Consider the following 57,671-nt stretch of genomic DNA (forward strand, 5'->3'; position numbering starts at 1 on the left):
CCGGGAGGAACACCACGCCCGCGTTGCACCGGGCCAGCAGGCCGTCCTCGCGGGTGGCGTTGGCGAAGTACTTGGCGATGTGGGAGGCGAAGGCGTTGGGCGGTTCGTGGCCGTAGAACCAGGTGGGGATGCCGACCGAGCGGCCGCCGCGGGGCCAGCGGGCGCGCACCTCGAAGGCGGCCGAGGCCCAGTGGGTGATCGACGGGGTGAAGTGCGGTGCCGCGCCGAGGAGTTCCAGTGACTCGGTGAGCATCTCGTCGTCGAACGGGGCCGCGTAGGCACCGAGGTTCGCGGCCTCCATCGCGCCCGGTCCACCGCCGGTGGCGACCGTGAAGCCGGCGCGGGCCAGTTCCCGGCCGAGCCGTGCGGCACCGGCGTACTCCTCGGTGCCGCGCGCCATCGCGTGGCCGCCCATCACCCCCACGACCCGGGCGCCGGACAGGAGTTCGTCGAGGGCGTCCGAGACGGAGTCGTCGTGGACCGCGCGCAGCATGGAGGCGTAGATGTCGCCGTCCGCCTTCGTGCGCTGGAACCAGGCGTAGGCCAGGGCGTCGGGCGTGGCCTCGTAACCGTCGGCCAGCGACGTGAAGAGTTCGTCCGGGGAGTACACCAGGCCGCGGTACGGGTCGAACGGCAGGCCCGGGACCGGCGGGAAGACCAGGGCGCCCTCCCCGCGGATCTTCGCGGCCGCCTCCTCGCGCATCGCGCAGCCGAGGAAGAGCGCGCCCGCCGTGTCCGTGCCGAGCAATGCGCGCGTACGGTCCGTGAGGTCGACGGCCTGGACGCGGTATCCGGCGAGCGAACCGCGCGCCGCGACGGTCGCGTCGAACTCCTCGAGGGTCTCTATCTCACGGTCGTCATGGTGGGCCGCATGGGCGGGCATCGTCTGCACTCGCCCATGCTGGCACAGCGCCGCTCAGCCCTGGACGGCCGCCGGGTCCATCCACACGACCTCGAAGGTGTGGCCGTCGACGTCGTCGAACGCGCGGCCGTACATGAAGCCGTGGTCCTGGGTCTCACCGGAGACGGAACCGCCCGCCGCGACCGCCTTCTCGACCAGTTCGTCGACCTTGTCGCGGCTCTCGGCGCTCAGCGCGAGCAGCACCTCGCTGGTCTTCGTCGAGTCCGCGACCTCCTTCTTGGTGAACTGGAGGTACTTCTCCTTGGTGTGCACCATGACCACGATGGTGTCGCTGATCACGACCGAAGCGGTCGTGTCGTCGCTGAACTGGTCGTTGATCGTGAAGCCCAGCTCCGTGAAGAATTTCTTCGAGGCGTCCAGGTCGCCGGTGCACAGGTTCACGAAGATCATCTGCTGGTACATGCCAGGTCTCTCCCATCAAGTCCGTGTCGTTACGCGGGGATGGACCGGGTGCCGGTCCGGGACTCATCGGCCTACGGAGAATTTTTTCGTACGACTTTTCCCAGTGGCTGCGGCGGGGCTCAGCGGGCCAGGGGCAGCGCGGCGAGTTCCGCGACCGTCAGGGAGAGGGGACCGAACAGGGCGAACAGCGCGCCCGTGCGGAGGGCGGCGGCACTGCGCAGCATCGTGGCGGGGGCGCCGAGGCGCAGCAGCGCGGCGGTGGTGCCGGCACGGGCCTGCCGGGCCTCGACGGCGGCCGTGAGGAGCGTCGCCACGGTGCAGCCGGCCACGAGGAGCACGCCGAGGGTGGTGAGCGGACCGAGCGAGAGCCCGTGCGGGGCGTGCAGCAGAGCCATGGCCCACGTGGCGGACGCGACCGCGCAGACGACACCCAGGGGACGCCCGATGCGGACGGACTCCGCCATGAGGATGCGGCCGGCCAGGAGCCGCAGGGCGCCCGGGCGGGCGGACTGGAGCAGCCGCCCGCACAGGTGGGTCAGTCCCGGACCGGCCAGGGCCAGGCCGACGGCGGCCAGCGCCCAGCCCGCCATCACGCCGGGGGAGGCACCGGAGAAGCTGAGGTCGGGCGGGGTGGGGGCGGTGCGGCTCGTGTAGGTCTCCACGGCCAGGCCCGCGGCCAGCACGGTGATGCCCCAGGGGAGACCGGAGGGGGCGGCGGTGCTGTCCGGCAGGGCCGCCTCGGGGGCGGGGCCGTCGAGGGCGTCGGGTGCGCCGGCGGTCGGGCCGGTGTGCCGTGCCAGGGCACCGGCGGGGCTGATGGCGCCGGCCGCGTCCGGCGCCGCGGCGCGCGGGCTGAGCCCTTGAGCGGATTCCGCGGCCGCGCTCTTCGCTCCTGTCGGCTCCGGTGCGGCCGGGTGCGGGGTGCCGGGCGCGGTGACCTCCACGGCCGCCTCTCCGGCGCCCGGGTGCGCCGCGGGTGGCCGAGGGGGGTCCGCGACCGCGCTCACCGACCCACCGGAACCGGCGACCGCGGCCGCAACCGACCCGCTGGTCCGGGCCGCCGGCGGGCCGCTCTTCGGGGCGGACCCGGCGGTGCCGCCGGTCTCCGGCCGGGCGAGTTGCCGGCCGAACCGGCCGTACGCCCCGAAGGTCTCGCGGTTGCTGGTGCGCCGGTAGGCGCCGAAGCGGCCGTACATCCGGGCCGGCCCGGACCGGGCGGGCGCCGCCTCGCGCGGCCGCAGGGCCAGCGCCACCGCCACCGACGCGCCGACGGGCACGAGCGCCAGCAGGGTCAGGGCGGCCGGCAGTGGCAGGGGCTGGTCCGCGGCGAGCCACTCGGCGGCGGCGCCGTCGAAGGGCATGCCCTTCAGGTCGCCCCGCAGGTGCAGGAAGACCAGCAGGGCCACCATCGAGCCGAGGGTGCAGGACAGGGCGGTCGTCGTCGCCGAGACGGCCATCATGCGCACCGGCCCGAGACCGATCGCCGCGAGGCCGGGGCGGGGCTCGGTGCCCGGGTCGGTACGGGCCACCGCGAGCGCGAAGTACACGGTGGCGGCCAGGGGAGCCGTGCACCAGGCCAGCCGCAGCAGGGCGGAACCGGGGGCGCCGGGGTGGCCCAGGGCGTAGCCGAGGGCGCAGAGCAGCAGGAAACCCGTGCCCGCCGAGGCGGCCGCGACCAGGAGGCGGCGCAGTTGGACGGCGGGGTGGGCGCCGCGGGTCAGACGGAGAGCGAGCACGCTGCCCGGCCTTCCGGCTCGGCGTTCTGGCTGACCGGAGGCAGGTGCACCGTCTGCACGCGCCGCCCGTCCAGCAGGGACACCGTGCGGTCGGCGAGGGCCGCGGTCTCCGCGTCGTGGGTGGCCAGGACGACGGTGATGCGGTGGGAGCGGGCCGCCGTGGTGAGGGTGCGCAGCACATGGGCGCGGTCGGCGCGGTGCAGGGGCGCCGTGGGCTCGTCGGCGAACAGGACCGAGGGCGCGGGGGCCAGGGCGCGGGCGATGCAGACCCGCTGGCGCTCGGCCTGCACCAGTTGGTGCGGGCGTTTGCGGGCGCTGTCGCCGATGTCCAGGCGCTCCAGCCACTCCAGGGCCGCGGTCTTGGCGCGGCGCCGGCTGGTGCCGCGCAGCATCAGCGGCAGGGCGGTGTTCTCCCAGACGTTGAGCTCCGGGACCAGGGAGGGCGCCGGGTCGATCCAGCCGAAGCGGTCGCGGCGCAGCCGCTCGCGGGTGAGGGTGCCCATGGTGTGCACGGGCACGCTGTTGAACCAGACCTCGCCGCGCCGGACGGGCACCAGACCGGACAGGCACCGCAGCAGGGTCGTCTTGCCGCTGCCGCGCGGGCCGCCGATGGCGAGGATCTCGCCCTCCCGTACGCCGAGCGAGACGCCGCAGAGCGCGGGCGAGCCGTCGTCGTGCTGGAAGTGCAGGGCGCGTGCCCAGAGCACGTCGTTGTCCGGCGGGGCCTCCATGCGCGTACACCTCGGTTCAGATCCGTAGTTCCCGTGTCCATCCCCCGTGCGGGGGAACGAAGGCAGGGCCGATCGGTCACTGGGCACGCTAGGCAGAAGGCGGCGGGACGCCGGACAGCACGCGGCCCCGGGCCACCGTTTCTCACTCGAACGGGCGGCACCGGGGCCGGTGTTGATCATCCAGAAAGACGATCTGAGCGGCGGGGCGTCAGAGCTTGGTCCACGCCTCCGAGAGGGTGGCGCGCAGGATCTGCTCGATCTCGTCGAACGTCGACTGGTCGGAGATCAGCGGCGGGGCGAGCTGGACGACGGGGTCGCCGCGGTCGTCGGCGCGGCAGTACAGGCCGTTGTCGTACAGCGCCTTGGAGAGGAAGCCGTACAGGACGCGCTCGGTCTCCTCGTCGTTGAAGGACTCCTTGGTGTGCTTGTCCTTCACCAGCTCGATGCCGTAGAAGAAGCCGTTGCCGCGGACGTCGCCGACGATCGGCAGGTCGTGGAGCTTCTCCAGGGTGGCGCGGAAGTTGCCCTCGTTGTCCAGGACGTGCTGGTTGAGGTTCTCGCGCTCGAACAGGTCGAGGTTGGCCAGGCCCACGGCCGCGGAGACCGGGTGGCCGCCGAAGGTGTAGCCGTGCAGGAAGGTGTTGTCGCCCTTGTAGAAGGGCTCGGCGAGGCGGTCCGAGATGATGCAGGCGCCGATGGGGGAGTAGCCCGAGGTCATGCCCTTGGCGCAGGTGATCATGTCCGGCACGTAGTCGAACTTGTCGCAGGCGAAGTAGGTGCCCAGGCGGCCGAAGGCGCAGATGACCTCGTCCGAGACGAGCAGCACGTCGTGCCGGTCGCAGATCTCGCGGACCCGCTGGAAGTAGCCGGGCGGGGGCGGGAAGCAGCCGCCCGCGTTCTGCACCGGCTCCAGGAAGACCGCGGCGACGGTGTCCGGGCCCTCGAAGAGGATCTGCTGCTCGATCTGGTCGGCGGCCCAGCGGCCGTAGGCCTCGGGGTCGTCGCCGTGGATCGGGGCGCGGTAGATGTTGGTGTTCGGGACCTTGTGGGCGCCCGGGACCAGCGGCTCGAAGGGGGCCTTCAGGGCCGGCAGACCGGTGATGGACAGGGCGCCCTGCGGGGTGCCGTGGTAGGCGACCGCACGTGAGATGACCTTGTGCTTGGTGGGCTTGCCGACCAGCTTGAAGTACTGCTTGGCGAGCTTCCAGGCGGTCTCGACCGCCTCGCCGCCGCCGGTGGTGAAGAAGACCTTGTTCAGGTCGCCCGGCGCGTGCCCGGCGAGACGCTCGGCCAGCTCGACGGCCTTGGGGTGGGCGTAGGACCACACCGGGAAGAACGCGAGCTCCTGTGCCTGCTTGAAGGCGGTCTCGGCGAGCTCGACCCGGCCGTGTCCGGCCTGCACCACGAAGAGGCCGGCGAGGCCGTCCAGGTAGCGCTTGCCCTTGTCGTCGTAGATGTACGTGCCCTCGCCCCGGACGATGGTGGGAACGGGGGCCTTCTCGTACGACGACATGCGCGTGAAGTGCATCCACAGGTGGTCGTACGCGGTCTGGGAGAGGTCCTTGCTCACGGCTATCGGGTCCTCACGGTTATCGGGTTCCCCACATGTAGGTCTGCTTCTTGAGCTTGAGGTAGACGAAGCTCTCGGTGGAGCGCACTCCGGGCACCGCCCGAATGCGTTTGTTGATGACGTCCAGGAGGTGGTCGTCGTCCTCGCAGACGATCTCCACCATCAGGTCGAAGGAGCCCGCGGTCATCACCACGTACTCGCATTCGGACATGGCCGACAGCGCGTCGGCGACCGACTCCACGTCGCCCTCCACGTTGACGCCGACCATCGCCTGTCTGCGGAAGCCCACGGTGAGCGGGTCCGTGACGGCGACGATCTGCATCACGCCCTGATCGAGCAGCTTCTGGACGCGCTGGCGCACGGCCGCCTCGGACAGGCCCACGGCCTTGCCGATGGCGGCGTACGGCCGGCGGCCGTCCTCCTGGAGCTGCTCGATGATGGCGAGGGAGACGGCGTCCAGCTGCGGCGAGCTGCCGTTCCTGGACTCGCGGGAGGACTCGCGGTGCTCCCGCGAGCCCTTCTGGTCTGCGCTTCGACTGGCCACGAGGTCACTGTGCACGAGGTCTCGACACATCCGCAAGCCTCGATCGATGAAATCCGTTGTCTGCGTCCCCTATACCTGCGGATTCCGCACGATCGAAGGGAGCGGGGGTGTTGAAAACGTGGGGCGGCCGACTAGGGTGGGTGTCTCAAGTACTGGACATCCGAACTGGAGGGCCGGCAGTGAGCACCGAGCTGCGTCGCTTGCGCAACTACATCGGCGGTGAGTTCCGGGACGCCGCCGACGGACGGACCACCGAGGTGGTCAATCCCGCGACGGGCGAGGCGTACGCGACCGCTCCGCTGTCCGGGCAGGCGGACGTGGACGCCGCCATGGCGGCGGCCGCCGAGGCCTTTCCCGGCTGGCGCGACACCACGCCCGCCGAGCGTCAGAAGGCCCTGCTGAAGATCGCGGACGCCTTCGAGGAGCGCGCCGAGGAGCTGATCGCGGCCGAGGTGGAGAACACGGGCAAGCCCATCGGGCTGACCCGCTCCGAGGAGATCCCGCCGATGGTCGACCAGATCCGCTTCTTCGCGGGGGCGGCGCGGATGCTCGAAGGCCGCTCGGCCGGTGAGTACATGGAGGGCCTGACCTCCATCGTGCGCCGCGAGCCGGTCGGCGTCTGCGCCCAGGTCGCGCCGTGGAACTACCCGATGATGATGGCCGTGTGGAAGTTCGCCCCGGCGATCGCGGCGGGCAACACCGTCGTGCTGAAGCCGTCCGACACCACCCCGGCCTCGACGGTCCTCATGGCCGAGATCATCGGCTCGATCGTGCCCAAGGGCGTCTTCAACGTCATCTGCGGCGACCGCGACACCGGCCGCCTGATGGTCGAGCACGACACCCCGGCCATGGCCTCCATCACCGGTTCCGTGCGGGCCGGCATCCAGGTCGCCGAGTCCGCCGCCAAGGACGTCAAGCGTGTCCACCTGGAGCTGGGCGGCAAGGCGCCGGTCCTGGTCTTCGAGGACACCGACATCGCCAAGGCCGTCGAGGACATCTCGGTCGCGGGCTACTTCAACGCCGGCCAGGACTGCACCGCCGCCACGCGCGTGCTCGTCCACGAGTCCATCCACGACGAGTTCGTCTCCGCGCTCGCGAAGGCCGCCTCCGAGACCAAGACCGGGCAGCCGGACGACGAGGACGTGCTGTTCGGCCCGCTCAACAACCCCAACCAGCTCAAGCAGGTCGAGGGCTTCATCGACCGGCTGCCCGCGCACGCGCGCGTGGAGGCCGGCGGCAAGCGGGTCGGCGACAAGGGCTACTTCTACGCGCCGACCGTCGTCTCGGGCCTGAGGCAGGACGACGAGATCATCCAGAACGAGGTCTTCGGCCCGGTCATCACCGTGCAGTCCTTCTCCGACGAGGAGCAGGCGGTGCGGTGGGCCAACGGCGTCGAGTACGCGCTGGCCTCCTCGGTGTGGACCAAGGACCACGGCCGCGCCATGCGGATGTCCAAGAAGCTCGACTTCGGCTGTGTGTGGATCAACACGCACATCCCGCTGGTCGCCGAGATGCCGCACGGCGGCTTCAAGAAGTCCGGCTACGGCAAGGACCTCTCCGGGTACGGCTTCGAGGACTACACGCGGATCAAGCACGTGATGACGTCGCTGGACGCGTAGTCACGCGGTGACGTGTCGACGGCCCCGGGCGGACCTCCGCTTCGCCCGGGGCCGTCGTGCTGCCCGCGGAACCCTTTTCGGTGGCCGGTGGCCGGTGGCCGGTGGCCGGTGATCGGCATCGCCTTCGGGGTGTTCGGGGTGGTCCCGCTGTACGTCGTGCGGCAGCGGAAAGCGGCTGGAGGCGCTGACCGCGCCGGTGGCCACCCCGGTGCTCAGCGGTCACTGAAACGGTTGTCCCGAGAACCTCACGCCGTCTCCCCGCGTGTGATCCCTCGTCCGCGGCACGGACAGCGCGCCGGTGCCGCGGTACGTCACGCGCGGGACGCCGGCCGATCCGGCGAGGGTGCCGCGGCGCTCGCGCGAGTGGCGCACAGTACGTCGACGCGGTTCGTCGTGATCGAGTCCACGCCCGCCTGAAGCAGCCGTCGCATGGAGCGGCGTGTGTCGGGGGTCCACACGGACAGCAGATGGCCGTCGCGGTGCACACGCTCGGCGAGCGGGCGGTCCACCAGCGAGAAGCGGTAGTTGAGCCAGCGCGGGCGGATCGCCTCCAGCAGGACGGGCCGGGGCGGGGCCAGTGTCGTCCAGGTGAGGGCGATCTCGGCGGCCGGATCCGCCGCACGCACGGCGAGCATGGCGTCGGCGCCCGCGCAGTAGTAGACGCGGTCCGCCGCACCGGCCTCCCCCACGACACCCGTGATCCGGCGCACCGCCCGCACGTCGGGCGAGCCGGGCAGGTCGATCATCACCCGGTGCCCGTCGGTCGCGCTCAGTGCCTCGGCCAGAGTGGGCACCCCGCCGCCGGTCAGCCCGCGCACCTCCTGCGAGGACAGTGCCCGCACCGGCCGCTCGTGCTCCCACAGCCGCTTCAGTGTCGCGTCGTGCAGCAACACCGGCACGCCGTCCCGGGTGAGCCGTACGTCGATCTCCACGACGTCCGCGCCCCGGCGCAGCGCGGAACGCAGCGAGGCGACGGTGTTCTCGCGGACGCGGTAGGGGTCGCCCCGGTGGGCCACGGCGACCGGGGCGGGTGTCATCGGGAGAGCCACTGCGCGGTGTACGAGTCGATCTCGTCCGCGATCCGGGCCTTGCCGGGCGCGTCCAGGAAGGACGCCTCGACGGCGTTCTTCGCCAGCTCGGCCAGGCCGCGCTCGTCGAGGTCCAGCAGCCGGGCGGCGACCGCGTACTCGTTGTCCAGGTCGGTGCCGAACATCGGCGGGTCGTCGGAGTTGATGGTGACGACGACTCCGGCCCGCACGAACTCCCTGATCGGGTGCTCGTCGAGGGTGCGCACCGCGCGGGTGGCGATGTTCGAGGTCGGACACACCTCCAGCGGGATCCGGTGCTCGGCCAGGTGCGCGAGCAGCTTCGGGTCCCGCGCGGAGCTGGTGCCGTGCCCGATGCGCTCGGCCCGCAGATGGGTCAGGGCGTCCCACACCGTCTGCGGGCCGGTCGTCTCGCCCGCGTGCGGTACGGAGTGCAGTCCGGCGGCGATCGCCCGGTCGAAGTACGGCTTGAACTGCGGCCGTTCCACGCCGACTTCGGGCCCGCCGAGACCGAAGGAGACGAGGCCCTCGGGGCGCAGCCGGTCGTCGGTGGCCAGCCGGGTCGTCTCCTCTGCGGCCTCCAGCCCCGCCTCGCCGGGAATGTCGAAGCACCAGCGCAGCACGGTCCCGAAGTCGGCCTCGGCGGCCTTGCGGGCGTCCTCGATCGCGTCCATGAAGGCGCGCTCGTCGATGCCGCGCCGGGTGGACGAGAAGGGGGTGACGGTCAGCTCGGCGTACCGCACCTGCTGCCGGGTCAGGTCCCGGGCCACCTCGTACGTCAGCAGCCGGACGTCCTCCGGGGTGCGGATCAGGTCGACGACCGACAGGTACACGTCGATGAAGTGCGCGAAGTCGGTGAACGTGAAGTAGTCGGCCAGCGCCTCGGGGTCGGTCGGCACCTTCGAGTCGGGGTGCCGTGCGGCCAGTTCGGAGACGATCCGGGGGGAGGCGGAGCCCACGTGGTGCACATGCAGTTCGGACTTGGGCAGTCCGGCGATGAACGCCGACAGGTCGCGCGGGGTGCGGGGGTCGACGAGATGCTGGGTCAAGGTTCCTCCCCGGAACGGCGCTCCGGCCGGCGCAGGGCGGGCGGGCGCGGGTGATCGGCTGATCGATGATTCGGCTTCATCGTATGCGGTGGTACGGCGCCGCTTCCCGGGGGCGCGGGACCTGGCCGGCCGAGGCCGCGCCGGGAGGCGACCGGCCGCCGCCCCCGCCCTGTGGCCCGCGTCGCACGGCCCCGTAGCATGGCGGCACGATCGACCCAGGGGGGACGCACGATGACGGACGCCACGCAGCCAGACGGCGGCAGCCACGACCCGTGGGCGCCACCGGAGAGCAAGCCCTCGCTCGACAAGGACCCGGCGCCGCAGCCACCGTCCGTGCACGACCAGGCCACGGTCACCTCCATGCCGGGCTTCACCCCGCCCACCGGCACGCCACAGTACGACCCGTCCGGCACCGGCACCCCGCAGTACAACCCGTCGGGCACCGGCATCCCGCAGTACGACCCGTCCGGCACCGGCGCCGTCCCGCCCCCGCCCGTGGCTCCCACCGGCCCGGGAGCGCCCGGCGGCTACGGCTACCCCGGATATCCCCAGTCCGGCTACGGCTGGCCCGGCATGCCCATGGCCCCTCAGAACGGCATGGGCGTGGCCGCGATGGTGCTCGGCATCATCTCCTGCGCCCTGTTCTGCCTCTACGGCGTGGTTTCCCTGGTCACCGGCATCCTCGCCGTGGTCTTCGGCATCAAGGGCCGCAAGCGCGCCGAGGCCGGGGTGGCCACCAACCACGGTCAGGCCCAGGCCGGTCTGATCATGGGCATCATCGGGATCATCCTCGGCGTCACCGTCATCGTCCTGATCGCCGTCGGCATCACGGCCGCGATCAACAGCGACGACCCCGACGACGACCCGTACTACGGAACCCTCGGTCCGGTGGCCACCGCTCCGTCCCACCGCTGAAACACGGGCTCTGCGGGCCGACTTGGCCACTACGATGCCCTGGTCTGACAACGGAGGGGAGATCGTCATGTCCAACACCAATCCGCCCCCGGGTGGGTTCGGCCCGCCCGCCCAGCCGCCGCAGCAGCCGGCCCCGGGATACGGCTATCCGCAGCAGCCCGGCCCGGGCTACGGCTACCCCCAGGGCAGCCCCGGCTACCCGGCGGCGCCGCCCGTGGGCTACCCGCAGACGCCCGGCTACGGAATGCCCGCGCAGCCGAGCAACGGCATGGGAACCACGGGACTGGTGCTGGGCATCATCGGCGTGGTGTGCAGCGTGACGTTCATCCTGTGGTTCTTCGGCGTGATCCTGGGCATCCTCGCGATCATCTTCGGTGCCGTCGGCCGCGGCAAGGCCACCCGCGGCGAGGCCACCAACAAGGGCGCGGCGACCGCGGGCCTGGTCTGCGGCATCATCGCCACGGTGATCCTGCCGCTGCTGGGCTTCCTGCTGTTCGCCGGCATCATGGGCGGGCTCGGCGCGGCTGCCTGAACGGCACCCCCGGAGGTTCGGGAGGGGCCGGTCCCCGGGACCGGCCCCTCAGTCATGCTCCGGTCGCCCGCAGCCGCTCCCGCGCCTCCATCAGCGCGAACCCCAGCAGGTTGGGCCCCCGCCACCGCTGCGGATCGGCCGCCGCCTCGTCGTCCGCAGCGAGACCGATGCCCCACACCCGGTCCACGGGGCTCGCCTCGACCAGCACCCGGTCGCCCGTGCCCAGCAGGTAGCCCAGCAGCTCGGGATGCGCGCCGAACTTGTGGACGCTGCCCTCCACGACGATCCCGAACCGTTCCCGCCGCCAGACCGTCTCGTCGAAGCCGCGTACCAGCCGTCCGGCCTTCTTGGCCTCGGCGGGATGCGCCGCGGCCAGCACGGCGCGCTCCGCCGCCGGGTCCTCGAAGAGCCGGGCTTTGGCGGCCATCATCCAGTGCTCGGCCGTCGCGTACGCCACCCCGTCGACCGTGAACGGCGCCGGCCACCACTGGCTCAGACAGCTCGCCCCGATCCGGCCGTCCGGCCGCGGCCGGTGCCCCCAGAAGTGCAGATACCTGATCTTTGCCCCCTCGCGGACCGCCCTGATCAGGGCCTCCTGCGAGCCGACCGCCCCCGTGATCTTCTCCATGCACGCGAGTGTGGCAGGCACCACTGACACAGCGTCCTGCCTTTTCGCGGCGGACTCGACACCTGGTCGACAGATTCCGTCGCGTAACCAAAAATCAACAACGGAATCACTTGTTGGAGTGGCATACCTCTGTCAGGATCGGCACTCAAATCGAGCCTGAGCCACGCCGGCCCCATCAGGGGACACGGAGGAGAGCCACATGCACAACCCGGGCATTGCCACCCCGGACCGATTTCCGGCCGGGGAACGCTTCGCGGAGGGCGCGCAGTACATCGCGGGCCGTCTGACCAAGGGCACCTCCGGCCGCACGCACGCGGTCGTCGACCCGGCGTCGGGCGAGGAGGTCCTCACCTACGAGCTGGCGGGCACGGCCGACGTCGACCGGGCCGTCGCCGCCGCCCGCGCGGCCTTCCCCGGCTGGGCGGGAGCGACGCCCGGCGAGCGGTCCGACGCCCTGCACCGGTTCGCCGCGGTCCTGGCCGACCGGGCCGAGGACTTCGCCCGCGCCGAGTCGCTCCAGTGCGGCAAGCCACTGAAGCTGACCCGCGAGTTCGACGTCCCCGGGACCATCGACAACACCGCCTTCTTCGCCGGTGCCGCACGGCACCTCCAGGGACAGTCCGCCGGTGAGTACTCCGGCGACCACACCTCGTACGTCCGGCGCGAGCCCATCGGGGTCGTCGGGTCGATCGCGCCCTGGAACTACCCCCTCCAGATGGCCGCCTGGAAGATCCTCCCGGCGATCGCCGCGGGCAACACCGTCGTCCTGAAGCCCGCCGAGCTCACCCCGCTGACCTCGCTGCTCTTCGCCCGGGCGGCCACCGACGCCGGGATCCCGGACGGGGTGATCAACATCATCACCGGCACCGGCAAGGAGGCCGGGGAGCACCTCGTCGGTCACCCCGACGTGGCCATGACCTCCTTCACCGGATCCACCGCCGTCGGCAAGCGCGTCGCCGAGGTCGCCACCGCCACCGTCAAGCGCCTCCACCTGGAGCTCGGCGGCAAGGCGCCCTTCGTGGTCTTCGACGACGCCGACCTGGAGGCCGCCGCCCACGGCGCCGTCGCGGGCTCTCTCATCAACACCGGGCAGGACTGCACCGCCGCCACGCGCGCGTACGTGCAGCGGCCGCTGTACGAGGCCTTCGTGGAGCGGACGGCGGCGCTGATGGAGACGGTCCGGCTCGGTGACCCCTTCGCCGCCGGCACCGACCTCGGCCCGCTGATCTCACACGTGCAGCGGGACCGGGTCGCCGGCTTCGTCGACCGGGCGCGTGCCTACGCGCGCGTGGTGACCGGCGGCGAGGCCCCCGAGGGGGAGCTCGCCAAGGGCGCCTACTACCGGCCCACCCTCATCGCCGACGCGGCCCAGGACAGCGAGGTCGTCCAGTCGGAGATCTTCGGGCCGGTCCTGGTCGTGCTGCCCTTCGACACCGATGACGAGGGCCTCGCGCTCGCCAACGACACCCCGTACGGGCTGGCCGCCTCCGCCTGGAGCCGGGACGTGTACCGCGCGAACCGGGCCACCCGGGAGATCAAGGCCGGCTGCGTCTGGATCAACGACCACATCCCGATCATCAGCGAGATGCCGCACGGCGGCTACAAGTCCTCCGGCTGCGGCAAGGACATGTCCGCGTACTCGTTCGAGGAGTACACCCAGATCAAGCACGTCATGTTCGACAACACCGCGGTGGCGGCGAAGGACTGGCACCGCACCGTGTTCGGGGACCGATAGTCGTATGCAGGCCGCCTGACCAACGGCCGTCCATTTTCCGAAAGGGCACCACGCGCATGGAGCAGTACGAGCCCGACCGCCTGTCCGCGGCCCAAGTGGCCGCCGTGCGGCGCAGTTTCAGAAACGGCAGGGCCGCCCTCACCCGGCGGTCGCTGCTGCGCGCCTCCGCGGGCGGGGCGCTCGCAGCCGGCGGACTCGGGTCGCTGAGCGCCTGCGGCATCCCGGCAGCAGGTCAGTCGCAGGGCGGCGTCTCGGCGCAGGACCACTCGGCCGAGGAGAAGACGGTGAGCTTCTCCAACTGGACCGAGTACATGGACGTCGACGACAGCGGCAAGCGCCATCCGACGCTCGACCAGTTCGCCAAGCGGACCGGTATCAAGGTCAAGTACACCGAGGACATCAACGACAACAACGAGTTCTTCGGCAAGATCAAGCCGCAGCTCGCCGCGGGCCAGGACACCGGCCGCGACCTGATCGTCCTCACCGACTGGCTGGCCGCCCGCCTCATCCGCCTCGGCTGGGTGCAGAAGCTCGACCCGGCCAACCTGCCGCACGCCTACGCCAACCTGTCGACCCAGTTCCGCAGCCCCGACTGGGACCCGGGCCGCGCCTACTCCTACGTCTGGCAGGGCATCTCCACGGTCATCGCGTACAACAAGAAGGCCCTCGACGGCGTCGAGGTGAAGTCCATATCCGACCTGCTCGACAATCCCAAGCTCAAGGGTCGGGTCGGTTTCCTGTCGGAGATGCGCGACAGCATCGGCATGACGCTGCTCGACATGGGCAAGGACCCGGCCGACTTCACCGCCGACGACTACGACGCGGCCATCGCCCGCCTCCAGAAAGCCGTCGACAAGGGCCAGATCCGCCGCTTCACCGGCAACGACTACACCTCGGACCTGACCAGCGGCGACTTCGCGGCCTGTGTCGCCTGGGCCGGGGACGTCGTGCAGCTCAAGGCGGACAGCCCCGACATCGACTTCCTCATCCCGGACAGCGGATACATGACGTCCACCGACAACCTGCTCATCCCCAACAAGGCGCGGCACAAGACCAACGCCGAGCGGCTCATCGACTTCTACTACGAGCCGAGGGCCGCCGCCGAACTCGCCGCGTACATCAACTACGTGTGCCCCGTCGACGGTGTGAAGGCCGAACTGGCGAAGATCGACGAGGACGCGGCGAACAACCCGCTGATCATCCCCGACAAGGCCATGGCCGCCAAGTCCCGTGCCTTCCGCTCGCTGAGCTCGAAGGAAGAGACCGAGTTCGAATCGAAGTTCGCGAAGCTGACGGGGGCGTGACCACCATGACGAACAAGACGGACCCCGGCGGCGACGTCCGCCTCACGGGCATCACCAAGACCTACGGCGCCTTCACCGCCGTGCACCCGCTCGACCTGACCGTGCCGCAGGGCTCCTTCTTCGCCCTGCTCGGCGCCTCCGGCTGCGGCAAGACCACCACCCTGCGCATGATCGCCGGGTTGGAGGAACCGTCCGCAGGCACCGTCTTCCTGGGCGACCAGGACGTGACGGCCCTCCCGCCGTACAAGCGGCCGGTGAACACGGTCTTCCAGTCGTACGCCCTCTTCCCGCACCTGGACATCTTCGAGAACGTCGCCTTCGGCCTGCGTCGGCGCGGCCTGAAGTCGGTGAAGAAGCAGGTCGAGGAGATGCTCGACCTGGTCCAGCTCGGCGAGCAGGCCCGCAAGAAGCCGCACCAGCTCTCCGGCGGCCAGCAGCAGCGCGTCGCCGTGGCCCGCGCCCTGATCAACCACCCCAAGGTGCTGCTCCTCGACGAACCGCTCGGCGCCCTGGACCTCAAGCTGCGCCGCCAGATGCAGTTGGAGCTCAAGCGCATCCAGACCGAGGTCGGCATCACCTTCGTGCACGTCACGCACGACCAGGAGGAGGCCATGACCATGGCCGACACGGTCGCCGTGATGAACGCGGGCCGCGTCGAGCAGCTGGGCGCGCCGACCGACCTCTACGAGAACCCGCGCACCACGTTCGTCGCCAACTTCCTCGGCACCTCCAACTTCATCGAGGCCGAGGTCGACTCCACAAGCGGTGACGAGATCGTGCTGAAGGCGGGCGGCGGCAAGCTCGTCCTGCCCGAGGCACGCTGTTCCGCCTCCACGACGACCGGCGGCAGGGTGCTGGCCGGTGTCCGCCCGGAGAAGATCTCCCTCACCCACGCGGACGACGCCGGCGAGATTCCCGAGGGCCGCAACCGCATCACCGGCCGGATCGCCGACTCCAGCTTCATCGGCGTCTCCACGCAGTACGTCGTCGACAGCCCGGTCTGCTCCGACTTCGGGGTCTACGCCCAGAACATCGACCGCGACCCCCGCCTGGTGCCCGGCGCCGAGGTGGTCCTGCACTGGAACCCGGCCCACACCTTCGGTCTGGACGCCGCCCAGGACGTCGACGCCGGAGTGGAAGAGGCGGCCTGATGAGCACACTCACCGAGGCGCCACCGCCGCTCGCGCCCCCAGCGCCCGAACCGAAGCCCCGAAAGCGCAGGGGCCGCTGGACGCCGTACTGGCTGCTGCTGCCCGGCATCCTCTGGCTGATCGTCTTCTTCGCACTGCCGATGATCTACCAGGCCTCCACGTCCGTGCAGACGGGTTCCCTGGAGGAGGGCTACCAGGTCACCTGGCACTTCGCCACCTACTGGGACGCGCTGACCACGTACTGGCCGCAGTTCGTCCGCTCGGTGCTCTACGCGGGCACGGCGACGATCCTGTGCCTGCTGCTCGGCTATCCGCTGGCGTATCTGATCGCCTTCCGCGCGGGCCGCTGGAAGAACCTGATCATGATCCTGGTGATCGCGCCGTTCTTCACCAGCTTCCTGATCCGCACCCTGGCCTGGAAGACGATCCTCGCCGACGGCGGCCCGGTCGTCGGCGCGCTCAACACGCTGCACGTCCTGGACGTCACCACCTGGCTCGGCATGACCGCCGGCGACCGCGTCCTGGCCACGCCGCTCGCGGTGGTGTGCGGCCTGACGTACAACTTCCTGCCGTTCATGATCCTGCCGCTCTACACCTCGCTGGAGCGCATCGACGGCCGACTCCACGAGGCCGCCGGGGACCTGTACGCACGCCCTTCGACGACCTTCCGCAAGGTGACCTTCCCGCTGTCGATGCCGGGTGTCGTCTCCGGCACGCTGCTCACCTTCATCCCGGCGGCCGGTGACTACGTGAACGCCGATCTCCTCGGCTCCACCGACACCCGCATGGTCGGCAACGTCATCCAGGCGCAGTTCCTGAGAGTGCTCGACTATCCGACGGCCGCGGCGCTCTCCTTCATCCTCATGGCGGCCATTCTGCTCATGGTCACCCTCTACATCCGCAGGTCCGGGACGGAGGATCTGGTCTAAATGCCCTTCGTCAACTGGCTCAAGAGGCATCTCGTCGTCCTGGCGGGACTGCTGACCCTCGGCTATCTGCTCCTGCCGAACATCGTCGTGACGGTGTTCTCCTTCAACAAACCGAAGGGGCGCTTCAATTACGCGTGGCAGCAGTTCTCGCTGGACGCCTGGAAGGACCCGTGCGGCGTCTCCGGACTGTGCGACTCGCTGTCCCTCAGCCTCCAGATCGCGTTCTGGGCGACGCTCGGCGCCACGCTCCTCGGCACCCTGATCGCCTTCGCCCTGGTCCGCTACCGGTTCCGCGCCCGCGGCGCCGTGAACTCGCTGATCTTCCTGCCGATGGCGATGCCCGAGGTCGTCATGGCCGCCTCGCTGCTCACCCTGTTCCTCAACATGGGTGCCCGGCTGGGCTTCTGGACGATCCTCATCGCCCACATCATGTTCTGCCTGAGTTTCGTGGTCACGGCCGTCAAGGCGCGTGTGATGTCGATGGACCCGAAGCTGGAGGAGGCGGCACGGGACCTGTACGCGGGCCCGTTCCAGACCTTCGTCCGGGTCACGCTGCCGATCGCGGCGCCGGGAATCGCCGCGGGCGCGCTTCTGGCCTTCGCGCTCTCCTTCGACGACTTCATCATCACGAATTTCAACGCCGGCTCGACCGTCACGTTCCCCATGTTCGTCTGGGGCTCGGCGCAGCGCGGAACGCCCGTTCAGATCAATGTCGTCGGCACGACGATGTTCCTCGTCGCCGTTCTGTTCGTCCTGGTTTCCATGATCGCCGGAAACCGCCGCAACAGGCACAAGGCATAACCGTAGGGAGTTGACATCATGGCCCCGAGCGCCATGAATCAGTGGACCCGTTCGCTTTCCGACGCCCAGCCGGTCCCGTACTGGCTGGACGACCCCGGCCGGCCCCGCCCCGAACCCGCCCTCACCACCTCGGAGACCTGCGACCTGCTGGTCGTCGGGGGTGGCTACAGCGGGCTGTGGACGGCGCTGATCGCCAAGGAACGCGACCCGCAGCGGGACGTGGTGCTGGTGGAGGGCCGCGAGGTGGGCTGGGCCGCCTCCGGCCGCAACGGCGGATTCTGCGCCGCCTCCCTCACCCACGGCCTGCCCAACGGCCTCGCCCGCTGGCCCGACGAGATCCACAAGCTCCAGGAACTGGGCGCCCGCAACCTCGACGCGATCGAGGCGGCGGTCGCCCGGCACTCCCTGGACTGCGACTTCGAACGCACCGGCGAGATCGACGTGGCCACCGAGCCCTACCAGGCCCGGGAACTGCGCCGGTGGCACGAGGAGACGTCCCGCCGCGGCCTGGCCGAGGGCGTCGAGTACCTGGACGCCGACGCCGTACGGGAGCAGGTGAACTCACCCACCTTCCAGGCGGGCCTGTGGGACCGCGGGGGCGTCGCCATGCTGAACCCGGCGAAGCTCGCCTGGGGCCTGAAGCGCGCGTGCGTGGAGCTGGGCGTGCGCGTCTACGAGCACACCCCCGCCCTGACCCTGAAGCCGTACGGCCCCGGCATGGCCGTGCGCACCCCCTACGGCGGGATCCGCGCCCGTCGGGTCGCCCTCGGCACCAACATCTTCCCGAACCTGGTCCGCCGGGTCCGCTCGTACACCGTCCCGGTCTACGACTACGCCCTGATGACCGAGCCGCTGAGCCGCGAGCAGCTCGACTCGATCGGCTGGAAGAACCGCCAGGGCCTCGGTGACAGCGCCAACCAGTTCCACTACTTCCGCCTGTCCGCCGACCACCGCGTCCTCTGGGGCGGCTACGACGCGATCTACCCCTACGGCGGCCGCGTCCGCGCCGAGTACGACGACCGCCCCGAGACCTACGCCAAGCTCGCCGGGCACTTCTTCACCTGCTTCCCGCAGCTGGAGGGGGTGCGCTTCAGCCACGCCTGGGGCGGCGCGATCGACACCTGCTCCCGCTTCTCGGCGTTCTTCGGCACCGCCCACCAGGGCAAGGTGGCCTACGCGGCCGGCTACACCGGCCTCGGGGTCGGCGCCACCCGCTTCGGCGCCGAGGTGATGCTGGACCTGCTGGCGGGGGAGCGCACGGAACGCACGGAGCTGGACATGGTCCGCAAGAAGCCCCTGCCCTTCCCGCCGGAGCCGTTCGCCTGGACGGGCATCGCCCTCACCAAGTGGTCGCTGGCCCGCGCGGACGCCCAGGGCGGCCGCCGCAACCTCTGGCTGCGCACGATGGACCGGCTGGGGCTGGGATTCGACAGCTGAACGACCGGGTGTGATCCGGTTCACTCCAACGAGACGCGACGGGGAACGACGGTTAGCGCCCTACCGCCGCGGTGCCGCCCGGAACGTCCGCCGCCGTCGTCCGCCGGAGGAACAGCCACAGCGACGAGAGCAGCACCGCGCACAGACACCAGCTGCCCACCACGTCCAGCGGCCAGTGGTAGCCGCGGCGGACCAGGCCGTAGCTCGCGCCGAGGACCAGGGCGGCGCAGAGGGCGGCCAGGGCGCGGCGGGCCAGGGCGGTACGGAGCCAGGGGAGCAGCAACAGGGTCGCGGAGCCGTACGCGACGGCGGCCGTGGCGGTGTGGCCCGAGGGGTAGTAGCCGGTGCCGGGCGGTTCGGCCGGGGTGCCCGGGCGGGCCAGGAGCGCCTTCAGTGGGACGACCAGTGCCGGGACCAGGGCCATGAGCAGGACCGCCGCGGCGACGGGCAGCCACCAGCGGTCCGCACCGGCGTCGCGGTGACGCACGGCGACGTAGCCGAGCGCGACGGCGAGGACCGGGACCGCGACCGGGATGTTGCCGAGGTCGGCGAGAAGTTCGGAGCAGCGGTCCGGGTTCACGAGGGCCCGGCTGAGTCGCTCGTCGAGCCGGACGAGCGGGCCGTCGGCGGCGACCTGCCAGGTGATCAGGGCGAAGAAGAGGGCCGGAAGGGCGAGCAGGAGGGCGAGGGAGCCCGCGAACGCGGTGCGTTCCCGGTTCGCGGAGATCGGCATGGGGCACAGCTTGGCACGAGCACAGACGCCGGCCCCTGCGGAGGAACACGTCTGACGGCAGGGGCGGACATGGAGGTCGGCCGCCCCGGAACAGGGGGGGGTGGTTCCGGGGCGGCCGACCGGACCGGAACGTCGCGCGCCCCGGGGGGTTTGGGGCGGGCGACCGTCCGATCGGTGAGGAGATCCAGAGCCTCAGGCTCCGGTGGTGTGCGCGAGGGCACGACCAGGTCGAAGCTGGGGAGGCCCCGGCCTGATCTCACCCACAGTCCCCTGTGGGCGGGGTGTATCTCTCATCTGGGTAGAACCTACGACAGGGCCGGGGCGCAGGACAGGCCGCGGGGCTCCCTGTCATCCACCTCGCACACCTTCTTCACACGCTCTGCCCTCGCCGCCCCGGTAGCGGAACGGGGCGGCTCACCTGCACGGACGACGGCTCAGATGCGCCAGCCGGGGGCTCAGACGCGGGAGAACGCCTGCTCGATGATGTCGAGGCCCTCGTTCAGCAGGTCCTCGCCGATGACCAGCGGGGGCAGGAAGCGGAGCACGTTGCCGTAGGTGCCACAGGTCAGGACCAGCAGACCCTCCGCGTGGCACGCCTTGGCGAGCGCGGCGGTCGCCTCCGGGTTGGGCTCCTTGGTGGCGCGGTCCTTGACCAGCTCGATGGCGATCATGGCGCCGCGGCCACGGACATCGCCGATGATCTCGAACTTCTCCGCCATGGCGCCGAGGCGGGCCTTCATGACCGTCTCGATGTTCTTCGCCTTGGCGTTGAGGTCGAGCTCCTTCATCGTCTCGATGGAACCGAGCGCGCCGGCGCAGGCGACCGGGTTGCCGCCGTAGGTGCCGCCCAGGCCGCCGGCGTGCGCGGCGTCCATGATCTCGGCGCGCCCGGTGACGGCCGCGAGCGGCAGACCCCCGGCGATGCCCTTGGCCGTGGTGATCAGGTCGGGGACGATGCCCTCGTCCTCACACGCGAACCACTGGCCCGTGCGGCAGAAGCCGGACTGGATCTCGTCGGCGACGAAGACGATGCCGTTGTCCCGCGCGAACCGGCTGATCGCCGGCAGGAAACCCTTGGCGGGCTCGATGAAGCCGCCCTCGCCGAGCACCGGCTCGATGATGACCGCGGCGACGTTCTCCGCGCCGACCTGCTTGCTGATCTGGTCGATGGCCTGCGCGGCGGCCTCGGGGCCGGCGTTCTCGGGCCCGGTCGGCCAGCGGTAGCCGTACGCCACCGGCACCCGGTACACCTCGGGCGCGAACGGACCGAAGCCGTGCTTGTACGGCATGTTCTTCGCGGTCAGCGCCATGGTGAGGTTGGTGCGCCCGTGGTAGCCGTGGTCGAACACCACGACGGCCTGCCGCTTGGTGTACGCCCGCGCGATCTTCACGGCGTTCTCGACGGCCTCGGCGCCGGAGTTGAACAGGGCGCTCTTCTTGGCGTGGTCACCGGGGGTCAGCTCGGCGAGCGCCTCGGCGACCTCGACGTACCCCTCGTAGGGCGTGACCATGAAACAGGTGTGGGTGAAGTCGGCCAGCTGCGCCGACGCCCGCCGTACGACGGCCTCGGCGGAGGCGCCCACGGACGTCACGGCGATGCCCGACCCGAAATCGATCAGCCGGTTGCCGTCGACGTCCTCGATGATCCCGCCACCCGCCCGCGCCGTGAACACGGGCAGCACGGACCCCACGCCCTGCGCGACCGCGGCGGTACGGCGGGCCTGCAGCTCCTGCGACTTCGGACCGGGAATGGCGGTGACGACGCGGCGCTCCTGCGGAAGTGCGGTCATGCGGGGCTCCTGGGGGTGGTGCGGATGGTCTCTGACAGACGCTCGGCTTCTTTTCTCGCAGGCTAGGGCGGGGAAAGGGGGGTGGGCATGCTCCATGTGGGCGTTGTCGGCGGAGCGCCTTGTCCGGGGTGGACATGGCAGTCTCGTGGACCGGTGCCCACGACCCGGCCGTGTAAGCGGTGAACTCCCCAGGGGAGGGCGTTAGATTGGCTCGCTGATGGTGGACGGAGCGGCTGGTCAGGGGGCAGGGGCGATGGACAGCGACGGGACGCAGGACCCGCGGGGTACGCATGCGAGTCCCGTGCCGCGTCCGGCGGGGCCGCCGGAGGTGCCGGCGATGCCTCCGCGGCCGCCGCGGGCACCGGTGACACCGCCGCTGCCGGACGGGTCGGCCTTCCTCGCCTGGCTGCGCGCGCCGCGGCCCGACGCCGCGCCGGGGGTGTGGCGGTTCGGGCACCGGCCTCGGCCGGCGGAGGAACCCGAGGAGATCCCCACCCGGCAGCTGCTGAGCGGCGCGCTGATCGCCTTCCTCGTGGGATGGCTGATCTGGTCGCTGCTGCAGAACGGCTACCTCGGTACCTGGTGGTGGGTGCCGTTCGACCTGATCGTCCCCGACGCCTGGCGGGGCGGCGACAGCGACCTCGGCGAGACCGGGACGTTCATCGTCTACCAGGGGTACGAGCTGCTCGTCGCCCTGGCGATCATGGTCGGGGCGGCCCGGCTCGGCCGCTGGGGCGAGCTGTGGCGCCGATTCGTCACCCCCCGCTTCCGCCGGCCGGAGGCCCAGGAGGCCCGGACGGCCCCCGAGGACGACCCGGCCCAGTGGAACGAGCTGCGCGCGGCCGGGGCCGTCGACGCCGCCGAGCGGCTCGCCGCCGAGGCCCGGTCCGGGCTGATGCGGGACGTCGACCACGCCCGGATCATGCGCGCCTGGCAGGGCGTGCGCACCGGACGGCACAGCCTCGCCACCTTCAGCGGCGCCGTGCTCAAGGACGGCGCCGCCGCCTGCCTGCACCCCTCCGGGGAGCGCGACCTGCCCGCCCGGCTCGCCCGGCACGACCTCGTCACCGGCCAGGTACGGCTCGGGACCACGGTGGACGACGCCCGCAACCCCTACGGCTACCGCGGTACCGGCCTCGCCCTCGGGCCCGACCTGCTCGGCACCTCGCTCGTGGCCGTCGGCCCCGCCGGGTCCGGCAAGACCGGCACCGTCGTGCGGCCCCTGGCCGAGTCGCTGTGCCTGCACGCCCTCGCCGGACGGGCCGCCGTGGTCGTCGTCGGGGCGGCCGGGGCGGGGCTGGGACCGGCCGACGCCTACGACGTGGTCGTGCGGATCGGGAACCAGGAGTCCGAGTACGACCTCGATCTGTACGGCGGCACCACCGACCCGGACGAGGCCGCGGCCGTGCTCGCCGAAGCGCTCGTCGGGGACCTCGCCGATCCGCACCCCGGCAGCGACAGCCGCCGGTCCACCACCGTCCTCGCCCAGCTGCTCGGGCCGTTCCGGGCCGTGCACGGGCGCTTCCCCTCCGTACCGGAGCTGCGGCAGCTGCTCGACGGCGCGCCGGGGCCGTTCACCGCGCTGCGGCGGGGGCTCCAGGAGGCCGGGCAGGAGTCGCTGCTGCGCGAGCTGGACGCCCGGGAGCGGCAGATGGGGCAGCCCGGGGACGTCGGCGGGGTGCTCGGCGACCGCGTCGCGCTGCTGGACCGGCCCGCCTTCACCGGGTTCTTCGACACCTCCGGGCAGTCCCGGCCCTTCACGCTCAAGGCCCTCGACCATCCGGTGCGGGTGCGCATCGACCTGCCCCAGCGCGGGCACGCCGACGCCTCCCGGATGCTCGCCCGGCTGGTGCTCGCGCAGTTCACGGCGAGTGTCGCGGTACGCGAGGACCGGTCGCTGTTCGCCTGCCTGCTGCTGGACGACGCCACGGGAGTGGTGACGCCCGAGGCGGTGCGCGGCATCCAGCGGCTGCGGTCCGGCAACGCCGGGGTCGTGCTCACCCTGCGGTCCCTGGACGACGTGGCCCGGCCGCTGCGCGGGCCGCTGCTCGGGGCGACCGGCTGCCGGATGGCGCTGTCGGGGCTCACCCCCTGGGACGGGCAGGACTTCGCCGAGGTGTGGGGCAAGGAGTGGACCGAGGCCCGCGACGTCACGGACCGGCAGATCATCGCCGAGACCCCGGCGGGCAAGGCCGTGCACATGCTGCGCCGGGTGATCACCGGCAAGGCCCCGACCGCGCGGGCGGTGACCGTGCGGCAGGTCGAGCGGGAGCGCTGGTCCGCCTCCGAGCTGGCGCACGCCGTGCCGGCGGGGCACGCGGTGCTGTCCCTGACCGACGTCAAGGGCGAGCACGCGCCACCGCTGCTCGTCGATCTGCGGGGCTGACCCGCCCGTGCGGGTACGCGGGGACCGTACGGTGAGGCAGAATCGTCACAGGTCGTTCATACGCGGCGGCCAAAAGACCACAGCGATCACACCGCCCTGACGCAGAAGGCCTCATGCCCCCGACGCTCGCCTCGCTCGTCCACCACTCCGCGCTGAAACTGACCGTGCGGGCGGGCCGGGACCGTCTCGACGTGCCGGTCCGTTGGGCGCACCCCAGCGAGCTCGCCGACCCCGTGCCCTATATGGAGGGCGGGGAACTGCTGCTGGTCACCGCGCTCAAGCTGGACGCCGAGGACCCGGAGGCCATGCGCCGCTACGTCCGGCGGCTGACCGGGGCCGGAGTGGCCGGGCTCGGCTTCGCCGTCGGCGTCAACTACGAGGAGATCCCCAAGGCGCTCGTCGACGCGGCCGAGGAGGAGGGCCTGCCGCTGCTGGAGGTGCCGCGCCGCACGCCGTTCCTCGCCATCAGCAAGGCCGTGTCGGCCGCGATCGCCGCCGACCAGTACCGGGCCGTCACCGCCGGGTTCGCCGCCCAGCGCGAGCTGACCCGGCAGGCCCAGAGCGGCGGCCCCGAGGGGGTGCTGGCCGCGCTGGCCGCCCAGGTCGACGGATGGGCGGCGCTGTACGACGCCTCCGGCGCGGTCGTCGCCACGGCACCGGAGTGGGCGGTGCGGCGGGCCGCACGGCTCACCGGTGACGTGCAGAAGCTGCGGGACCGCCCCGCGCCCGCCTCGTCGGTGGTCGGCGGGCCGGAGAACGAGGACCGGGTCGAGCTGCACACCCTCGGCACCGGCCGGCGTCCCCGGGCGGCCCTCGCCGTCGGCACGGCCGCCGCCCCGGGTACCGCCGAGCGCTACGCCGTCCACTCGGCCATCGCGCTGCTGACGCTGACCACGGAACGCTCCGGCTCCCTCCAGGCGGCCGAGCAGCGGGTCGGTGCGGCGGTGCTGCGCATGCTGCTGGCCGGGGAGCCGGACCACGCCCGTGCGGTGGCCGGGGACCTGTACGGCGAGCTGCTGGACGCGCCGTTCCGGATGCTGGTCGCGGAGCGGGTGCCGGTGTCGGCATCGGCCGCGCTGGCCCGGGCCGAGGCCCGCAAGGGCGCCCCGGCCGTGGACCGGCCCTCGGCCGCCGCGCTCGCCGCGGCCGACACGGGCGGGGATCCCCTCGCGGCGCTCTCGGACGTCGTGGAGTCCGCGGCGGCCCGCGCCGGCGAGGCCGTGCTGGTGGTGCCGGAGGGGGAGCGGCTGGTGGTGCTGGCCGCGGACGGTGGTGCCGCCGCGTCGGCCTGCGGGGAGTACGCGGCAGCCCTGGAGACGGCCCGCGCCGGCATACGCGAGAAGGTGCCGGGCGGCGAGGAGGACGAACTGGTCGTGGGCCTGTCGGCACCCGCCGGACCCATCGCCGCGTCCGCCGCCTACAAGCAGGCCGAGCAGGCGCTGTCGGTGGCCCGGCGACGCGGGCGCGTCCTCGTGGAGCACGAGCGGATGGCGGCCGGATCGGTGCTGCCGCTGCTGGCGGACGACGCGGTGCGGGCCTTCGCCGACGGCATGCTGCGGCCGCTGTACGAGCACGACGCCACCGGCCGGGGGGACCTCGTCGCCTCCCTGCGCGCCTGGCTGTCCAAGCACGGCCAGTGGGACGCGGCGGCGGCCGACCTCGGCGTCCACCGGCACACCCTGCGCTACCGCATGCGCCGGGTCGAGGAGATCCTCGGCCGGTCCCTGGACGACCCGGACGTCCGGATGGAGCTGTGGCTGGCTCTGAAGGCCGTCGGCACCGAATAGCCAAACCGTAGTGTCCGCGTCCCTCACTGCTACGGCTCGGACAAACGCCCTTCGCTCATCTCGCACCTACCGTTGATCCCGTAGCTCAGGATCACCCCCGACGCCGAAGGGCCGGAACCCCTATGACCTCCACCCACGCCTTCTGGCTCGCCGGCCGCCAGGCCACCGGCGAGGACACCTTCGACGTCACGTCCCCGTGGGACGGGCGGCTCGTCGGCAGGGTCAGCGTGCCGACGGACGCGCAGGTCGAGGAGGCCGTGGCCGCCGCACACGCCGTTTCGGACGAGTTCGCCGCCACCCCGGCCCATGTCCGGGCCGCCGCCCTCGACCACGTCAGCAAGCGCCTCGCCGAGCGCACCGAGGAGATCGCGCAGCTGATCTCCGCCGAGAACGGCAAGCCCATGAAGTGGGCGCGCGGCGAGGTCGGACGGGCCGTGTCCGTGTTCCGGTTCGCGGCCGAGGAGGCCCGGCGCTTCAACGGCGGCGAGGCCCAGCGCCTCGACACCGACCTCGGCGGCCAGGGCCGGCTCGCCCTCACCCGCCGCTTCCCGAAGGGTGTCGTGCTCGGCATCGCGCCCTTCAACTTCCCGCTGAACCTCTGCGCCCACAAGGTCGCCCCGGCCATCGCCGCCGGCGCCCCGATCATCCTGAAGCCGGCCCCGGCGACCCCGCTGTCCGGCCTGATCATCGGCGACCTGCTGGCCGAGACCGAACTGCCGGCCGGCTCCTGGAGCATCCTGCCGGTCGCCAACGACAAGATGCCGGCCCTCGTGCGGGACGAGCGCCTGCCCGTGATCTCCTTCACCGGCTCCGAGAAGGTCGGTTACGCGATCATGGACTCGGTGCCGCGCAAGCACTGCACCCTGGAGCTGGGCGGCAACGGCGCGGCCGTCGTCCTCGCCGACTGGGCGAGCGACGAGGACCTGGAGTGGGCGGCGAACCGCATCGCCACCTTCTCCAACTACCAGGGCGGCCAGTCCTGCATCTCCGTGCAGCGGGTCATCGCCGACGCCTCCGTGTACGACCGGCTCCTGCCGCGCATCGTCGCCGCCGTCGAGGCCCAGGTCACCGGCGACCCGAGCGACGACAAGACCGACGTCGGCCCGCTGGTCAGCGAGGACGCCGCCCGGCGCGTCGAGACGTGGGTCCAGGAGGCCGTGGACGCCGGGGCGCGGCTGCTCACCGGCGGCAAGCGCGACGGCGCCTCGTACGCGCCGACCGTCCTGGCCGAGGTCCCGGCCGACGTCACGCTCTCCTGCGAGGAGGTCTTCGGGCCGGTCCTCACGGTGCAGCGGGCGGAGAGCGAGGCCGAGGCCTTCGCCGCCGTCAACGACTCCAAGTACGGCCTCCAGGCGGGTGTGTTCACCCACGACCTGCAGACCGCCTTCCGGGCCCACCGGGCTCTGGAGGTCGGCGGCGTCGTCATCGGCGACGTGCCGTCCTACCGCGCCGACCAGATGCCGTACGGCGGCGTCAAGCAGTCCGGTGTGGGCCGCGAGGGCGTGCGGTTCGCCATGGAGGACTACACCTATGAGCGCGTGCTGGTGCTGACCGGCATCACCCTCTAGTACATGGGAACCATTTCCATATAGTCTCGGCGAAGAGGCCCGGCACCGATGCCTTCCGGTGCCGGGCCTCTTCTTTACGTCGTCCTGCTCCGGACCCTCAACCGGAGAAGCCGACGTGCGCGAGCCGCAGTGGGCCGCGCAGCCTGAGGTGCACGTCGTGGACGCCGGCGGCGACGACGGACGCGCCGAGGGAGACATAGTCGTACGGGCCCGAGGTCGGTGCGGCGGGAGACAGCATCGCGAGGACCGGGCCGCCGTCGAGGGACAGCTCGACCGAGCCCTCACCGGCCACTTCCACCGTCACGCCGGAGATGCCGCGTCCGAAGTCACAGGCGCGATAGACCAGTTCGCCCGCCGCCGCGTCCACCGGCGTCACCGCGTCGCCCGACACCTTCGTCCGGTCGACGATCTCGACGCCGCTCTGCTCGTCGAAGCCGGCCGCGGCCAGACCACCCGCGACGACCGCGCGCGGCAGGGTCGGTTCGCCGTCCAGCGTGACGGTCGACCGCAGCCGGACGTCCTCGCTGGACGCCCCGGCCAGCAGCTCGTACCCGCCCGGCTCCACGCGCCACCGGCCCTGAGCGACGTCCCAGAATCCGAAGGCGTCCACCGGGACCTCGAAGTCCAGCTCGGCCGTCGCCCCCGGGGCGAGGGTGACGCGACGGTGGTCCAGCAGCTCGCGGCGCGGACGCGGCACGGACGCCTCGACGGCCCGGCCGTAGAGCTGCGCCACCTCGTCGGCGATGAGGTCACCGGTGTTGGTGACGGAGAAGGAGACCCGCACCGTCGCGTCCTCGACCCGGGCCGTCAGACCGCCGTACGCGAACGACGCGTACGACAGGCCGTGCCCGAAGGGGTACAGGGGCGTCCCCTCGAAGTAGAGGTACGTCTGGCGGGCGCCGATCACGTCGTAGTCGAGGAGATCCGGAAGGTCGGAGTCGTCGGCGTACCAGGTCTGCGGGAGGCGGCCGGCGGGGGAGACGTCGCCGGCCAGGACGCGGGCCAGGGCGATGCCGCCCGCCTGGCCGCCGTGCGCGGTCCACAGCACGGCGGGCAGCTCGGCCGCGTCGACGGCGTACGGGTAGGCGGAGACCAGCGCCAGCACGGTGGCCGGGTTCGCCGCGCGGGCCGCCCGCAGCAGCCGCTCCTGCTGTCCGGGCAGGCGCAGGGTCGTGCGGTCCTCGGTCTCGCGGCCGTTGATGTGCGGGTCGTTGCCCGCGACCACCACGACCACGTCGGCCCCCGCGGCGGCACGCGCCACCGCCTCCTCGCCGCGCTCGGTGACGACCAGTTCGAAGACCTCGGGATCTTCGTCGGCAACCTTCACGCCGTCGGCGGCGACACACACGTGGCGACCCGTTCCCAGGTGCTTCAGGAGGTGCCCGTCCCCGTGCGGTTCCAGGCGGAACGTCTCCTGGACGACCCAGCCGCCCGGCTGGTCCGCGGAGGCTCGCAGGTAGCCGTCCTCGGCGACCGACAGGTAGCGGCCGTCGGGAGCGCGCAGGGTCAGTACGCCCTCACCCCAGTCGACCAGCGCCAGCTCGGTGCCGGTCGCGTCGGTGGCGAGCGGGGGCAGGTCCGTGCGGCCCGCGAGCAGCGCCGGGTCGAGCGCGCCCTCGGCCCCGCGCACCTCGTCGGCGGCCTCCTCGGCCACCGGCACGTGCAGGAACGCGCCCGCGGAGGTCTTCAGCCGGACCCGGTCCACCCCCTCGGCGAACTCCACCCGGTCCGCGCCGAACCGCTCGTACAGGCCTTCCAGCGGGGTCGAGCGGTGGATGAGCGTGCCGCTGTACCAGTCGAGCTTGCACTCGTCGGCGAGCAGCCCGACCACCGCGATCCGGGCGTCCGGGGCGAGCGGCAGTGCCCCTTCGTTCTTGAGCAGCACGATCGCCTGCTCGGCGGCCTCCTGGGCGAGGGCGCGATGCGCCGGGGTGTCGAACGCGGCGGTCGCCTCGTGCGGATCGTCCTGCGGGTCGAACTCGCCCAGCCGGAAGCGGACCGAGAGCTGCCGGCGGACGGCCGCGTCGAGATCGGCCTCGGTGAGAAGTCCGCGCTCCAGGGCACCGCGCAGCCGCCCGATCATCTGCGAGGAGTCCGTGCCGTGGTCGGTGAAGCTGTCGACACCCGCGACGAGGGAAGCGGCGGTGGCTTCCTCATGGGTGTCGAAGTAGTGCTCGGAGTCGACCAGGTTGCTCGGCGCCCCCGCGTCCGAGCAGACCAGCAACTCCTCGTCGGTCCAGGTCCGCAGGTGCTCGGACAGGTACGGGGAGACGTGGTTGGGACGGCCGTTGACCAGGTTGTAGGCCGGCATCACCCCGGCCACCGCCCCCGCCTCGACCGTCTCGCGGAAGGCCCGCAGGTCGTACTCGTGCAGCACGCGCGGACGCACCGAGCTCGACGCCGTGGAACGGTCCGTCTCGTTGTTGTGGGCCAGCCAGTGCTTCAGCACCGGCGCGGTGCGCCAGTAGGTCGGATGATCGCCGCGCAGACCGTGCGTGTAGGCCGTGGCGATCGCCGAGGTGAGCTTCGGATCCTCCGAGTAGCCCTCCTCGTTGCGCCCCCACAGGGGGTGGCGCAGCAGGTTGACCGTCGGGGCCCAGACGTTGAGGCCGACCCGGTCGTCCTTGGCGCGCATCGCCCGGACCTCCTTGGACACCGCGTCGCCCACGCGCCGCACCAGCTCCGGGTTCCAGGTGGCGCCGAGGCCGACCGCCTGCGGGAACACGGTCGCCGGGCCCATCCACGCCACGCCGTGCAGGGCCTCCTGCCCGGTACGGAAGGCGGCGACACCGAGCCGCTCCACGGCGGGCGCGAACTGGTGCAGGAACGCGGTCTTCTCCTCGATCGTGAGCCGCGACAGGAGGTCGTCGATCCGCTCCGCGAACGGCAGGCGCGGATCGCGGAACGGCGGCATGGGCGGCGGGTGTGCGGTCACGTGGGAATCCCTTTGCGATGGAGCGGCGAGGCGCTTTCGAAGCGCTTCGATGCTCATTCGACGTGGGGGCGGGTGTCAAGAGACCTCGGCACAACAACTCGCGCCATTCGGCGGCAATCCAAGCGGCATATGTGGCAGGTCGCGATCGTGCATACCTCGGAGGAATCTTGGAATCGCCCCCTTGTGCGCCCCTGGGTGTTCACTTAACCTCGCAGCAACATCGAAGCGCTTCGACTGTGAAGTCCGCCACCAGGTGGTGCGCATTCCTCCTCACGCGTCGGAGTATCGCTTCGGCTCAGCCAGTTCCACTCAAGACACCGCAGCCGACGGCCCACCGCCGGGTGTCCTGGTGCGCCATGAAGGGTTGACGCAATGACGCCGAACGCCGCCTCCGCCTCCTCCGGACCGAGCCGGAGAAGTTTCCTCGCCTCCACGGCGGTCGCCACCGCAGCGGTGGCGGGGGGGATGCCGCTGCTTGCCGCGTGTGGCGGTGGTCAGGAGGGACAGAAGGACGGGGCCACGTCCGGGAAGGACGCGGAGAAGCTCCTTCCGGCGTTCGTGGCGTCCAGCGTCGTGGCGCCGGACATCCCCGCCAAGAACGGCTCGGCGGCCGGCTTCACCAAGGCGATCCCGACGGCCGACCTGAAGACCTCGGTGCCGAAGAAGCTCGGCAGCGGCGGCACGCTGAAGATCATGGCCCCGTTCTGGGGCACGCCGCCGAAGGGCGACAACCCCTACTACACCGCGATGAACGAGGCCATCGGCGTCAAGGTCGCCTGGCAGAACCAGGACGGCGTCACCTACGACCAGAAGCTCGGCGCGGTCCTCGCCTCCAGTGACATCCCCGACGCCGTGGTGGTGCCCGGCTGGAACCTGAACGGCCGGATCCCCAGCGCCGTCAACGCCAAGTTCGCCGACCTCGGCCCCTACCTGTCGGGCGACAAGGTCAAGGAGTACCCGAACCTCGCGGCCGTCCCCACCGAGGCCTGGCAGCGCGGCATCTTCGGCGGCAAGCTGCGCGCGATCCCGATGCCCGGCTCCTACGTCACCGACATCGCGCCCCTGTACCGCAGGGACCTCTTCAAGAAGAAGGGCTACAGCGTCCCCAAGAGCCCGGACGAGTTCCTGTCCTGGGCCAAGGAGGCCACCGACGCCAGGTCGAAGCTCTGGGCCTGCGACGACATGAAGTGGACGGCGTTCAACGTCTTCGGCGTCCTGCCGGGCAGCGACAAGGCGCTGTGGTGGAACATGGACGGCGACAAGCTGATCAACCGCATCGAGACCGACGAGTACCTCGAAGCCCTGGAGTGGGTCCGCAAGCTCTACGCGGCCAAGGTGGTCCACCCGGACGCGGTCAACGGCAAGGCGGGCGGCACCTCGGGCAACCGCTTCACCGCCGGAGAGGTGCTGGTCTACAACAACAACATCTCCGACTGGTGGGGCAAGACGGCCGAGCAGGGCACCAGGGACTCGGACTTCGACATGGCCGCGTTCGACATCTTCGGCCCCGACGGCGGCGACCCCACGCTCTGGGCGGGCCAGCCGGCCAACATCTTCACCTTCATCAGCAACAAGGCCTCCGAGCAGCAGATCAAGGACTTCCTCGCCGTCTGCAACTTCTGCGCCGCCCCGTACGGCACCAAGGAGTTCATGCTCACCGCCTACGGCGTCGAGGGCACCGACTACGAGTTCAAGGGCGGCCTGCCCACCAAGACCCAGCAGGGCATCAACGAGGTCAACGGCGCCTTCGACTACACCGGCAACCCCGCCCCGTACATCGCCTACCCGGATCTTCCCGACGTCACCCGGGGCATGGTCGAGTGGCAGCAGCGCATGGGCGCCTTCACCAAGAAGTCCTCCTTCTTCGGGCTGACCGTCACCGAGCCCAACCGCTGGGCCAACCTCGCCGACGACTTCGAGCAGCTGGAGGACGACGTCGTGCGCGGCCGCAAGAAGATCAGTGACGTGCAGCAGGCGGTCTCCGACTGGAAGAGCAAGGGCGGCGACGATCTGCGGGACTGGTACAAGAAGCTGCTCGACGACACCGGCTCGGCGAAGTGACCCGGGGCTGAAGCAAGGAGAAGGCCGTGTCGCACAGCACGGTGCCTCGGAGTGAGACCGAGGCGCAGACGAGCGCGAAGACTCCGGAGGGGTCCGGCACCGCCGGGCCCGCGCCCCGGGGCGAGAAGGTCTCCGGGAAGCTGAGTCTCCGGCTCAGATTCAAGCGTGACCGCACGCTGCTCCTGATGACGTTGCCGGCCGTGCTGCTGGTACTGGTCTTCAACTACATACCGATCCTCGGCAACGTGGTCGCCTTCCAGGACTACGACCCGTACCTCAGCGAAAACGGCTTCGTCGCCATCTTCGAGAGCCCCTGGATCGGCGTCGAGCAGTTCGAGCGGATCTTCGCGGACTCGGCCTTCTGGCACGCGGTGCAGAACACCTTCATGTTCTTCTTCCTCCAGCTGGTGCTGTACTTCCCGATCCCGATCCTGCTCGCGCTGCTCATCAACAGTGTGGTCAGGCCCCGGGTCCGGGCGGTCGCCCAGGCGGTCATGTACCTGCCGCACTTCTTCTCCTGGGTCCTGGTCGTCACGGTCTTCATGCAGATCTTCGGCGGCGCCGGCATCATCGCGCAGACGCTCCGCCAGCACGGCTACCAGGGCTTCGACCTGATGACCAACCCGGAGCTCTTCAAGTACCTGGTCACGTTCGAGACGATCTGGAAGGACGCCGGCTGGGGCATCATCGTCTTCCTCGCCGCGCTGTCGTCCGTCTCCAACGACCTGTACGAGGCCGCCGCCATGGACGGTGCCGGCCGCTGGCGGCGCATCTGGCACATCACCCTGCCCGCCCTGCGCCCGGTGATCGCCCTGCTGCTGGTGCTGCGCGTCGGCGATGCCCTCACCGTCGGGTTCGAGCAGTTCCTGCTCCAACGACAAGCCGTGGGACCGGGCGCCTCCGACGTCCTCGACACCTATGTGTGGTGGAACGGCATCCGCAACCAGGACTTCAGCTATGCCGCTGCCGCCGGCCTCGTCAAGGGCGTGGTGGGCCTGGCCCTGGTGCTGACCGCGAACAAGGTCGCCCATCTCATGGGCGAGCAGGGGGTGTACAAGAAATGAGCGCCGTCCTCGACAAGCCGGCCGGCGAGCAGCCGCCGGTGAAGAAGCCCAGCCCCTGGGCGGCCCCGCCTCGCCCGGCCTGGGAGGAGGAGCCGGCCAAGGCCGGGCTCGCGGGCAAGGGACTCGTCCTGGGCATCGCCTGCTTCTCGATCCTCTTCCCCCTGTGGATCGTCATCGTCACCAGTCTCCAGTCCAAGCAGACCATCGACGAGGCAGGTGGTCTGGTGGTGATCCCGAAGGGCATCACCTTCATCGCCTACCAGGAACTCCTCAGCGGCGGCCAGGTGCAGAGGGCCGCGCTGGTCAGCGTCGGTGTGACGCTGGTCGGCACGCTGTTCAGCATGACCGTCTCGGTCCTGTGCGCCTACGGTCTCTCCCGCGTCGGCTCGCTCGGCCACCGTTGGATCCTGATGGCCCTGCTCGCGACGATGTTCTTCGGCGCGGGGCTGATCCCGACCTACCTGCTGGTGCAGGCCCTCGGCCTGACCGACACCTACCTGGCGCTGATCCTGCCCAGTGCGGTGAGCGTCTTCAACATCCTGGTGCTGCGCGCGTTCTTCATGAACATCTCCCAGGAACTGATCGACAGCGCCCGCATCGACGGCGCGGGCGACTGGCGCATCCTGTGGAAGATCGTGATGCCGCTCTCGCGGGCGGTCCTCGCGGTGATCGCGCTCTTCTACGCGGTCGGCTACTGGAGCGCCTGGTTCAACGCGTCGATCTACCTGACCGACCAGGACATGATGCCGCTGCAGAACGTGATGATCCAGCTGGTCCAGAAGCAGGAACGCCCGGTCGGTCTCGCCGCCCAGGTCAACACCGGGGAACTTTCCGCCCTCGCCCTCCAGATGGCCGTCATGGTGATGGCCCTCCTGCCGGTCGCAGTCCTCTCTCCCTTCGTCCAGAAGCACTTCAAGAAGGGCATGCTCACCGGCGCGGTGAAGGGCTGACGCCCTGACGGATCACGGGCGGGGAACAGCTGTCATCGGTCGGCCGCGGGGTCGTCGTGGCTGTTCCGCAGGCGGCTCCGCCTGCGGAACAGCCACGCCCCTCAGCACGCTTCACTCTCCCCCTTCCGAGAACAACGAGGTATGTCATGTGCACGTCCCCCCTCAGCAGACGAGCCGTTCTCGCCGGGACCGCGGCCGCGGCCGCGCTCACCAGCGTCCCGTTCCTCCCGGCGCGCTCGTACGCCGCCGAGAGCGCGCCCGGCGCCGCCACCTCCGCCTACCGCTGGCGCACCGCGGTCATGGGCGGCACCGGCTTCGTCACCGGTGTCCTCTTCCACCCCTCGGTCCGCGGTCTCGCCTACGCCCGGACCGACATCGGCGGTGCCTACCGCTGGGACGACCGGACCGACCGGTGGATCCCGCTGACCGACCACATCGGCTGGGACGACTGGAACCTGCTCGGTGTGGAGGCCATGGCCGTCGATCCGGCCCATCCGAACCGGCTGTACCTCGCTCTGGGTACGTACGCGCAGTCCTGGGCCGGCAACGGGGCGGTGCTGCGGTCCGAGGACCGGGGCGCCACCTGGAAGCGCACCGACCTCACGGTGAAGCTCGGGGCCAACGAGGACGGGCGCGGGTGCGGTGAGCGGCTGCTCGTCGACCCGTGCAACAGCGACACCCTGTGGCTCGGCACCCGCCACGACGGGCTGCTCAAGTCGACCGACCGAGGGGCCACGTGGCAGGCCGCGAGCTTCCCGGCCGCGCCGAGCGCCACCGGCCAGGGCATCACGCTCCTCGTCGCCGCGGGCCGCACCGTCTACGCCGGCTGGGGCGACTCCGACGGTACCTCCGCGAACCTCTACCGAACCTCCGACGGCACCACCTGGAAGGCCGTCCCCGGGCAGCCCGAGGGCACCGCCGCCAAGGTCCCGGTGCGGGCCGCGTACGACCGGCACACGCGCGAGCTGTACGTGACGTACGCCAACGCTCCCGGCCCGAACGGGCAGTCCGACGGCAGTGTGCACAAACTGCGGACGACGAACGGGAAGTGGACCGAGGTCACTCCGGTCAAGCCCGGCGGGCCGACGAGCGACGGCGGGACCGACTCCTTCGGCTACGGCGGTGTCGCCGTCGACGCCCGTCGGCCCGGCACGCTCGTCGTCTCCACCAACAACCGCTGGTCGCTGATCGACACCCTGTACCGGAGCACCGACGGCGGCCGCACCTGGACGTCCCTGAAGGACACGGCCGTCCTCGACGTCTCCGAGACGCCGTTCCTCACGTTCGGCGCCGACAAGCCCAAGTTCGGCTGGTGGATCCAGGCCGTCGGCCTCGACCCCTACGACTCGCGGCACATCGTCTACGGCACCGGCGCGACTCTCTACGGCACGCGGGACCTGAGGAACTGGGCCCCGCAGATCCGTGGACTGGAGGAGACGTCCGTGCGCCAGCTGATCTCGCCTCCGACCGGGGAGGCACATCTGATCAGCGGGAACGGGGACATCGGCGTGATGTACCACGAGTCGCTCACGGCATCGCCCTCGCGCGGCATGGCGTCGAACCCGGTGTTCGGCTCGGCGACGGGACTCGCCCAGGCCGCGGCCAAGCCGGCGTACGTCGTCCGGTCCGGCTGGGGCGACCGCGGCAACGGCGCCTACTCGAACGACGGCGGCAAGACCTGGGCGCCCTTCAAGGCACAGCCCGCCATCGCCAAGGACGCGCCGGGGCCGATCGCCGCCAACGCCGACGGCAGCGTGCTGCTGTGGTCCTTCTCGCACTGGGACGGCACCAGGTACCCGGCCCACCGCTCGGCGGACAACGGCGCCACCTGGACCGAGGTCACCTCCTACCCGAAGGGCGCCGCCCCGGTCGCGGACCCGGTCGATCCGAAGCGCTTCTACGCCTTCGACACCACCACCGGCACCCTCCACGCCAGCACCGACGGCGGCCGGACCTTCACCGCCCGGGCCACCGGCCTGAACTCGGGCGACACCGAGTTCCAGCTGGCCGCGGCGCCCGGACGGTCCGGAGACCTGTGGCTGAGCCTCAAGGGGAACGGGCTGTACCGCTCCACCGACGGTGGCGCGACCTTCACCAAGGTCGGCAGCTGCCGGTCCTCGTACGCCCTCGGTTTCGGCAAGGCCGCCCGGGGCGCCTCCTACCCGGCGGTCTACATGGTCGGCTCGACCGAGACCATCACGGCCGTGTACCGCTCCGACGACGAGGCGAAGACCTGGGTGCGGGTCAACGACGACCAGCACCAGTGGGGCTGGATCGGCGCGGCCATCACCGGCGACCCGCGTGTCCACGGCCGGGTCTACGTCGCCACCAACGGGCGTGGCGTCCAGTACGGGGAGCCCGCCTGATGCCCGACCTGCGTGACGCCGCCCGGGGCCGTCTCCTCTTCGGGGGCGACTACAACCCGGAGCAGTGGCCCGAGGAGACCTGGCACGAGGACGTCCGGCTGATGCAGGCCGCCGGCGTCAACTCGGTCACCCTCGGTGTCTTCTCCTGGTCGACGCTGGAACCGGAACCGGGCGCACGGGAATTCGGCTGGCTGGACACGCTGATGGACCTGATGCACGACAACGGCATCGGCGTCGTCCTCGCCACCCCGACCTCCGCGCCCCCGCCCTGGATGGGCCGGCTGCACCCCGACACCCTGCCGGTCACCGAGGAGGGCCGCACCGAGTGGTGGGGCGGCCGGCAGCACTTCTCGCACTCCAGCGCCACCTACCGGCGCTACGCCGCCGCCATCACCGAGGACCTGGCCGCCCGCTACGGCGGCCACCCGGCCCTCACCATGTGGCACATCAACAACGAGTACTGCACCTTCGACTACGGCGACGAGGCCGCGGCCGCCTTCCGCCGCTGGCTGCGGGAGAAGTACGGCACGCTCGACGCCCTCAACGAGGCCTGGGGCACCGCCTTCTGGAGCCAGGGCTACGACACCTGGGACGGCATCCTGCCGCCTCGCCTGCCGCACTACATGCGCAACCCCGGTCAGGTCCTGGACTTCCGGCGCTTCACCTCCGACATGCTCCTGGAGTGCTACACCGCCGAGCGGGACATCGTCCGCCGCCACACCCCGCACCTGCCGGTCACCAGCAACTTCATGCCGCTGTGGTTCGGGCAGGACGCGTGGCGCTGGGCGGAGGAGGAGGACGTCGTCTCCGTCGACCTCTACCCGGACCCGCGCGACCCGCTCGGCGCCCAGAACGGCGCTCTGGTCCAGGACATGACCCGCTCCCAGGCCCGGGGACCGTGGATGCTCATGGAGCAGGCCGCCGGGCCGGTCAACTGGCGGGGCGTGAACCACCCCAAGCCGCGCGGCCTCAACCGGCTGTGGTCCCTGCAGGCCGTGGCCCGGGGCGCCGACGCCGTCTGCTACTTCCAGTGGCGGCAGTCCCGGCAGGGCGCGGAGAAGTTCCACTCCGGCATGGTCAGCCACGCCGGGGAGGAGGGCCGGACGTACCAGGAGGTCAAGCAGCTCGGCGCGGACCTGGCGCGGATCGCCCCCGAGGTGACCGGCCGGCACCTCACCGCCGGCATCGCCGTGCTGCACGACTGGCACGCCTGGTGGGCCGGTGCCCAGGACGGCCGCCTGTCCAGCCAGGTGGAGTACCCGGACGTCCTGCGCGCCTGGCACCGGGCCCTGTGGCAGGCGCACCTCACCACCGACTTCGCCCACCCCGAGCACGACCTGACGCCGTACCCGGTGGTCGTGGTGCCGCAGCTGTACGCGCTCACCGACGCGGCGATCGACAACCTCCTCGCCTACGTACGGCAGGGCGGCACGCTGGTCTGCGGGTTCCTCACCGGTGTCGCCGACGAGGACGACCGGGTGCGCACCGGCGGCATGGACGCCCGGCTGCGGGAGCTGCTCGGCATCCGCACGCTGCACGAGTGGTGGCCGCTGGACGCGGGGGAGACCGTGGCGTGCGAGGGCTTCCGGGGCACGCTGTGGTCCGAGGAGATCGAGCCCGCCGACCCCGACGGCACGACCTGCTACAAGGGCGGCGAACTGGACGGCATGCCCGCCGTCCTGCGCAAGGGCCGGGCCTGGTACGTCTCCACGCTCCCCGAGCCCGAGGCCCTGCGCGATCTGCTGGCCCGGATCGCCGGTGACGCGGGCATCCGGCCGGTGCTCGACGGCCTCCCCGAGCAGGTCGAGGCCGTACGCCGGGGCGAGGTGCTGTTCGTGCTCAACCACGGCCGCGAGCCGGTGACCGTCGAGGTGCCCGGCACCCACCGGGACCTGCTGACCGGGACCGATGTCACCGACCGGATCACCCTGGGCCGCTACGGGGCGGCGGTACTCGGGCCATGACCGCCTCCGCCCCCGTCCACGGCACCTGGGAGCCGCACCCGGCCGCCCGCTGGGAGGACGCATTCCTCAGCGGCAACGGCCGGCACGGCGCCCTGGTGTTCGGCGACCCGCACGCCGAGCGGGTCGTCGTCACGCATCACACCCTGGTGCGGCCCAACGGCGGGGACCCCCGCCCACCCGAGCTCGCCGGTCGGCTGTCCGCCCTCCAGGACCGCCTCCTCGCGGGCGACACGACCGCCGCCGAGGACTTCACGGACGGCCGCCCGCACCAGTGGGTACAGCCCTTCCACCCCGCCTTCCAGGTCCGGCTGGACCGCGTCGCGGACACCACCCACGACTACCGCAGGGACGTCGACTTCACCACCGGCGAGGTGAGCGCGACCTGCGCGGGCTGGACCAGCCGCGTCTTCGTCTCCCGCGCCGACGACGTGATCGTCCAGCACGTCGTCGGACCCGCCCTCACCCTCGGCATCGGCCTCGACCCACGGCTGCCCGGCGCCCCCGCCCGTCTGGGCATCGGCCACGGAGCCGTCCTCACCCCCGAGGGCGCCCTGCTCAGCCTGCGCGCCCGCTACCCGGACAGCGACCAGGCCTGCACCGGCGTCACCCAGGTCACCGTGACCGGCGGCACCACCACCCTCGTGCCCCCGGGCGTGCACATCGTGGGCGCGCAGTCCGTGCTGCTGCTGACCCGGGTGCACCGGCACACCGGCGAACTGGACGTGGTCGCCGAGGGCCGTGCCCTGCGCGACCAGACCGGTGAGTACGACGAGCTCCTCGACCGCCACACCGCCCTGCACCGCACCGCCTACGAGCGCGTCACCCTCGACCTGGCCGCCAGTCCGGCCGAACGGGCCCTTCCCGGATCGGAGTTGCTCAAGCAGCCGCGCAGTACCGCCCTGCTGGAGCGCCTCTTCGCCGCCGGCCGCTACCACCTGCTCTCCGCGAGCGGCCTCTTCCCGCCCCGCCTGACCGGACTGTGGACCGGCGACTGGAACACCGCCTGGTCGGGCGCGTTCACCAATGACGCCAACCTCAACCTCCAGACGGCCTCCGCCGCTGCCGCCGCCCTCCCCGAGGTCACCGAGGCCCACGCGAACCTGATCGCCCGCCAGCTCCCCGACTGGCGCGACAACGCCCGCGCCGTCTTCGGCACCCGGGGCGTGGTCGCCCCCGCCCACACCGACGGCGAGTCCGGTCACTCCTACCACTACAACCGCGAGTACCCGCTGCACCTGTGGACCGCGGGCGCCGACTGGCTGCTCAAGCCGCTCGTCGACCACGACGAGACGTACGGCACCCGCGACCCGCGCACCGCCGCCGCACTCGCCGAAGTCGCCCGGTTCTACGAGGACTTCCTCACCAGGACGGACGACAACGGCCACCTCGTCGTCGTCCCGTCCTACTCACCCGAGAACCGTCCCGCCAACGCGAGCTGGGGCACCCTCAACGCCGCCATGGACCTCTCCGCGGCCCGCCACGCCCTGCGCACCGCCGCCGCCTACCACCCGGGCCCCGACGCCGACCGCTGGAACGCCCTCGCCGACCGACTGCCACCGCACCGGATCAACGAGGACGGAGCCTTGGCCGAATGGGCCTGGCCCGGCCTCGAGGACTCCTACGACCACCGCCACCTCAGCCACCTCTACGGCGTCTGGCCGCTCGACGAGATCACCCCCCACGACACCCCCGGACTCGCGGCCGCCGCGCACCGCGCCCTGGAACTGCGCGGCGCCGAGAACGACTCCGCGCACGGCCACCTCCACCACGCCCTCGTCGCGGCCCGGCTCCGGGACGCGGGCCGCGTCGCCCACGCCCTCGGCCAGGTCCTGGACGGCGACTTCTTCCATGCCTCCCTGATGAGCGCGCACTACCCCGGCCGCGACGTCTACAACGCCGACGCGGCGCACACCCTGCCCGCCGTGCTGATCGAGATGTTCGTGCAGTCGACCCCCGGCCGGCTGGTGCTGCTCCCCGCGCTGCCGGCGGCGTACCCCGGCGGCGCGCTGTGCGGAGTGCGCACGCGGTTCGGTGCCGAGCTGGACCTCACCTGGAGCCCGGACGGCCGGGTGACCGCCGCTCTCCGGCCGAGCCGTACCGTCCGCGTCGAACTCAGGACTTCCTCCGGTGCCGAGCCCCTCGACCTCGTCGCCGGAGAAGACCACGTCCTCACCGTGAGGGCGCGGTAATCCCCCCGCAGTTCCCCCCCCACCCATGGAAGGGACACCATGGCAACACGCACACTGAGCAGGATCAGCAAGGTCCTGCTGGCCCCGGCCCTCGCGCTGGGGGCCACCATCGGCCTCGCCTCCGCCCCCGCCTCCGCCGCCGTCTGGAACTCCTGCGACCAGTGGGGCAACACGAGCCTGAACGGCTACACGCTCTACAACAACATCTGGGGCTCCGGCGCCGGCAGCCAGTGCATCTGGGCCAACTCCGGTACCAACTGGGGCGCGTGGGCCGACCACCCCAACACCGGCGGCATCAAGTCCTACCCCAACTCCAAGAAGGTGATCAACAAGACGATCACCTCCCTCTCCTCACTCACCAGCAACTACAACGTCAGCGTCCCGTCGTCCGGCGCGTACAACACGTCGTACGACATCTGGGACACCGACTACGACTACGAGATCATGCTCTGGATGAACTACAACGGCGCCGTCGGCCCGATCGGCACCTCCCAGGGCAGGGTCACCCTCGGCGGCCACACGTGGAACGTCTACAAGGGCAGCAACGGCCACAACGAGGTCTTCTCGTTCCTGCGGACGTCCGACTCCAACTCGGGCAGCGTCAACATGCTGCCCATCCTGAAGTGGATCAAGGACACCAAGAAGTGGATGGGCAACGAGACCATCGGTGACGTGCAGTTCGGCTACGAGATCACCTCGTCGTCCGGCGGTCTGAACTTCACCACCAACAACCTGACGGTCAGCAGCAGCTGATCCAGGTCGCCGGGGCCGGGGCCGGCCGTGCCGTTCAGGCACGGTCGACCTCGGCCCGCAGCGCGTTGTACTCCGCGAACGCCGACTCGACGTCCGTCCGGGACAGGCCGTAGCGGGACAGGTCGTAGGTGTGCTTGCGGGTGCCCCGGGGACGGGCGACAGCGGCCGGGAGACGGGCCGCGTCGGCCTCGGTCCAGGGGGCGCCGACGGCCGCGTAGAGCTTCGGCGCGCCGGTGGCGGGGTCGGAGCCGAGCCAGGAGTACGGGGCGTCGACCAGCTGCTCCGCGGGGAGGGTGGCCCGGGCCGCGAGGCCGCGGTTCATGGCGCGGCTCAGCAGGTCCAGCCAGGTGGCGCCGATGCCCGGCAGGTCGACGGGGCGGGTGCTGACGGCCATGCCGTGCTCGATCAGGGAGCAGAAGGACGCCATGACGGTGACCGGGTCGCGGTGGCACCACACGATCGTGGCGTCCGGGAAGACCGTGCGCAGCGCCTCCAGGTTCTCCAGGTGCATGGGGGACTTCAGCATCCAGCGCCGCCGCGGACGGCCGAACTGGAGCACCTGGTAGACCTGCTTGAGGTACCGGTAGTCGGCGGTGAAGTCCCGCGCGCAGTGCCACTGCCGGTACTGCGGGATGCGGGCCTGGGAGAACGGCATCAGGGCGTGCGGCAGGGCGAACGTGCACTCCTCGGGCCCCTCGGCGGCCATCGCGTGGATGTCGCGGAAGCGGGGTGCGAAGAGGTCCGTGCCCTGCACCATCCGGCGCCCGGCCGTGACCGCCTTGCGCCGCTGCCGGGACGGCAACTCCAGGTCCGGAGCGAGCAGTTCCCACAGCAGGGGACACCGGTGCCGGTCCGATATCGACAGCACCGAGTGCGTGACGGTGGTCGCGGTGCGGGGCAGTCCCACGACGAACACCGGCTTTTCTATCGGCTCCCGTTCGATCTCCGGGTGCTCGGCGATCAGCCGCCGCACCCGGGCCCGGTTGGCCAGGTGCCGCCGGACGTGCGTCTGTGCGGCCTGCCAGCCGACCGGTGTCAGGTTCCCGGCCTTCGCCCACCAGCCCAGCAGGGCCCGGAAGTCGTCGACGAACTCCCGGTCACCGGGCGCCTCCCCGGTCTCCACCACGATGCGGTCGAAGATCCGGCCGGGGTCACGGCGGGAGCCGAAGGCGGGCCGCAGCAGCGCATTGGCGAGGGTGAGGGCGAGGGGAGACGAGGACACGCAGGAAACCTAGCCCGTCGAGATCGAGTGCGGTGGACACAAGTCGGCCGAACAGCGGAAGGGGTGGCCGGAAGACCTCCATCGATCCGGCCGCCCCTTCCGACACGGCTACTCCGCTACAGGCAGCCGCGCCCCGTCCCGCAGGAACAACGGGATGCGGTCCAGCGGGGCGTCGACCGTCACGGCCCGGCCGCCCTCGTACGTCTCACCCGTCCACGCGTCCGTCCAGCCGGCCCCGGCCGGCAGGTACGCGGTACGGGCGGTGGCTCCGGCCGTCAGCACCGGGGCCACCAGCAGGTCCGGGCCGAACAGGTAGGAGTCGTCGACCGACCAGGTCGCCGGGTCGTCCGGGAACTCCAGGAACAGCGGCCGCATCACCGGCAGGCCCTCCTCGTGGGCCGCCCGCATGACCTCCAGCACATACGGCTTCAGCCGCTCCCGCAGCCGCAGGTACCGCTCCAGGATCGCCCCGGCCTCCTCGCCGTAGGACCACACCTCGTTGGGGCCGCCGGTCATCTCCGGGCCCAGCGGCATGCCCGGGTCGCGGAAGCCGTGCAGGCGCATCAGCGGGGACAGCGCGCCGAACTGGAACCAGCGGACCATCACCTCCCGGTAGGCCGGGTCGTCCGGGTCGCCGCCGTGGAAGCCGCCGATGTCGGTGTTCCACCACGGGATGCCCGACAGGGCCGTGTTGAGGCCGGCCGCGATCTGGCGGCGCAGGGTCGGGAAGTCCGTGCCGATGTCACCGGACCACAGGGCGGCACCGTAGCGCTGACTGCCCGCCCAGGCCGAGCGGTTGAGGCTGACGACCTCCTCCTCGCCGGTGGCGACGAGGCCCTCGTAGAACGTACGGGCGTTCTCGGCCGGGTAGATGTTGCCGACCTCCAGGCCCGGTCCCGCCCAGTAGCGCAGGTTCTCCTGGAACCCCGGCTTCAGCTCCGGCTCGCAGGCGTCCAGCCAGAACGCCGTGATGCCGTACGGGTCGAGGTAGTTCTCCTTCACCCTCGACCACACGAACTCCCGGGCCTCCGGGTTGGTGGCGTCGTAGAAGGCCACCTGGACCGTGGAGGCGACCTCCTTGTCGGGCCAGTCGGCGTGCGCCATCGGCCCGTACTGGGTGCCGATGAACCAGCCGCGCTGCTCCAGGACCGGGTGGTTCTCGCTCAGCGGCGACACCGACGGCCACACGCTCACCACCAGCTTGATGCCGAGCTCCTCCAGCTCGCGCACCATGGCCGCCGGGTCCGGCCACTCCTTCGGGTCGAACTTCCAGTCGCCCAGGTGCGTCCAGTGGAAGAAGTCGCAGACGATCGCCGAGATGGGCAGGCCGCGCCGCTTGTACTCCCGGGCCACCGCCATCAGTTCGTCCTGGGTGCGGTAGCGCAGCTTGCACTGCCAGAAGCCCGCCGCCCACTCCGGCAGCATCGGGCTGCGGCCGGTCACCGCGCTGTAGCGGCGCTGTCCGTCGGCCGGATCGCCCGCCGTGATCCAGTAGTCGATCTGCCGGGCCGAGTCGGCGACCCACCGGGTGCCGTTGTGCGCCAGCTCCACGCGGCCGATCGCCGGGTTGTTCCACAGCAGGGTGTAGCCGCGGCTGGAGGTCAGCACCGGGATGCCGACCTCGGCGTTGCGCTGGATCAGGTCCAGGACCAGGCCCTTCTGGTCGAGGCGCCCGTGCTGGTGCTGGCCGAGGCCGTACAGCTTCTCGTCGTCGTAGGCGGCGAAGCGCTGCTCCAGGCGGTGGTGGCCGTTGCCGACGGCCGTGTAGAGGCGGGAGCCGGGCCACCAGAAGTGGGCGCGGTCCTCGGCGAGGAGCTCGCCGGAGTCCTCCGTCCGCAGGAACCGGATCAGGCCCTCCGCGCTCACCTCGACGGTGAGCGCGCCGACGGCCAGCAGCCCCCGGCCGTCCTCGATCTTCACCGAGGCCGGTGTCGCGGGAGCCTCGTCGAGCAGGGCGCCCGGGAGTCCGTCGAGGACGGGGCCGCCGAGCCGGGCACGCACCCGGACGGCGTCCGGGCCCCACGGCTCGATCCGGAGGGTTTCCTGGCGGCCGCTCCACTCCAGCGCGCCGTCCCGCTCGCGGAAGGTACCGACGGTGGGGGAGGACTGCGCCAGGCTCACCTGGGGCGGGGTTTCGGCATGCTGATTCACGCGTGCTCCTGTGCTCCTGTGCTCCTGGAGGAGTGCAGACATGGGGGTGCCCGAGAGGAGGGCGATGGTGACGACGGCCGGGGAGAAGGGGGGCCTACGGCCGGCTCGGCGCCGGTCCGGTGCTCCCTCGTACCGTCAGCTCGGGTGCGATCAGCACGACCTCGTCGCTGCCGCGCCCGTCGAGCTTGGCGACCAGGTGGTCCACGGCGTGCCGGCCCATCTCCTGGGCGGGGATGGCGACCGACGTGAGCCGCACCGAGGCCTGCGTCGCGACCTGGTCGGGGCAGATCGCGACCACCGACACGTCCTCGGGCACGGCCCGGCCCTGCTGCCGCAGCAGCGCGAGCAGCGGCTCGACCGCCGACTCGTTCTGCACGATGAGCCCCGAGGTGTCCGGGCGTTCGTCGAGGATCCGGGCGAGTGTGGTCGCCATCGCGTCGTACCCGCCCTCGCACGGCCGGTGCAGCAAGCGCACGCCCAGCTCCCGGGAACGCGACCTGAGTCCGTCGAGGGTGCGTTCGGCGAAGCCGGTGTGCCGCTCGTAGACGGCCGGGGCCTCCCCAATGACAGCGATGTCCTGGTGCCCCTGCTTGGCGAGGTGCTCCACGCACAGTGCGCCGGTCGCCCTGAAGTCAAGATCGACGCAGGTCAGGCCGGAGGTGTCGGCGGGCAGCCCGATCAGCACGGACGGCTGGTCCGTCGCCCGCAGCAGCGGCAGCCGCTCGTCGTCGAGTTCGACGTCCATCAGGATCATGCCGTCGGCGAGCCCGCTGCCCGCCACCCGGCGTACCGCGTCGGGGCCCTCCTCGCCGGTGAGCAGCAGCACGTCGTACCCGTGGGCGCGGGCGGAGGTCGCCACCGCGATGGCGATCTCCATCATCACGGGCACGTACATGTCCCTGCGCAGCGGGACCATCAGCGCGATGATGTTCGACTTGCTGCTGGCCAGGGCGCGGGCCCCGGCGTTCGGGTGGTACCCAAGCTCGCGGATGCTCCGCTCGACCCGCTGCCGGGTGTTCGCGGAGATGGACCGCTTGCCGCTGAGGACATAGCTCACCGTGCTCGCCGAGACTCCGGCGTGCTGGGCGACCTCGGCGAGGGTGACCATCCAGCTCTCCAAGCTCTTGTGAAGCGCTTCGACAGTGCGCATTGTTGACAAAGGTGGGTGGGGGTGGTTCGACAGTAGCTCCAGCACGGGTGGGTGTCCATAGCCTGTCGAAGCGCTTCGATGCGGATTTCCCGGAGCGCTCTCAGGACCGGGAACCGCCGCCGGGACGACACCTCGATGCAACACCGTCGTCAGGCGCGCGACAAGGGGCGCGAGCACTCCACCCCCTTCGGCTGAACGGACGCGCGAGGACTGGTGGGAGCGTCCGGATTCGGGTACCAACGATCCAGTAGCACTGGTCGGTAACGAAACGGTCCTCCATCTTCTAGTTGCGGCGAGGTGCCCCTCATGTCCGCTTCCACCACTCCCTCTTCCCGTCCCGCCGTCACCGAGCGGGAGGCCCGCGAGGTGGCGGAGGCCGCCCGGGAACAGCACTGGCGCAAGCCCAGCTTCGCCAAGGAGCTGTTCCTCGGCCGCTTCCGGCTGGACCTCATCCACCCCCACCCCCTGCCGGGCGACGAGGCGGCCCAGCGCGGCGAGGAGTTCCTCGCCAAGCTCCGCGACTTCGTCGAGACGAAGGTCGACGGGGCCCTCATCGAGCGCGAGGCCCGGATCCCCGACGAGGTGATCGACGGGCTGAAGGAGCTCGGCGCCTTCGGCATGAAGATCGACACCAAGTACGGCGGGCTCGGCCTCGGACAGGTGTACTACAACAAGGCACTCGCCCTGGCCGGCTCCGCGAGCCCCGCGATCGGCGTGCTGCTCTCCGCGCACCAGTCGATCGGCGTGCCCCAGCCCCTGAAACTGTTCGGCACCCAGGAGCAGCGGGAGCGCTTCCTGCCCCGCTGCGCCCGCACGGACATCAGCGCCTTCCTGCTTACCGAGCCCGACGTCGGCTCCGACCCGGCCCGCCTCGCCACCACCGCCGTGCCCGACGGCGACGACTACGTCCTCGACGGCGTGAAACTGTGGACCACCAACGGCGTCGTCGCCGACCTGCTGGTCGTCATGGCCCGGGTCCCGAAGAGCGAGGGCCACCGCGGCGGCATCACCGCCTTCGTCGTCGAGACGAACTCGCCGGGTGTCACCGTCGAGAACCGCAACGCCTTCATGGGCCTGCGCGGCATCGAGAACGGCGTCACCCGCTTCCACCAGGTCCGCGTCCCCGCCGCCAACCGCGTCGGCGAGGAGGGTCAGGGCCTGAAGATCGCCCTGACCACCCTCAACACCGGGCGGCTCTCACTGCCGGCCTCTTGCGTCGCGGCCGGCAAGTGGTGCCTGAAGATCGCCCGGGAGTGGTCGGCGGCCCGCGAGCAGTGGGGCAAGCCGGTCGCGCACCACGAGGCGGTCGGCTCCAAGATCTCCTTCATCGCGGCCACCACGTTCGCCCTGGAGGCCGTGACGGACCTGGCCTCGCAGATGGCCGACGAGGACCGCAACGACATCCGCATCGAAGGCGCCCTCGCCAAGCTGTACGCCTCCGAGATGGCCTGGACGATGGCCGACGAACTCGTCCAGATCCGCGGCGGCCGGGGCTTCGAGACGGCCGATTCCCTCCGGGCCCGCGGCGAGCGCGGCGTCCCCGCCGAGCAAGTCCTGCGCGACCTGCGCATCAACCGCATCTTCGAGGGCTCCACCGAGATCATGCACCTGCTGATCGCGCGCGAGGCCGTCGACGCCCACCTCTCGGTCGCCGGCGACCTGATCGACCCCGAGAAGTCCCTCGGCGACAAGGCCAGGGCGGGTGCGAACGCGGGCGTCTTCTACGCCAAGTGGCTGCCGAAGCTGGTCGCCGGACCGGGCCAGCTGCCGGCCTCCTACGGCGAGTTCAAACACGAGGTGGACCTCTCCGGTCACCTGCGCTACGTCGAGCGCACCGCCCGCAAACTGGCCCGCTCCACCTTCTACGCCATGTCCCGCTGGCAGGGCCGGATGGAGTCCAAGCAGGGCTTCCTCGGCCGGATCGTCGACATCGGCGCCGAACTGTTCGCCATGAGCGCCTCCTGCGTCCGGGCCGAACTCCTGCGCGGCCAGGGCGACCACGGCCGTGAGGCCTACCAGCTCGCCGACGTCTTCTGCCGCCAGGCCAGGATCCGTGTCGAGGAGCTCTTCACCCGCCTGTGGACCAACACCGACGACCTCGACCGCAAGGTCGTCAAGGGCGTCCTGTCCGGCACCTACGAGTGGCTGGAGCAGGGCATCGTCGACCCGTCGGGCGAGGGCCCCTGGATCGCGGACGCGACACCGGGGCCGTCGCAGAAGGAGAACGTCCACCGGCCGATCCGCTGACCCCGGCCTTCACAGGGGCGTGCGCAGATATGGCGCGCGCCCCCGTGGAGGGGATGCGCTGTCCTCACACACGGCCCTTACGGCGACAATGGAGCAATGAGCGACAGTCCAGCCCCCTCAGGGCACGGGCCGCAAGCCCCGTCCGCCCTGCGACGCCCCGCACGCACTCTCGCCGCACCGGGCGCCGACCCGAGTACCTCCCGCACACGGGACAGCGCCCGGCACGGCGAGAGCACGCTCCCCCAAGCTCTCGACGTCGCTCGAGCAGGGGGGACGTCCTCCGGGCGGACGACGGGGCTCGCGGCCCGTGCCCTGGCCGACCCCCACCTCGTCCACGACCCCGTGGCGGGGGACGGCCCCAAGGACGTGGTGATCCTCGGCTCCACCGGGTCCATCGGCACCCAGGCCATCGACCTCGTGCTGCGCAACCCCGACCGGTTCCGCGTCACCGGCCTCTCGGCGAACGGCGGCCGGGTCGCCCTCCTCGCCGAGCAGGCGTACCGGCTGCGGGTGCGGACGGTCGCGGTGGCCCGCGAGGACGTCGTACCGGCCCTGCGCGAGGCGCTCACCGCGCAGTACGGCACGAGCGAGCCGCTCCCCGAGCTCCTCGCCGGCCCGGACGCGGCCACCCGGCTGGCGGCATCCGACTGTCACACCGTCCTGAACGGCATCACCGGCTCCATCGGCCTCGCCCCGACCCTGGCCGCCCTGGAGGCGGGCCGCACCCTCGCGCTCGCCAACAAGGAGTCGCTCATCGTGGGCGGCCCGCTGGTCAAGGACCTCGCCGAACCCGGGCAGATCATCCCGGTCGACTCCGAGCACGCCGCGCTCTTCCAAGCCCTTGCCGCGGGCACCCGCGCCGACGTCCGCAAGCTCGTCGTCACCGCCTCCGGCGGCCCCTTCAGAGGCCGCACGAAGGAGGAACTGGCCCACGTCACCGTCGAGGACGCCCTCGCCCACCCCACCTGGGCCATGGGGCCGGTCATCACGATCAACTCCGCGACCCTCGTCAACAAGGGCCTGGAGGTCATCGAGGCGCACCTGCTCTACGACATTCCCTTCGACCGCATTGAGGTCGTCGTGCATCCCCAGTCGTATGTCCACTCGATGGTTGAGTTCACGGATGGATCGACACTGGCCCAGGCGACCCCGCCCGACATGCGCGGGCCCATCGCCATCGGCCTCGGCTGGCCCGAGCGCGTCCCCGACGCGGCGCCCACCTTCGACTGGAGCAAGGCCTCGACCTGGGAGTTCTTCCCACTCGACCACGAGGCCTTCCCCGCGGTGAACCTCGCCCGGCACGTGGGCGAGCTCGCGGGCACCGCCCCGGCGGTGTTCAATGCGGCCAACGAGGAGTGCGTGGAGGCGTTCCGTCAGGGCGCACTGCCCTTCAACGGGATCATGGAGACCGTCACCCGGGTCGTCGAGGAGCACGGCACCCCGCGTACGGGAACCTCACTCACCGTGTCGGACGTCCTCGAAGCGGAGACCTGGGCGCGGACCCGGGCCCGGGAACTGGCGGCACAGACGGCGGAGGCTCGTGCATGACAACCCTGATGTTCATCCTCGGCATAGTCGTCTTCGCGGTCGGCCTGCTGTTCTCGATCGCGTGGCACGAGCTGGGGCACCTGTCCACCGCCAAGCTCTTCGGCATCCGCGTGCCGCAGTACATGGTCGGCTTCGGACCCACGCTCTTCTCGCGCAACAAGGGTGAGACGGAGTACGGCATCAAGGCCATCCCGTTCGGCGGCTACATCCGCATGATCGGCATGTTCCCGCCCGGCCCGGACGGCCGCATGGAAGCCCGCTCCACCTCCCCGTGGCGCGGCATGATCGAGGACGCCCGCACCGCCGCCTACGAGGAGCTCAAGCCGGGCGACGAGAACCGCTTGTTCTACACGCGCGCCCCCTGGAAGCGCGTGATCGTGATGTTCGCGGGCCCCTTCATGAACCTGGTCCTGGCGGTGGCGCTGTTCCTCACCGTCCTGATGGGCTTCGGCATCAGCCAGCAGACCACCACGGTCAGCTCGGTCTCCCAGTGCGTCATCGCGCAGAACGAGAACCGCGACAAGTGCGAGAAGGGCGACCCGGCCGCCCCCGCCGCCGCGGCGGGCCTCAAGGCCGGCGACACGATCGTCTCCTTCAACGGGGTGAAGACCGACGACTGGAACAAGCTGTCCGACCTGATCCGCGCCACCCCCGGCAAGGAGGTGCCGATCGTCGTCGACCGCAAGGGCCAGGACGTCACCCTGCACGCGAAGATCGCCACCAACCAGGTCGCCAAGAAGGACGCGAGCGGCCAGATCGTCGAGGGCCAGTACGTCCAGGCGGGCTTCCTCGGCTTCAGCGCCGCCACGGGCGTGGTCAGGCAGGACTTCGGTGACTCCGTGACCTGGATGGGCGACCGGATCAGTGAGGCCGTCGACTCCCTCGCCGCCCTGCCCGGCAAGATCCCGGCCCTGTGGAACGCGGCCTTCGACGGCGCCGAACGTGAGGCAGACTCCCCGATGGGCGTGGTCGGCGCGGCCCGCGTCGGCGGCGAGATCTTCACGCTCGACATCCCGCCCACCCAGCAACTGGCCATGGCGCTGATGCTGGTCGCCGGCTTCAACCTCTCCCTGTTCCTGTTCAACATGCTCCCGCTGCTGCCGCTCGACGGCGGCCACATCGCGGGAGCCCTGTGGGAGTCGCTGCGCCGCAACACGGCCAAGGTGCTGCGCCGCCCGGACCCGGGCCCCTTCGACGTGGCGAAGCTCATGCCGGTCGCCTACGTCGTCGCCGGGATCTTCATCTGCTTCACGATCCTGGTCCTGATCGCCGACGTGGTGAACCCGGTGAGAATCTCCTAGCCATACGGCGTTCACGGCGGCCCGGCACGCAATTCGCCGGGCCGCCTCCCATCGGGTGGCACGGTGGGTGGGATGTGTCCGCGCCGAGGCATGTGCCGTAATCTCGAAGCTCGGAGCCCGCTGCTCACGGGACCGGACCTTGATCCACGACTTGGGGTTGCACAGCAGATGACTGCGATTTCTCTCGGCATGCCGTCCGTTCCGACCAAGCTCGCCGAGCGCCGGAAGAGCCGCCAGATCCAGGTCGGGTCCGTGGCCGTCGGCGGGGACGCCCCGGTCTCGGTGCAGTCGATGACCACGACGCGCACCTCGGACATCGGCGCGACCCTCCAGCAGATCGCCGAACTCACCGCCTCCGGCTGCCAGATCGTCCGGGTCGCCTGCCCGACCCAGGACGACGCCGACGCCCTCGCGACGATCGCCCGCAAGTCGCAGATCCCCGTCATCGCCGACATCCACTTCCAACCGAAGTACGTGTTCGCCGCCATCGAGGCCGGCTGCGCGGCGGTCCGGGTCAACCCGGGCAACATCAAGCAGTTCGACGACAAGGTCAAGGAGATCGCCAAGGCGGCCCGGGACCACGGCACCCCGATCCGCATCGGCGTCAACGCCGGCTCCCTCGACCGGCGCCTGCTGCAGAAGTACGGCAAGGCCACTCCCGAGGCCCTGGTCGAGTCGGCCCTGTGGGAGGCGTCCCTCTTCGAGGAGCACGACTTCCGCGACATCAAGATCTCCGTCAAGCACAACGACCCGGTCGTCATGATCGAGGCGTACAAGCAGCTCGCCGCCCAGTGCGACTACCCGCTGCACCTCGGCGTCACGGAGGCCGGCCCCGCCTTCCAGGGCACCATCAAGTCGGCGGTCGCCTTCGGCGCGCTCCTCTCCCAGGGCATCGGCGACACGATCCGGGTGTCGTTGAGCGCGCCGCCCGCCGAGGAGGTCAAGGTCGGCATCCAGATCCTGGAGTCCCTGAACCTCAAGGAGCGCGGCCTGGAGATCGTCTCCTGCCCGTCCTGCGGCCGCGCCCAGGTCGACGTCTACAAGCTGGCCGAAGAGGTCACCGCCGGCCTCACCGGCATGGAGGTCCCGCTCCGCGTCGCCGTCATGGGCTGCGTGGTGAACGGTCCCGGCGAGGCCCGCGAGGCCGACCTCGGCGTCGCCTCCGGCAACGGCAAGGGCCAGATCTTCGTCAAGGGCGAGGTCATCAAGACCGTCCCCGAGTCCAAGATCGTGGAGACCCTCATCGAAGAGGCCATGAAGCTGGCCGAGCAGATGGAGAAGGACGGCGTGACCTCGGGCGAGCCGTCGGTGGCGGTCGCGGGCTGAGCCTTCGGACCGGCGATGGCCCCGCGCCCCTTCCTGGGGCGCGGGGAACGGCGCGACAAGCCACGACGGACCCGCACCCGCCGGCGAACCGTCGCTCCCGAGCTCCCGGGCGACCCGCCCAAGCCGCGCGGCTATAGTGCGGGGATCAGCCGACCCCAGTGTGTGAGGCCCCCGCACGTGTTGACCCAGACGACCTCACGGGTCCTCGAACCGAGCGACCTGGACGCCGCGCTCGCCGTCCTCGACCGCGAGCCGGTCGTGAACGCCTTCGTGACGTCCCGCGTGCAGATCGCCGGACTCGACCCGTGGCGGCTCGGCGGTGAGATGTGGGGCTGGTACGAGGACGGCATCCTCACGTCCCTCTGCTACGCCGGAGCCAACCTCGTCCCGATCTGCGCCGGCCCGCGCGCCGTCCGGGCCTTCGCCGACCGCGCCCGCCGGGCCGGGCGCCGCTGCTCCTCCATCGTCGGCCCCTCCGGCGCGACCTCCGACCTGTGGCGGCTGCTGGAACCCCACTGGGGCCCGGCCCGCGAGGTCCGCCGCCACCAGCCGCTCATGGTCACCGACCGCCTTCCGGCCGACGTCACCCCGGACCCCTACGTCCGCCGCGTCCGCAAGGACGAGATGGAAACGCTCATGCCGGCGTGCGTCGCGATGTTCACCGAGGAGGTCGGCGTCTCCCCGCTGGCCGGCGACGGAGGCCTGCTCTACCAGGCCCGCGTCGCCGAACTCGTCGGCTCCGGACGCGCCTTCGCCCGCTTCGACTCGGACGGCAAGGTCGTCTTCAAGGCCGAGATCGGCGCCGCGACCGACCGCGCCTGCCAGATCCAGGGCGTGTGGGTGGCCCCCGAACACCGGGGCACCGGCATGGCGGCCCCCGGCATGGCGGCCGTACTGCGCTACGCCCTGGCCGACGTCGCCCCCGTGGTCAGCCTCTACGTCAACGACTTCAACACGGCGGCGCGCAGCACGTACCGCCGGGTGGGCTTCGAAGAAGTGGGCGCCTTCACGAGCGTCCTCTTCTAGGACCCGGGCGTGAACCGGCCTTCAGGGGCGTGGGTGGCGATGCGCGACTCCGCCGGCGGCGTGCGAGCGGACCACATCGACCGGCACCCGGACGGCGACGGAAACCCCCCTGTAGGCTCCCCGCCATGGACCTGGTGATCGGCCCCCTCGACCTCTCCGCCCACGTAGACGAGGCCCTGGCCGTCCAAGCCGTGGCCTTCGGGCTCGGCCCCGACGAAGTCGCCGTCCGCCGCCAGATCGTCCTCCGTCACATGACCTACCCCGGTGCCCGCGCCCTCGGCGCCACGGCCGGCGACGACCTGGTCGGGTTCGTCTACGGCATGCCCAACGACCGCACCCACTGGTGGTCCACCGTCGTGGAGCCCTACCTGCGCGACCGGCACAACGACCACTGGCTCGACGACTCCTTCGTGATCACCGAACTGCACGTCCACCCCGCCTACCAGAACCGCGGCCTCGGACGTTCCCTGATCACCACGATCACCGACAGCGCCGCCGAACCCCGCTCGATCCTCTCCGCGATCGACACCGACAGCCCCGCCCGCGCCCTCTACCGCTCTCTCGGCTACCAGGACCTGGCCCGTCAGGTCCTCTTCCCCAGCGCGCCGAAGCCCTACGCCGTGATGGGCGCCCCGCTGCCCCTGCGCCACGGATAACCGATTTCCACCGCCCCGCACCCCCCGGCTAACCTCCTGCCATCACCTTCCCCCGCTCCCGGCTCCGCCCGGAAGCGGAGGACCCCCAGCAGCAGGAGCAGAGGAACCATGGCGAACGTACCGGTCCAGCGCATGTCCCAGTTGTTGGCGAAGACGTTGCGCGACGACCCGGCCGACGCCGAGGTCCTGAGCCACAAGCTCCTCGTCCGCGCCGGGTATGTGCGCCGCACCGCCGCCGGCATCTGGAGCTGGCTGCCCCTCGGCAAGAAGGTGCTGGCCAACGTCGAGCGGATCGTCCGTGAGGAGATGGACGCCGTCGGCGCCCAGGAGGTCCTGCTCCCCGCCATCCTGCCGCGCGAGCCCTACGAGGCCACCGGCCGCTGGGAGGAGTACGGCCCCGAGTTGTTCCGTCTCCAGGACCGCAAGGGCGGCGACTACCTCCTCGGCCCCACCCACGAGGAGATCTTCACCCTCCTGGTGAAGGACCAGGCGTCCTCCTACAAGGACCTGCCGGTCATCCTCTACCAGATCCAGAACAAGTACCGCGACGAGGCCCGCCCCCGCGCCGGCATCCTGCGCGGCCGCGAGTTCCTGATGAAGGACTCCTACTCCTTCGACACCGAGGACGAGGGCCTCGCCGCGTCGTACGCCCTGCACCGCGAGGCCTACCAGAAGATCTTCGCGCGCCTCGGCCTCGACTACCGCATCTGCGCCGCCACCGCCGGCGCGATGGGCGGCTCCAAGTCCGAGGAGTTCCTCGCCCCCGCCGAGGCCGGCGAGGACACCTTCGCCGACTGCCCGAACTGCGACTTCGCCGCCAACACCGAGGCGATCACCTACCCGTTGAAGCCCGTCGACGGCTCGGGCGTCCCGGCCGCCGAGGACATCCCGACCCCCGACACCCCGACCATCGAGACCCTCGCCGCCTCCCTCGGCGTCCCCGCCTCGGCCACGCTGAAGAACCTCCTCGTGAAGGTCGACGGCGAGATCGTCGCCGTCGGCGTCCCCGGGGACCGCGAGGTCGACATGGGCAAGGTCGAGGCGCACTTCGCCCCGGCCACCGTCGAACTGGTCACCGAGACGGACTTCGCCGCCCGCCCCGACCTGGTCCGCGGCTACGTCGGGCCGCGCGGCCTGGACAAGGTCACCTACATCGCCGACCCGCGGGTGGCGCCGGGCACGGCCTGGATCACCGGCGCGAACAAGGCCGGCACGCACACGAAGAACGTGGTCGTGGGCCGTGACTTCGAGGTCGGCGAGTACGTCGACGTGGTGGTCGTGCAGGAGGGCGACCCCTGCCCCGAGTGCGGCACGGGCCTCGTCCTCGACCGCGCCATCGAGATCGGCCACATCTTCCAGCTGGGCCGCAAGTACGCCGACGCCCTCAAGCTCGACGTCCTCGGCCAGAACGGCAAGCCGGTCCGCGTCACCATGGGCTCCTACGGCATCGGCGTCTCCCGCGCGGTGGCCGCCCTGGCCGAGCAGAGCGCCGACGACAAGGGCCTGTGCTGGCCCAAGGAGGTCGCCCCGGCCGACGTCCACGTGGTCGCCGCCGGCAAGGCCCTGCAGACCGAGCTGGCCCTCGACATCTCCGGGAAGCTGGCCGCGGCCGGGGTCCGCGTCCTGGTCGACGACCGCCCCGGCGTCTCCCCGGGCGTCAAGTTCACGGACTCCGAGCTGATCGGCGTACCGCACATCCTGGTGGCGGGCCGGCGCGCCGCCGACGGCGTGGTGGAGCTGAAGGACCGCCGCACCGGCGAGCGCGAGGAACTCACGGTCGAGGAGGCCGTCGCCCGGCTCACGGCGTAGCACGCACGGCGCCGGGCGGGCCGACCCGTTCCGTCCGGCGCTTCCGGGTACCGGCGGAACCGGCGGTCCGGGGGGTGCCCCTGCTCCTCGGTGCTACCGGCGGTCCGGGGGTGCCCCGGACCCTCGGTGCTACCGGCGCCCTACAGCCAGCCGGCGAACTCCAGCAGCAGCTCCGCGTCCCGGGGCCGCCCCACCCGGCCCGCCCGCACCCCGGACTCCACGGCCCGGAACAGCGTCCAGCCCCGCAGCCTGCCCTGGTCCACGTCCAGGGACTCGGCCAGCCGCTTCACCCGACGCCGGGTCGTGGCCGCGCCGGACGGCTGGGCGATCAGGTCCTCCACCCGGTCCCGGACCAGCCGGGCCAGATCGAACGCGCACTCACCGACCACCGGGTCGGGCCCGACGGCCAGCCACGGCATCCGCTCCCCGGCGAGTACCTTGCTCTGCCGGAACGTGCCGTGCAGCAGCCGGTGTTCGGGCGGCGCCGCCAGCAACTCCTCGCGTGCCGCGAGCGCCAGGTCGACCAGCGGGGCCACCGCGGGATCGGCCCGCGCCCGGGCCCGCATCGCCTCGGCCTGCCGCCCGGTCCGTTCGGCCACGGTCTCGAAGGGGAAGTCGGCGGGCGGCTCCACCCACAGCCGCCGCAGCGTCCCCGCCGCCTCCAGCAACGCCTTCGCCTCCGGCAGCGACCGCACCGACACGTCCGGGTGCAGCCGCTCCAGCAGCAGGACACCCTCGGTCGAGAAGGGTTCCAGCAGGTGTACGGCGCCCCGCCCGGCCCAGTGCGCGAGGGCGGCCCGCTCGGCCTCCGGACGGGCCCGGCCCGGCGCCAGCTTCAGCACGGCGGGCGTCCCGTCGGCCGCCCGCACCAGCACCACCAGGCTGCTGCGCCCGCCGGGCACCTGCACCCGCTCCACGGTCAACTCACGCAGCGCGACGGCCTGCTGCGCCGCCACGGGCAGCTTCTCCAGCCAGTCGTCACCGTCCGGCGCCGTCTCACCGAGTGCCCTGACCAGGCGCTCAGGCGGTTCGAAAACCATGCGCGAGTCGTTCCCTTCGTGCTGTCCGCGGTGCGTGCCCCGCGTGGGTCACGCCGTGGGCGCCGCCGAGGGCGGGGCCGTGCCGGCCCGCTCGGCGAGCCCAGGGAAGGCTACGCTCCCGCCGCGCCAGCGCACCGCCCGCACCGCCGCCTCCCGCAGCGCCTCGGCGGCCAGGGCGCGCCGCCCGCCGCCCGCCGCGCGCACCAGGTCGGCGTACACCCCGGCCACCCGGTCCTCCAGCTCGGCGGCGAACCGCACGGCCGCCGCCGCGTCCGGCACCGCGAACGGCAGCGCGTACCCGGCGGACGCGGCCACCGGCCGACCCCCCAGGTCCTTCACCTCGCGCACCAGCGCATCCCGGCGCGCCCGGTGCGCGTCGAACGCCGTGTGCGCCTCGGCGCGCTGCCCGTCGCCGATCTTCCCGCCGACGACGCCGTACCCGTACACCGCCGCGTGCTCGGCCGCCAGTGCCGCCTGAAGGGCCCTGAGCTCCTGGTCCTTCGCCTCGCTCACGCGTCCCCCTCCGTCAGCAGATACACGTGCGCCGCCCCGGCCGCCGCCACCGACGCCAGCAGCCGCGCCAGCTCTCCCGGCACCC

At 71.5% G+C, this 57,671-nt stretch carries 44 protein-coding genes (2 of these 44 only partly in view); 26 read left to right on the plus strand and 18 right to left on the minus strand.

Features of this window, described 5'->3' with window-relative positions; all coding sequences use genetic code 11:
- From QNO09_RS13035 to QNO09_RS13060, 6 genes are all read right to left on the minus strand, one after another.
- On the minus strand, positions 1–892 hold the 5' portion of the coding sequence (locus QNO09_RS13035) for an LOG family protein (RefSeq protein ID WP_283970291.1). The gene continues 230 nt to the left of window position 1, outside the view; 892 of the gene's 1,122 nt are visible here — the first part of the coding sequence; the start codon lies at positions 890–892; its stop codon lies beyond the left edge, outside the window.
- A gap of 24 nt (positions 893–916) precedes the next feature.
- Positions 917–1,324, minus strand: coding sequence for a VOC family protein (locus tag QNO09_RS13040; RefSeq protein ID WP_283970292.1), 408 nt, complete (start codon positions 1,322–1,324; stop codon positions 917–919).
- Between the two features lie 119 nt (positions 1,325–1,443).
- Positions 1,444–3,060 (minus strand): hypothetical protein, encoded by a 1,617-nt coding sequence (locus QNO09_RS13045; protein WP_283970293.1) that lies wholly within the window; start codon positions 3,058–3,060, stop codon positions 1,444–1,446.
- On the minus strand, positions 3,042–3,791 hold the full coding sequence (locus tag QNO09_RS13050) for an ABC transporter ATP-binding protein (RefSeq protein WP_283970294.1): 750 nt from the start codon (positions 3,789–3,791) through the stop codon (positions 3,042–3,044). The genes QNO09_RS13045 and QNO09_RS13050 overlap by 19 nt, the downstream gene beginning before the upstream one ends.
- Before the next feature lie 208 nt (positions 3,792–3,999).
- The gene (locus QNO09_RS13055; protein WP_283970364.1) at positions 4,000–5,367 is read right to left on the minus strand and encodes an aspartate aminotransferase family protein; all 1,368 of its coding nucleotides are present in this window, start codon (positions 5,365–5,367) and stop codon (positions 4,000–4,002) included.
- Positions 5,368–5,380: 13 nt separating this feature from the next.
- Entirely contained in the window at positions 5,381–5,920 is a 540-nt protein-coding gene (locus QNO09_RS13060) for an Lrp/AsnC family transcriptional regulator (RefSeq protein WP_283970295.1), read from the minus strand.
- A 164-nt stretch (positions 5,921–6,084) separates the two neighbouring features.
- Here QNO09_RS13060 and QNO09_RS13065 point away from each other — a divergent pair, with 164 nt between their 5' ends.
- Positions 6,085–7,524, plus strand: a complete 1,440-nt coding sequence (locus QNO09_RS13065) for a gamma-aminobutyraldehyde dehydrogenase (RefSeq protein ID WP_283970296.1) — start codon at positions 6,085–6,087, stop codon at positions 7,522–7,524.
- Between the two features lie 311 nt (positions 7,525–7,835).
- On the opposite strand, the gene QNO09_RS13070 is transcribed toward QNO09_RS13065, so the two are convergent.
- Together QNO09_RS13070 and QNO09_RS13075 are read right to left on the minus strand one after the other, a co-directional pair.
- A complete protein-coding gene (locus QNO09_RS13070; protein ID WP_283970297.1) occupies positions 7,836–8,561 on the minus strand; it encodes a glycerophosphodiester phosphodiesterase in 726 nt (241 codons plus the stop codon).
- A complete protein-coding gene (locus QNO09_RS13075) occupies positions 8,558–9,619 on the minus strand; it encodes an adenosine deaminase (protein WP_283970298.1) in 1,062 nt (353 codons plus the stop codon). The genes QNO09_RS13070 and QNO09_RS13075 overlap by 4 nt, the downstream gene beginning before the upstream one ends.
- A gap of 231 nt (positions 9,620–9,850) precedes the next feature.
- Here QNO09_RS13075 and QNO09_RS13080 point away from each other — a divergent pair, with 231 nt between their 5' ends.
- Both QNO09_RS13080 and QNO09_RS13085 read left to right on the plus strand, forming a co-directional pair.
- Positions 9,851–10,534: a DUF4190 domain-containing protein gene (locus tag QNO09_RS13080; protein WP_283970299.1), complete on the plus strand. Its 684-nt coding sequence runs from the start codon at positions 9,851–9,853 to the stop codon at positions 10,532–10,534.
- Between the two features lie 67 nt (positions 10,535–10,601).
- Positions 10,602–11,066: a DUF4190 domain-containing protein gene (locus QNO09_RS13085; RefSeq protein ID WP_283970300.1), complete on the plus strand. Its 465-nt coding sequence runs from the start codon at positions 10,602–10,604 to the stop codon at positions 11,064–11,066.
- Between the two features lie 52 nt (positions 11,067–11,118).
- Here QNO09_RS13085 and ybiA read toward each other — a convergent pair whose 3' ends face one another.
- The gene (gene ybiA / locus QNO09_RS13090; RefSeq protein WP_283970301.1) at positions 11,119–11,694 is read right to left on the minus strand and encodes a riboflavin biosynthesis intermediates N-glycosidase; all 576 of its coding nucleotides are present in this window, start codon (positions 11,692–11,694) and stop codon (positions 11,119–11,121) included.
- A gap of 199 nt (positions 11,695–11,893) precedes the next feature.
- Here ybiA and QNO09_RS13095 point away from each other — a divergent pair, with 199 nt between their 5' ends.
- The 6 genes from QNO09_RS13095 to QNO09_RS13120 are packed head-to-tail and all read left to right on the plus strand — an operon-like array spanning position 11,894 to position 19,051.
- Entirely contained in the window at positions 11,894–13,429 is a 1,536-nt protein-coding gene (locus QNO09_RS13095; RefSeq protein ID WP_283970302.1) for a gamma-aminobutyraldehyde dehydrogenase, read from the plus strand.
- 56 nt (positions 13,430–13,485) lie between these two features.
- Positions 13,486–14,733: a polyamine ABC transporter substrate-binding protein gene (locus tag QNO09_RS13100; protein ID WP_283970303.1), complete on the plus strand. Its 1,248-nt coding sequence runs from the start codon at positions 13,486–13,488 to the stop codon at positions 14,731–14,733.
- A gap of 5 nt (positions 14,734–14,738) precedes the next feature.
- The gene (locus QNO09_RS13105; RefSeq protein ID WP_283970304.1) at positions 14,739–15,884 is read left to right on the plus strand and encodes an ABC transporter ATP-binding protein; all 1,146 of its coding nucleotides are present in this window, start codon (positions 14,739–14,741) and stop codon (positions 15,882–15,884) included.
- Positions 15,884–16,813, plus strand: coding sequence for an ABC transporter permease (locus QNO09_RS13110; protein ID WP_283970305.1), 930 nt, complete (start codon positions 15,884–15,886; stop codon positions 16,811–16,813). Before QNO09_RS13105 ends, QNO09_RS13110 begins: the two co-directional genes overlap by 1 nt.
- Entirely contained in the window at positions 16,814–17,614 is an 801-nt protein-coding gene (locus tag QNO09_RS13115) for an ABC transporter permease (protein WP_283970306.1), read from the plus strand.
- 18 nt (positions 17,615–17,632) lie between these two features.
- The gene (locus tag QNO09_RS13120) at positions 17,633–19,051 is read left to right on the plus strand and encodes an NAD(P)/FAD-dependent oxidoreductase (protein ID WP_283970307.1); all 1,419 of its coding nucleotides are present in this window, start codon (positions 17,633–17,635) and stop codon (positions 19,049–19,051) included.
- A gap of 52 nt (positions 19,052–19,103) precedes the next feature.
- On the opposite strand, the gene QNO09_RS13125 is transcribed toward QNO09_RS13120, so the two are convergent.
- Together QNO09_RS13125 and gabT are read right to left on the minus strand one after the other, a co-directional pair.
- Positions 19,104–19,784 (minus strand): phosphatase PAP2 family protein, encoded by a 681-nt coding sequence (locus QNO09_RS13125; RefSeq protein ID WP_283970308.1) that lies wholly within the window; start codon positions 19,782–19,784, stop codon positions 19,104–19,106.
- 455 nt (positions 19,785–20,239) lie between these two features.
- Entirely contained in the window at positions 20,240–21,574 is a 1,335-nt protein-coding gene (gabT, locus tag QNO09_RS13130) for a 4-aminobutyrate--2-oxoglutarate transaminase (RefSeq protein ID WP_283970309.1), read from the minus strand.
- 253 nt (positions 21,575–21,827) lie between these two features.
- On the opposite strand from gabT, the gene QNO09_RS13135 reads away from it, so the two are divergent.
- The 3 genes from QNO09_RS13135 (at position 21,828) to QNO09_RS13145 (ending at position 27,315) form a co-directional block, all read left to right on the plus strand.
- On the plus strand, positions 21,828–23,960 hold the full coding sequence (locus tag QNO09_RS13135) for an ATP-binding protein (protein ID WP_283970310.1): 2,133 nt from the start codon (positions 21,828–21,830) through the stop codon (positions 23,958–23,960).
- Positions 23,961–24,073: 113 nt separating this feature from the next.
- The gene (locus QNO09_RS13140; protein ID WP_283970311.1) at positions 24,074–25,747 is read left to right on the plus strand and encodes a PucR family transcriptional regulator; all 1,674 of its coding nucleotides are present in this window, start codon (positions 24,074–24,076) and stop codon (positions 25,745–25,747) included.
- A 122-nt stretch (positions 25,748–25,869) separates the two neighbouring features.
- Positions 25,870–27,315, plus strand: coding sequence for an aldehyde dehydrogenase family protein (locus QNO09_RS13145; protein WP_283970312.1), 1,446 nt, complete (start codon positions 25,870–25,872; stop codon positions 27,313–27,315).
- Positions 27,316–27,412: 97 nt separating this feature from the next.
- On the opposite strand, the gene QNO09_RS13150 is transcribed toward QNO09_RS13145, so the two are convergent.
- The gene (locus QNO09_RS13150; RefSeq protein ID WP_283970313.1) at positions 27,413–30,250 is read right to left on the minus strand and encodes a glycoside hydrolase family 3 C-terminal domain-containing protein; all 2,838 of its coding nucleotides are present in this window, start codon (positions 30,248–30,250) and stop codon (positions 27,413–27,415) included.
- A gap of 372 nt (positions 30,251–30,622) precedes the next feature.
- Here QNO09_RS13150 and QNO09_RS13155 point away from each other — a divergent pair, with 372 nt between their 5' ends.
- The 7 genes from QNO09_RS13155 to QNO09_RS13185 all read left to right on the plus strand — a co-directional run bounded on the left by QNO09_RS13155 (position 30,623) and on the right by QNO09_RS13185 (position 41,597).
- Entirely contained in the window at positions 30,623–32,311 is a 1,689-nt protein-coding gene (locus tag QNO09_RS13155; protein WP_283970314.1) for an extracellular solute-binding protein, read from the plus strand.
- A 26-nt stretch (positions 32,312–32,337) separates the two neighbouring features.
- Positions 32,338–33,375, plus strand: a complete 1,038-nt coding sequence (locus QNO09_RS13160) for an ABC transporter permease (protein WP_283970315.1) — start codon at positions 32,338–32,340, stop codon at positions 33,373–33,375.
- Positions 33,372–34,325 carry a carbohydrate ABC transporter permease gene (locus QNO09_RS13165; protein ID WP_283970316.1) on the plus strand — a complete coding sequence of 318 codons (954 nt, stop codon included), beginning with the start codon at positions 33,372–33,374 and terminating at the stop codon, positions 34,323–34,325. Before QNO09_RS13160 ends, QNO09_RS13165 begins: the two co-directional genes overlap by 4 nt.
- Positions 34,326–34,471: 146 nt before the next feature.
- Positions 34,472–36,691, plus strand: a complete 2,220-nt coding sequence (locus tag QNO09_RS13170) for a 1,4-beta-glucanase (protein WP_283970317.1) — start codon at positions 34,472–34,474, stop codon at positions 36,689–36,691.
- A complete protein-coding gene (locus QNO09_RS13175; RefSeq protein ID WP_283970318.1) occupies positions 36,691–38,655 on the plus strand; it encodes a beta-galactosidase in 1,965 nt (654 codons plus the stop codon). The genes QNO09_RS13170 and QNO09_RS13175 overlap by 1 nt, the downstream gene beginning before the upstream one ends.
- Positions 38,652–40,844, plus strand: a complete 2,193-nt coding sequence (locus tag QNO09_RS13180) for a glycosyl hydrolase family 95 catalytic domain-containing protein (RefSeq protein ID WP_283970319.1) — start codon at positions 38,652–38,654, stop codon at positions 40,842–40,844. Before QNO09_RS13175 ends, QNO09_RS13180 begins: the two co-directional genes overlap by 4 nt.
- A 39-nt stretch (positions 40,845–40,883) precedes the next feature.
- Entirely contained in the window at positions 40,884–41,597 is a 714-nt protein-coding gene (locus tag QNO09_RS13185) for a glycoside hydrolase family 12 protein (RefSeq protein ID WP_283970320.1), read from the plus strand.
- 34 nt (positions 41,598–41,631) lie between these two features.
- On the opposite strand, the gene QNO09_RS13190 is transcribed toward QNO09_RS13185, so the two are convergent.
- The 3 genes from QNO09_RS13190 to QNO09_RS13200 form a co-directional block, all read right to left on the minus strand.
- Positions 41,632–42,819, minus strand: a complete 1,188-nt coding sequence (locus QNO09_RS13190; protein WP_283970321.1) for a sulfotransferase family protein — start codon at positions 42,817–42,819, stop codon at positions 41,632–41,634.
- A 108-nt stretch (positions 42,820–42,927) separates the two neighbouring features.
- The gene (locus QNO09_RS13195; protein ID WP_283970322.1) at positions 42,928–44,970 is read right to left on the minus strand and encodes a glycoside hydrolase family 31 protein; all 2,043 of its coding nucleotides are present in this window, start codon (positions 44,968–44,970) and stop codon (positions 42,928–42,930) included.
- Between the two features lie 94 nt (positions 44,971–45,064).
- A complete protein-coding gene (locus QNO09_RS13200) occupies positions 45,065–46,078 on the minus strand; it encodes a LacI family DNA-binding transcriptional regulator (protein ID WP_283970365.1) in 1,014 nt (337 codons plus the stop codon).
- A gap of 348 nt (positions 46,079–46,426) precedes the next feature.
- Here QNO09_RS13200 and QNO09_RS13205 point away from each other — a divergent pair, with 348 nt between their 5' ends.
- The 7 genes from QNO09_RS13205 (at position 46,427) to QNO09_RS13235 (ending at position 56,033) form a co-directional block, all read left to right on the plus strand.
- The gene (locus tag QNO09_RS13205; RefSeq protein ID WP_283970323.1) at positions 46,427–48,367 is read left to right on the plus strand and encodes an acyl-CoA dehydrogenase family protein; all 1,941 of its coding nucleotides are present in this window, start codon (positions 46,427–46,429) and stop codon (positions 48,365–48,367) included.
- Between the two features lie 342 nt (positions 48,368–48,709).
- On the plus strand, positions 48,710–49,915 hold the full coding sequence (dxr, locus tag QNO09_RS13210) for a 1-deoxy-D-xylulose-5-phosphate reductoisomerase (RefSeq protein WP_283970366.1): 1,206 nt from the start codon (positions 48,710–48,712) through the stop codon (positions 49,913–49,915).
- Positions 49,912–51,216, plus strand: a complete 1,305-nt coding sequence (locus QNO09_RS13215; RefSeq protein WP_502962287.1) for a M50 family metallopeptidase — start codon at positions 49,912–49,914, stop codon at positions 51,214–51,216. Before dxr ends, QNO09_RS13215 begins: the two co-directional genes overlap by 4 nt.
- 168 nt (positions 51,217–51,384) lie before the next feature.
- Positions 51,385–52,542, plus strand: coding sequence for a flavodoxin-dependent (E)-4-hydroxy-3-methylbut-2-enyl-diphosphate synthase (gene ispG, locus QNO09_RS13220; RefSeq protein ID WP_030853172.1), 1,158 nt, complete (start codon positions 51,385–51,387; stop codon positions 52,540–52,542).
- A 177-nt stretch (positions 52,543–52,719) separates the two neighbouring features.
- Complete coding sequence (locus QNO09_RS13225) at positions 52,720–53,568, plus strand: GNAT family N-acetyltransferase (protein WP_283970324.1); 849 nt, start codon at positions 52,720–52,722, stop codon at positions 53,566–53,568.
- Between the two features lie 125 nt (positions 53,569–53,693).
- Positions 53,694–54,224, plus strand: a complete 531-nt coding sequence (locus QNO09_RS13230) for a GNAT family N-acetyltransferase (protein ID WP_283970325.1) — start codon at positions 53,694–53,696, stop codon at positions 54,222–54,224.
- A gap of 108 nt (positions 54,225–54,332) precedes the next feature.
- Positions 54,333–56,033, plus strand: coding sequence for a proline--tRNA ligase (locus QNO09_RS13235; protein WP_283970326.1), 1,701 nt, complete (start codon positions 54,333–54,335; stop codon positions 56,031–56,033).
- A 140-nt stretch (positions 56,034–56,173) separates the two neighbouring features.
- On the opposite strand, the gene QNO09_RS13240 is transcribed toward QNO09_RS13235, so the two are convergent.
- The 3 genes in view from QNO09_RS13240 to QNO09_RS13250 are tightly spaced (at most 48 nt apart) and all read right to left on the minus strand, a layout consistent with a single transcriptional unit that may run on beyond the window.
- Positions 56,174–57,073, minus strand: coding sequence for an aminoglycoside phosphotransferase family protein (locus QNO09_RS13240; RefSeq protein WP_283970327.1), 900 nt, complete (start codon positions 57,071–57,073; stop codon positions 56,174–56,176).
- Between the two features lie 48 nt (positions 57,074–57,121).
- Positions 57,122–57,586, minus strand: coding sequence for a ferritin-like domain-containing protein (locus QNO09_RS13245; protein ID WP_283970328.1), 465 nt, complete (start codon positions 57,584–57,586; stop codon positions 57,122–57,124).
- Positions 57,583–57,671 carry the end of a hypothetical protein gene (locus tag QNO09_RS13250; RefSeq protein WP_283970329.1) on the minus strand. Its footprint extends 460 nt past the window's final position, so the window shows 89 of its 549 coding nt (coding positions 461–549); the start codon falls outside the window, past its right edge — the gene reads right to left on this strand; the stop codon is at positions 57,583–57,585. Before QNO09_RS13250 ends, QNO09_RS13245 begins: the two co-directional genes overlap by 4 nt.

Source organism: Streptomyces sp. 378, from assembly GCF_030124145.1.
Lineage (GTDB): Bacteria > Actinomycetota > Actinomycetes > Streptomycetales > Streptomycetaceae > Streptomyces.

Bases quoted from the DNA above. Each gene is read 5' to 3' on its own strand.
- QNO09_RS13040 (WP_283970292.1), bottom strand. From the start codon at position 1,324: ATGTACCAGCAGATGATCTTCGTGAACCTGTGCACCGGCGACCTGGAC.
- QNO09_RS13050 (WP_283970294.1), bottom strand. From the start codon at position 3,791: ATGGAGGCCCCGCCGGACAACGACGTGCTCTGGGCACGCGCCCTGCAC.
- QNO09_RS13070 (WP_283970297.1), bottom strand. From the start codon at position 8,561: ATGACACCCGCCCCGGTCGCCGTGGCCCACCGGGGCGACCCCTACCGC.
- QNO09_RS13080 (WP_283970299.1), top strand. From the start codon at position 9,851: ATGACGGACGCCACGCAGCCAGACGGCGGCAGCCACGACCCGTGGGCG.
- QNO09_RS13085 (WP_283970300.1), top strand. From the start codon at position 10,602: ATGTCCAACACCAATCCGCCCCCGGGTGGGTTCGGCCCGCCCGCCCAG.
- ybiA (WP_283970301.1), bottom strand. From the start codon at position 11,694: ATGGAGAAGATCACGGGGGCGGTCGGCTCGCAGGAGGCCCTGATCAGG.
- QNO09_RS13095 (WP_283970302.1), top strand. From the start codon at position 11,894: ATGCACAACCCGGGCATTGCCACCCCGGACCGATTTCCGGCCGGGGAA.
- QNO09_RS13100 (WP_283970303.1), top strand. From the start codon at position 13,486: ATGGAGCAGTACGAGCCCGACCGCCTGTCCGCGGCCCAAGTGGCCGCC.
- QNO09_RS13105 (WP_283970304.1), top strand. From the start codon at position 14,739: ATGACGAACAAGACGGACCCCGGCGGCGACGTCCGCCTCACGGGCATC.
- QNO09_RS13110 (WP_283970305.1), top strand. From the start codon at position 15,884: ATGAGCACACTCACCGAGGCGCCACCGCCGCTCGCGCCCCCAGCGCCC.
- QNO09_RS13115 (WP_283970306.1), top strand. From the start codon at position 16,814: ATGCCCTTCGTCAACTGGCTCAAGAGGCATCTCGTCGTCCTGGCGGGA.
- QNO09_RS13120 (WP_283970307.1), top strand. From the start codon at position 17,633: ATGGCCCCGAGCGCCATGAATCAGTGGACCCGTTCGCTTTCCGACGCC.
- QNO09_RS13125 (WP_283970308.1), bottom strand. From the start codon at position 19,784: ATGCCGATCTCCGCGAACCGGGAACGCACCGCGTTCGCGGGCTCCCTC.
- gabT (WP_283970309.1), bottom strand. From the start codon at position 21,574: ATGACCGCACTTCCGCAGGAGCGCCGCGTCGTCACCGCCATTCCCGGT.
- QNO09_RS13135 (WP_283970310.1), top strand. From the start codon at position 21,828: ATGGACAGCGACGGGACGCAGGACCCGCGGGGTACGCATGCGAGTCCC.
- QNO09_RS13140 (WP_283970311.1), top strand. From the start codon at position 24,074: ATGCCCCCGACGCTCGCCTCGCTCGTCCACCACTCCGCGCTGAAACTG.
- QNO09_RS13145 (WP_283970312.1), top strand. From the start codon at position 25,870: ATGACCTCCACCCACGCCTTCTGGCTCGCCGGCCGCCAGGCCACCGGC.
- QNO09_RS13155 (WP_283970314.1), top strand. From the start codon at position 30,623: ATGACGCCGAACGCCGCCTCCGCCTCCTCCGGACCGAGCCGGAGAAGT.
- QNO09_RS13165 (WP_283970316.1), top strand. From the start codon at position 33,372: ATGAGCGCCGTCCTCGACAAGCCGGCCGGCGAGCAGCCGCCGGTGAAG.
- QNO09_RS13170 (WP_283970317.1), top strand. From the start codon at position 34,472: ATGTGCACGTCCCCCCTCAGCAGACGAGCCGTTCTCGCCGGGACCGCG.
- QNO09_RS13175 (WP_283970318.1), top strand. From the start codon at position 36,691: ATGCCCGACCTGCGTGACGCCGCCCGGGGCCGTCTCCTCTTCGGGGGC.
- QNO09_RS13180 (WP_283970319.1), top strand. From the start codon at position 38,652: ATGACCGCCTCCGCCCCCGTCCACGGCACCTGGGAGCCGCACCCGGCC.
- QNO09_RS13185 (WP_283970320.1), top strand. From the start codon at position 40,884: ATGGCAACACGCACACTGAGCAGGATCAGCAAGGTCCTGCTGGCCCCG.
- QNO09_RS13200 (WP_283970365.1), bottom strand. From the start codon at position 46,078: ATGGTCACCCTCGCCGAGGTCGCCCAGCACGCCGGAGTCTCGGCGAGC.
- QNO09_RS13205 (WP_283970323.1), top strand. From the start codon at position 46,427: ATGTCCGCTTCCACCACTCCCTCTTCCCGTCCCGCCGTCACCGAGCGG.
- QNO09_RS13215 (WP_502962287.1), top strand. From the start codon at position 49,912: ATGACAACCCTGATGTTCATCCTCGGCATAGTCGTCTTCGCGGTCGGC.
- ispG (WP_030853172.1), top strand. From the start codon at position 51,385: ATGACTGCGATTTCTCTCGGCATGCCGTCCGTTCCGACCAAGCTCGCC.
- QNO09_RS13230 (WP_283970325.1), top strand. From the start codon at position 53,694: ATGGACCTGGTGATCGGCCCCCTCGACCTCTCCGCCCACGTAGACGAG.
- QNO09_RS13235 (WP_283970326.1), top strand. From the start codon at position 54,333: ATGGCGAACGTACCGGTCCAGCGCATGTCCCAGTTGTTGGCGAAGACG.
- QNO09_RS13240 (WP_283970327.1), bottom strand. From the start codon at position 57,073: ATGGTTTTCGAACCGCCTGAGCGCCTGGTCAGGGCACTCGGTGAGACG.